Annotated in this window: 55 protein-coding genes (2 of these 55 cut by a window edge); 7 read left to right on the top strand and 48 right to left on the bottom strand. The window is 46.2% G+C overall.

What is annotated here, in order from left to right; translation table 11 throughout:
* From C0033_RS11870 to C0033_RS11855, 4 genes are all read right to left on the bottom strand, one after another.
* Positions 1-945, bottom strand: partial view of a DUF2264 domain-containing protein gene (locus C0033_RS11870; protein ID WP_180994693.1) — the 5' portion only. 789 nt of this gene lie to the left of the window's left edge; 945 of the gene's 1,734 nt are visible here — the first part of the coding sequence; the start codon lies at positions 943-945; its stop codon lies off the left edge, out of view.
* Positions 946-1,098: 153 nt separating this feature from the next.
* On the bottom strand, positions 1,099-2,481 hold the full coding sequence (locus C0033_RS11865; RefSeq protein ID WP_103228090.1) for an ABC transporter substrate-binding protein: 1,383 nt from the start codon (positions 2,479-2,481) through the stop codon (positions 1,099-1,101).
* Positions 2,482-2,637: 156 nt separating this feature from the next.
* The gene (locus C0033_RS11860; protein ID WP_180994692.1) at positions 2,638-3,477 is read right to left on the bottom strand and encodes a carbohydrate ABC transporter permease; all 840 of its coding nucleotides are present in this window, start codon (positions 3,475-3,477) and stop codon (positions 2,638-2,640) included.
* Positions 3,477-4,406 carry a sugar ABC transporter permease gene (locus C0033_RS11855; RefSeq protein ID WP_103228088.1) on the bottom strand — a complete coding sequence of 310 codons (930 nt, stop codon included), beginning with the start codon at positions 4,404-4,406 and terminating at the stop codon, positions 3,477-3,479. Before C0033_RS11855 ends, C0033_RS11860 begins: the two co-directional genes overlap by 1 nt.
* A 256-nt stretch (positions 4,407-4,662) precedes the next feature.
* Between C0033_RS11855 and C0033_RS11850 the strand changes: the two genes are divergently transcribed.
* Together C0033_RS11850 and C0033_RS11845 are read left to right on the top strand one after the other, a co-directional pair.
* The gene (locus C0033_RS11850; protein WP_103228087.1) at positions 4,663-5,397 is read left to right on the top strand and encodes a response regulator; all 735 of its coding nucleotides are present in this window, start codon (positions 4,663-4,665) and stop codon (positions 5,395-5,397) included.
* Positions 5,387-7,222 carry a sensor histidine kinase gene (locus tag C0033_RS11845; protein ID WP_103228086.1) on the top strand — a complete coding sequence of 612 codons (1,836 nt, stop codon included), beginning with the start codon at positions 5,387-5,389 and terminating at the stop codon, positions 7,220-7,222. Before C0033_RS11850 ends, C0033_RS11845 begins: the two co-directional genes overlap by 11 nt.
* A gap of 150 nt (positions 7,223-7,372) precedes the next feature.
* Here C0033_RS11845 and C0033_RS11840 read toward each other — a convergent pair whose 3' ends face one another.
* From C0033_RS11840 to C0033_RS11785, 12 genes are all read right to left on the bottom strand, one after another.
* Positions 7,373-8,317: a LysR family transcriptional regulator gene (locus tag C0033_RS11840; RefSeq protein ID WP_103228133.1), complete on the bottom strand. Its 945-nt coding sequence runs from the start codon at positions 8,315-8,317 to the stop codon at positions 7,373-7,375.
* Between the two features lie 19 nt (positions 8,318-8,336).
* Positions 8,337-8,996 carry a redox-sensing transcriptional repressor Rex gene (locus C0033_RS11835; protein ID WP_103228085.1) on the bottom strand — a complete coding sequence of 220 codons (660 nt, stop codon included), beginning with the start codon at positions 8,994-8,996 and terminating at the stop codon, positions 8,337-8,339.
* A 21-nt stretch (positions 8,997-9,017) separates the two neighbouring features.
* Positions 9,018-9,707, bottom strand: a complete 690-nt coding sequence (locus C0033_RS11830; protein WP_180994691.1) for an L-2-amino-thiazoline-4-carboxylic acid hydrolase — start codon at positions 9,705-9,707, stop codon at positions 9,018-9,020.
* A gap of 31 nt (positions 9,708-9,738) precedes the next feature.
* Entirely contained in the window at positions 9,739-13,164 is a 3,426-nt protein-coding gene (locus C0033_RS11825; RefSeq protein ID WP_103228083.1) for an EAL domain-containing protein, read from the bottom strand.
* A gap of 287 nt (positions 13,165-13,451) precedes the next feature.
* Positions 13,452-14,243 (bottom strand): HAD family hydrolase, encoded by a 792-nt coding sequence (locus C0033_RS11820; RefSeq protein WP_103228082.1) that lies wholly within the window; start codon positions 14,241-14,243, stop codon positions 13,452-13,454.
* A complete protein-coding gene (locus C0033_RS11815; RefSeq protein ID WP_103228081.1) occupies positions 14,230-14,820 on the bottom strand; it encodes a xanthine phosphoribosyltransferase in 591 nt (196 codons plus the stop codon). The genes C0033_RS11820 and C0033_RS11815 overlap by 14 nt, the downstream gene beginning before the upstream one ends.
* A 23-nt stretch (positions 14,821-14,843) precedes the next feature.
* Complete coding sequence (tig, locus tag C0033_RS11810; RefSeq protein WP_103228080.1) at positions 14,844-15,947, bottom strand: trigger factor; 1,104 nt, start codon at positions 15,945-15,947, stop codon at positions 14,844-14,846.
* Between the two features lie 324 nt (positions 15,948-16,271).
* Positions 16,272-17,690 carry an aminopeptidase gene (locus tag C0033_RS11805; RefSeq protein ID WP_103228079.1) on the bottom strand — a complete coding sequence of 473 codons (1,419 nt, stop codon included), beginning with the start codon at positions 17,688-17,690 and terminating at the stop codon, positions 16,272-16,274.
* A complete protein-coding gene (gene dtd / locus C0033_RS11800; protein ID WP_103228078.1) occupies positions 17,687-18,142 on the bottom strand; it encodes a D-aminoacyl-tRNA deacylase in 456 nt (151 codons plus the stop codon). Before dtd ends, C0033_RS11805 begins: the two co-directional genes overlap by 4 nt.
* Before the next feature lie 58 nt (positions 18,143-18,200).
* Positions 18,201-20,003, bottom strand: coding sequence for a glycerophosphodiester phosphodiesterase (locus C0033_RS11795; RefSeq protein ID WP_103228077.1), 1,803 nt, complete (start codon positions 20,001-20,003; stop codon positions 18,201-18,203).
* Between the two features lie 147 nt (positions 20,004-20,150).
* Positions 20,151-20,819, bottom strand: coding sequence for a GTP pyrophosphokinase family protein (locus C0033_RS11790; RefSeq protein WP_347501099.1), 669 nt, complete (start codon positions 20,817-20,819; stop codon positions 20,151-20,153).
* Positions 20,819-21,550 carry a S1 RNA-binding domain-containing protein gene (locus C0033_RS11785; protein WP_103228075.1) on the bottom strand — a complete coding sequence of 244 codons (732 nt, stop codon included), beginning with the start codon at positions 21,548-21,550 and terminating at the stop codon, positions 20,819-20,821. The genes C0033_RS11790 and C0033_RS11785 overlap by 1 nt, the downstream gene beginning before the upstream one ends.
* A gap of 240 nt (positions 21,551-21,790) precedes the next feature.
* Between C0033_RS11785 and C0033_RS11780 the strand changes: the two genes are divergently transcribed.
* Positions 21,791-22,729 (top strand): LysR family transcriptional regulator, encoded by a 939-nt coding sequence (locus C0033_RS11780; RefSeq protein WP_103228074.1) that lies wholly within the window; start codon positions 21,791-21,793, stop codon positions 22,727-22,729.
* A 145-nt stretch (positions 22,730-22,874) separates the two neighbouring features.
* On the opposite strand, the gene C0033_RS11775 is transcribed toward C0033_RS11780, so the two are convergent.
* Both C0033_RS11775 and C0033_RS27045 read right to left on the bottom strand, forming a co-directional pair.
* Positions 22,875-23,108: a hypothetical protein gene (locus C0033_RS11775; protein WP_103228073.1), complete on the bottom strand. Its 234-nt coding sequence runs from the start codon at positions 23,106-23,108 to the stop codon at positions 22,875-22,877.
* Entirely contained in the window at positions 23,101-23,238 is a 138-nt protein-coding gene (locus C0033_RS27045; protein WP_180994690.1) for a hypothetical protein, read from the bottom strand. Before C0033_RS27045 ends, C0033_RS11775 begins: the two co-directional genes overlap by 8 nt.
* Positions 23,239-23,547: 309 nt before the next feature.
* Between C0033_RS27045 and C0033_RS11770 the strand changes: the two genes are divergently transcribed.
* From C0033_RS11770 to rbr, 3 genes are all read left to right on the top strand, one after another.
* Positions 23,548-23,943 carry a transcriptional repressor gene (locus tag C0033_RS11770; protein ID WP_103228072.1) on the top strand — a complete coding sequence of 132 codons (396 nt, stop codon included), beginning with the start codon at positions 23,548-23,550 and terminating at the stop codon, positions 23,941-23,943.
* 111 nt (positions 23,944-24,054) lie between these two features.
* Positions 24,055-24,597, top strand: coding sequence for an NADH peroxidase (locus C0033_RS11765; protein ID WP_103228071.1), 543 nt, complete (start codon positions 24,055-24,057; stop codon positions 24,595-24,597).
* A 48-nt stretch (positions 24,598-24,645) separates the two neighbouring features.
* Positions 24,646-25,182: a rubrerythrin gene (gene rbr / locus C0033_RS11760; protein ID WP_103228070.1), complete on the top strand. Its 537-nt coding sequence runs from the start codon at positions 24,646-24,648 to the stop codon at positions 25,180-25,182.
* 136 nt (positions 25,183-25,318) lie between these two features.
* Here the strand turns inward: rbr and C0033_RS11755 are convergent, their stop codons facing one another.
* From C0033_RS11755 to C0033_RS11670, 19 genes are all read right to left on the bottom strand, one after another.
* Positions 25,319-26,212: a fumarylacetoacetate hydrolase family protein gene (locus C0033_RS11755; RefSeq protein ID WP_103228069.1), complete on the bottom strand. Its 894-nt coding sequence runs from the start codon at positions 26,210-26,212 to the stop codon at positions 25,319-25,321.
* Positions 26,213-26,326: 114 nt separating this feature from the next.
* Complete coding sequence (locus C0033_RS11750; RefSeq protein ID WP_103228068.1) at positions 26,327-27,004, bottom strand: HAD family hydrolase; 678 nt, start codon at positions 27,002-27,004, stop codon at positions 26,327-26,329.
* 14 nt (positions 27,005-27,018) lie between these two features.
* Entirely contained in the window at positions 27,019-27,918 is a 900-nt protein-coding gene (locus C0033_RS11745; protein ID WP_103228067.1) for a sugar phosphate isomerase/epimerase family protein, read from the bottom strand.
* Positions 27,919-27,973: 55 nt separating this feature from the next.
* Positions 27,974-29,704: a sugar-binding domain-containing protein gene (locus C0033_RS11740; RefSeq protein ID WP_103228066.1), complete on the bottom strand. Its 1,731-nt coding sequence runs from the start codon at positions 29,702-29,704 to the stop codon at positions 27,974-27,976.
* Positions 29,701-31,209 carry a glycerol kinase GlpK gene (gene glpK, locus C0033_RS11735; protein WP_103228065.1) on the bottom strand — a complete coding sequence of 503 codons (1,509 nt, stop codon included), beginning with the start codon at positions 31,207-31,209 and terminating at the stop codon, positions 29,701-29,703. The genes C0033_RS11740 and glpK (C0033_RS11735) overlap by 4 nt, the downstream gene beginning before the upstream one ends.
* A gap of 109 nt (positions 31,210-31,318) precedes the next feature.
* On the bottom strand, positions 31,319-31,681 hold the full coding sequence (locus C0033_RS11730) for a DUF1667 domain-containing protein (RefSeq protein ID WP_103228064.1): 363 nt from the start codon (positions 31,679-31,681) through the stop codon (positions 31,319-31,321).
* A gap of 27 nt (positions 31,682-31,708) precedes the next feature.
* Positions 31,709-32,974, bottom strand: a complete 1,266-nt coding sequence (locus C0033_RS11725) for an FAD-dependent oxidoreductase (RefSeq protein ID WP_103228063.1) — start codon at positions 32,972-32,974, stop codon at positions 31,709-31,711.
* A gap of 35 nt (positions 32,975-33,009) precedes the next feature.
* Positions 33,010-34,440: an NAD(P)/FAD-dependent oxidoreductase gene (locus C0033_RS11720; protein ID WP_103228062.1), complete on the bottom strand. Its 1,431-nt coding sequence runs from the start codon at positions 34,438-34,440 to the stop codon at positions 33,010-33,012.
* Between the two features lie 27 nt (positions 34,441-34,467).
* The gene (locus tag C0033_RS11715) at positions 34,468-35,166 is read right to left on the bottom strand and encodes an MgtC/SapB family protein (RefSeq protein ID WP_103228061.1); all 699 of its coding nucleotides are present in this window, start codon (positions 35,164-35,166) and stop codon (positions 34,468-34,470) included.
* A 456-nt stretch (positions 35,167-35,622) separates the two neighbouring features.
* Entirely contained in the window at positions 35,623-36,198 is a 576-nt protein-coding gene (locus tag C0033_RS11710) for a glycerol-3-phosphate responsive antiterminator (protein WP_242984484.1), read from the bottom strand.
* Positions 36,199-36,202: 4 nt separating this feature from the next.
* The gene (locus tag C0033_RS11705; protein WP_103228060.1) at positions 36,203-36,934 is read right to left on the bottom strand and encodes a hypothetical protein; all 732 of its coding nucleotides are present in this window, start codon (positions 36,932-36,934) and stop codon (positions 36,203-36,205) included.
* A gap of 29 nt (positions 36,935-36,963) precedes the next feature.
* Positions 36,964-37,701 carry a glycerophosphodiester phosphodiesterase gene (locus C0033_RS11700; protein WP_103228059.1) on the bottom strand — a complete coding sequence of 246 codons (738 nt, stop codon included), beginning with the start codon at positions 37,699-37,701 and terminating at the stop codon, positions 36,964-36,966.
* Complete coding sequence (locus tag C0033_RS11695) at positions 37,698-38,525, bottom strand: HAD-IIA family hydrolase (RefSeq protein ID WP_103228058.1); 828 nt, start codon at positions 38,523-38,525, stop codon at positions 37,698-37,700. Before C0033_RS11695 ends, C0033_RS11700 begins: the two co-directional genes overlap by 4 nt.
* Positions 38,526-38,556: 31 nt before the next feature.
* Positions 38,557-39,630, bottom strand: a complete 1,074-nt coding sequence (locus C0033_RS11690; protein ID WP_103228057.1) for an MBL fold metallo-hydrolase — start codon at positions 39,628-39,630, stop codon at positions 38,557-38,559.
* A 15-nt stretch (positions 39,631-39,645) separates the two neighbouring features.
* On the bottom strand, positions 39,646-40,527 hold the full coding sequence (locus C0033_RS11685; protein ID WP_103228056.1) for a carbohydrate ABC transporter permease: 882 nt from the start codon (positions 40,525-40,527) through the stop codon (positions 39,646-39,648).
* An 11-nt stretch (positions 40,528-40,538) separates the two neighbouring features.
* On the bottom strand, positions 40,539-41,447 hold the full coding sequence (locus C0033_RS11680) for a sugar ABC transporter permease (protein WP_103228055.1): 909 nt from the start codon (positions 41,445-41,447) through the stop codon (positions 40,539-40,541).
* A 12-nt stretch (positions 41,448-41,459) separates the two neighbouring features.
* Positions 41,460-42,680, bottom strand: a complete 1,221-nt coding sequence (locus C0033_RS11675) for an ABC transporter substrate-binding protein (protein WP_242984483.1) — start codon at positions 42,678-42,680, stop codon at positions 41,460-41,462.
* A gap of 16 nt (positions 42,681-42,696) precedes the next feature.
* Positions 42,697-42,858: a hypothetical protein gene (locus C0033_RS27445; protein WP_242984482.1), complete on the bottom strand. Its 162-nt coding sequence runs from the start codon at positions 42,856-42,858 to the stop codon at positions 42,697-42,699.
* A gap of 307 nt (positions 42,859-43,165) precedes the next feature.
* Positions 43,166-43,762, bottom strand: a complete 597-nt coding sequence (locus tag C0033_RS11670) for a DUF624 domain-containing protein (RefSeq protein ID WP_242984481.1) — start codon at positions 43,760-43,762, stop codon at positions 43,166-43,168.
* Between the two features lie 153 nt (positions 43,763-43,915).
* Between C0033_RS11670 and C0033_RS11665 the strand changes: the two genes are divergently transcribed.
* Positions 43,916-44,602 (top strand): hypothetical protein, encoded by a 687-nt coding sequence (locus tag C0033_RS11665; protein ID WP_103228053.1) that lies wholly within the window; start codon positions 43,916-43,918, stop codon positions 44,600-44,602.
* 256 nt (positions 44,603-44,858) lie between these two features.
* Here the strand turns inward: C0033_RS11665 and C0033_RS11660 are convergent, their stop codons facing one another.
* From C0033_RS11660 to C0033_RS11610, 11 genes are all read right to left on the bottom strand, one after another.
* A complete protein-coding gene (locus tag C0033_RS11660) occupies positions 44,859-46,229 on the bottom strand; it encodes a sn-glycerol-1-phosphate dehydrogenase (RefSeq protein ID WP_103228052.1) in 1,371 nt (456 codons plus the stop codon).
* A gap of 54 nt (positions 46,230-46,283) precedes the next feature.
* On the bottom strand, positions 46,284-48,245 hold the full coding sequence (locus C0033_RS11655) for an alkaline phosphatase family protein (protein ID WP_103228051.1): 1,962 nt from the start codon (positions 48,243-48,245) through the stop codon (positions 46,284-46,286).
* Positions 48,238-48,993: a glycerophosphodiester phosphodiesterase family protein gene (locus tag C0033_RS11650; RefSeq protein ID WP_180994689.1), complete on the bottom strand. Its 756-nt coding sequence runs from the start codon at positions 48,991-48,993 to the stop codon at positions 48,238-48,240. The genes C0033_RS11655 and C0033_RS11650 overlap by 8 nt, the downstream gene beginning before the upstream one ends.
* Before the next feature lie 23 nt (positions 48,994-49,016).
* Positions 49,017-49,883, bottom strand: a complete 867-nt coding sequence (locus C0033_RS11645) for an ABC transporter permease (protein ID WP_103228049.1) — start codon at positions 49,881-49,883, stop codon at positions 49,017-49,019.
* A 14-nt stretch (positions 49,884-49,897) separates the two neighbouring features.
* Entirely contained in the window at positions 49,898-50,830 is a 933-nt protein-coding gene (locus C0033_RS11640) for an ABC transporter permease (RefSeq protein ID WP_103228048.1), read from the bottom strand.
* Positions 50,827-51,813: an oligopeptide/dipeptide ABC transporter ATP-binding protein gene (locus C0033_RS11635; protein ID WP_103228047.1), complete on the bottom strand. Its 987-nt coding sequence runs from the start codon at positions 51,811-51,813 to the stop codon at positions 50,827-50,829. The genes C0033_RS11640 and C0033_RS11635 overlap by 4 nt, the downstream gene beginning before the upstream one ends.
* A complete protein-coding gene (locus C0033_RS11630) occupies positions 51,806-52,798 on the bottom strand; it encodes an ABC transporter ATP-binding protein (RefSeq protein ID WP_103228046.1) in 993 nt (330 codons plus the stop codon). The genes C0033_RS11635 and C0033_RS11630 overlap by 8 nt, the downstream gene beginning before the upstream one ends.
* Before the next feature lie 76 nt (positions 52,799-52,874).
* Positions 52,875-54,497: an ABC transporter substrate-binding protein gene (locus C0033_RS11625; RefSeq protein WP_103228045.1), complete on the bottom strand. Its 1,623-nt coding sequence runs from the start codon at positions 54,495-54,497 to the stop codon at positions 52,875-52,877.
* Between the two features lie 313 nt (positions 54,498-54,810).
* On the bottom strand, positions 54,811-55,386 hold the full coding sequence (locus C0033_RS11620) for a glycerol-3-phosphate responsive antiterminator (RefSeq protein WP_103228044.1): 576 nt from the start codon (positions 55,384-55,386) through the stop codon (positions 54,811-54,813).
* 400 nt (positions 55,387-55,786) lie between these two features.
* A complete protein-coding gene (gene glpK / locus C0033_RS11615; RefSeq protein ID WP_103228043.1) occupies positions 55,787-57,295 on the bottom strand; it encodes a glycerol kinase GlpK in 1,509 nt (502 codons plus the stop codon).
* A 202-nt stretch (positions 57,296-57,497) separates the two neighbouring features.
* Positions 57,498-57,671 carry the final stretch of a cell wall-binding protein gene (locus tag C0033_RS11610; RefSeq protein ID WP_103228042.1) on the bottom strand. The gene runs 1,287 nt beyond the window's last position, so the window shows 174 of its 1,461 coding nt (coding positions 1,288-1,461); the start codon falls outside the window, past its right edge; it ends in the stop codon at positions 57,498-57,500.

The raw sequence follows: 57,671 nt of genomic DNA, 5'->3' as shown, positions 1-57,671 counted from the left end.
ATTATAGCTCTCCGACATCAGCAGATTGGGATAAGTATACCCTACCGTGAGCACCCCGCCATTGTCAAAAACAGGCTGTTTCATCCAATAATCCATATGGCGTTCAATGATTCCCTTAATGACTCCCCAGGAAAAGCACTCCACCCCGGCCAGCGCACATGCGCTGAAAAAAGCCGCCTGGGCAAACCGATAGGTCAGGGAACGGCCAAACGGAAGCGCCTTCCCTTCATCATCGAACCAATATATGAATGTTTTCGCAAATACCCCGGCTCTCTTTTTAAAACGTTCTGCCGTTTCCGGGTCTTCCTTTTCCATAAATTTCGCATACAGCAGACAGTAAAAATGAATGCCAAAAGACGTATAATAATCCTTTTGTGGCCTGAGTCCGTCAGAATACCATCCGTTTCCCAGGTAAAAAGACTCATACCGGTCCATGGCGTCTTTTACCTGTTCCCTGCTCCATTTTTTACCCACGCTTTTCAAAGCCAGATTGGTGATCACTTTAAAATACTGCCAGTTGTTATCCGCCTGGGTATACAGATTGATCTGATACAGCCAGTCCGCCAGCTGTCCCTTCTCTTTTTCACCCAAAGGCTCCCACAGCTTTTCCGGCACCATCAGGATTCCGTAACTGATCGCCGCCATTTCCACCATTCTCTGATCTTTATCGTGCAGATCGCCCCAATATTCAGGGGACATCGGATCGGTTCCCGATGAAAGCCCTTTTTGATACACCTTCAAAAGGCTTTCATCCTCTCCGCCGCCTGCCCAGTAGGAAACCATTCCCCATAAAACGCGGGAAAACCCTTCCATTCCGGCGATCCGGTTTCCGTATCCGGCGGCGGCGGCCCCCAGCGAGAGGCCGGCACAGCCTTCGCTGTAGCGGCTTTTTAACGGTTCCACCATAGATAAAAGCAGTTCCTGATAATATGCTTTGTTCCTCATATCGTTCTCCATTCTGTTTTAAATTTAAAAGAGGATGATGTAATATGCAGCCGTTTCACAATGGCCTTACAGAACAGCCCGGACACTTTTGTTCCGTCTGCGATTCCATACGCATTTACAACATCCTCTTCAATTACGGTTCCTGTTTACATCTTACTTTGTTTTTAACTCGTCCAGAATCTCCTGATACTGTTCAACCAGTTCTTTTGCCGCTTCCTCCGGAGTGATATCTCCGTAAACAACTTCCTGGATCAGGTCTTTGCGGATCACTTCCAGTTCCGTATTGCCGCTGATCATGTTGTTGGTATAAGAATTCGGCTCGGAAAGCTCAACGCCTTTTTTCTGGATTTCACTCACAACTCCAGCTGCGATCAGGATATCGTCGGACTGCTTGGTCGGGCAGTATCCCACATCTGTTTTGCAAAGCGCAATGGCTTCCGGATCATTCATGAGGAAGTCCAGAAATTTGGCCGCCTCTTCTTTGTTTGCGGAATTGTCATTGATGGCAAATCCTCTGTCTCCGCTGTAGGCAACGCCGCTGCATTGTGCGTCTTTAATGACCGGCATGGGAATTACGTCTAACGGACTGTCGATGGAAGCGATATATTTCGGCGCGCTTCCGGTATAGTCCACGATCATGCCGATATTTCCGTTGATCCATTTGTTATTCTGGTCCGCCTGTCCGGCAAAAGTAGCCGCTTCTCCAAATGGTTCCAGCGTATTGGTTTCATACAATTCGATCACGTTCTGGAACGCTTCTTTTGCGTCCTCTTCCGTAAAGTTCATGGCATAAGTCTCTTCATCCACCAACGGTTTTCCGGTCTTCTGAGCCAGGTAAGGCTGAACGAATAAACGGTTCAGCATATCCGCATCGGCTGTCATCAGATAGGCGTCCTCATTCTGCTCATGGATGGATTTTCCCAGCTCTTTGATCTCATCCCATGTATAATTCTTAGTCAAATCAATTCCATAAGTCTTAGCAAAATCCGTATTCACATAGGTAACGGAACCGCCTACCGTACAAGGGAACACATTAGGCTCTCCGTTGTAAGTGCCTGCAATCTCCAGCAAACGGTCCTTCAATGTGGTCAGATCCACAGGAAGAGTGGAAAGATCGGCCAGGTAATGCTTTGCGCCCTGAATGTCCGGCAGCCATTCCTTGCTCAGCTGGATCACGTCAGGTGCGGTGTTACTGGAAAGAGTTGTCATAATTTTTTCATAGTATCCGTCGTATCCCTGATACTCGGCTTCTACCTTCACATTGGGGTTCTTTTTCTCATAGGCTTCGATTACTGCCAGCAAAGCCTGATGCCTGCTGTCGCTTCCCCACCAGGAAAAACGGAGCGTTACCGGCTCTCCTGAAGCCGCTTTTGTATCGGCCGCCGTATCAGAAGCTTCCGCGCCGGAACTGCTCTGCGCCGCAGCCGTCGTATCAGCCGCCTTATTATCCGTTTTCGAACCGCAGCCCATCAGGGTTACTGCCGCTACAGATGCTGCCATAAACAGGGAAATGCTCTTTTTCAATTGCTTTTTCATGAAATACTTCCTCCTACCTTCTTTTTGTTTTGCATAACATTTTATAATTGTATTTTACCATAGACATGGATTTTCAAGCCCCTTCTCAGATTACAGGTTCCTATCTTCAGATTCTATCTTCATTTTATCCGTCTATCATTTTTTTATCTTTTTGTTTTATCCTTTTATACCCCCGGCCGTAATTCCTTCCACAAAATATTTCTGCGCGAAGAAATAAAGCAGAATCGGCGGAATTAAGGAGATAAACGACATCGCCAATATCTGATTCCACGGGGTAGAAGCCCCCTGGCTGTCAATGGACATCTTTAACGCCAGAGACAATGTATAATTTTTCACGCTGCTTATGTAAACTAAATTATTGAAGTAGTCGTTCCATCTCCAAAGAGTCTGGAAAATGACAACGGAAAAGATGGACGGCTTCATAAGCGGAGCCAGTATTTTCACATAAACCATAAATGGGTTGCATCCGTCCATATAGGCCGACTCATCCAATTCTCTGGGAATTCCCCTTAAAAACTGTATCTGCATAAATATCAGGAACGGATAACAGGCCAGCACCGCCGGAACCCAGAACGGCAGATACGTATCAATCCAGCCGAATTTATTGAACACCACATACCTTGGAATCATGATAACCGCATCCGGCAGCATCAGGGTGGAAATCATCAGCATAAACAGTATCTTTTTCATCGGAAAACGGAATCTGGCAAACCCATAGGCCACAATTCCGGTGGATACGGCGGTAAATAACACGGTTGGAACCACCAGTTTAAAGGTATTTCCATAAAATGTCCAGTAGGAAAACTGGCCGCTTCCCTTCCATCCCTCTTTATAGGCCAGAAAAGAAAAATGTTCCGGCAGCAGCGTCATCTTTCCAAACAGCTCTTTGTTCTCCTTAAATGTGGCAAAAAACAGCCAGAGCAGCGGATAGATCATCACAATGCCCACAAAAATTAATATCACATATGCCGTAATATGGTTCTTCTTCATTTTCATCAGTCCATTCCTCCGTCATTATAGAATACCCACGCGCTCGATGAGCGGAATACCAGGAGAGTTATCAAAAGAATTGCCACGAACATCACCCATGAGGATGCGGACGCATATCCCATCTTCAGGTTTTTAAATGCATCTTCATAGATTTTCACGCCCATCAGGTAGGTTCCATGGTTAGGCCCGCCGTTGGTAATGATAAATGCGGATGTAAATTCCTGAAGCGCATGGATGATCTGCATGATCAGGTTAAAGAATACAACCGGGGTCAGCATGGGAAATGTAATATTCCAAAACTGAACCCATTTATTCGCCCCGTCCACCGAAGCGGCCTCATACAGTTCCGTAGGCACATTTTTAAGCCCTGCCAGGAATAAAACCATGGATGATCCAAACTGCCAAATCACCAGAAGGCTGATTGTTACCAGCGCAATATCAGGATCACCCAGCCAGTCAATTGCAGGAATATGCAGCACGCCCAGCATCTTATTCAGCATCCCGTCCTTCATAAACATGAATCTCCACAAAATCGAGATGGCAACGCTTCCGCCCATAATGGACGGCAGATAATAAACGGTACGGAACAGGTTGATCCCTTTTAAACGCATATTCAAAATCATAGCCACAATTAAAGCCATAATTAACTTCATCGGAACCGACATAAGCGCATATTTAAATGTCAGCAAAAATGACTTCACAAAATACTTATCCTTCGTAAACAGTTTGACGTAATTATCCAGTCCCACCCATTTTCCCTCCGACAATATGGAGAAATCCGTAAATGAGTAATACAGGGACATAAGCAGCGGATAAGCCTGCAGCACACAAAATCCAATTAACCAGGGCAGAATAAACAGTACCCCCCATTTCCAGTTTTTCGGATATCTTCTCACGACGGCCCCTCCCGCCGTTTTTGCTTTTAACAGTGACATAGATCCTTTCCTCCTTCGCTCATTTTCCATTCCTGTTGAATTGCAGCTCATTGACTGTATTCTATCACGCCGGGCTTTTTATGCGCCCTTGTGCCCGTTATGACCGTCTATCATTTCAATCTATCTTTATTTTATGGGGCTATCATTATTTTAGAGAAACAGGCTTTGGAGGCGATCCGTTTGACTGTGAAACTTCACCATGATATAATTTTTTCGTATTGATGAGTTGGTATGATCCGTTTGGGGAGGAAATGACATGTATGAACTACTGATTGTAGACGATGAGGCAAGTTCCCGCAATATTTTAGCGTCCTGTTTCCCATGGAATGAACAGGGCTTTCACGTTTGCGGGGAAAAAGACAGCGGGCAGGAAGCCCTGGATTTCTTAAAAGACAACACGGTCCACGTGATTCTGACCGATATCAGCATGCCCGGCATGGATGGAATCGGGCTGGCTAAAGCTGTTTCCGAACTGCAGGGCGCAAAGCCCATGGTGGTATTTCTCAGCGCCTACGATAATTTTAAATACGCGCAGAATGCGATCCGTTACGGTGTCCGCTATTATGTGCTCAAACCCACCAATTTTTCTGAACTGAAAGAGATATTCGGCACCATCAAACAGGAGCTGGACTTAAAATACAACGTAAATCCGGACGAAAACCAGAACCATTCTTCTGACGAAATCATTCAAAAGGTGTTAAACTACTGCAGTCAGAATTACAGGGAAGGTTCTCTGTCGGCCCTGGCGGAATCCTTATACCTGAATCCCTCCTATCTCAGCCAGCTGATCAAGCAAAAGACGTCCCAAACCTTTTCCGATCTGCTCAATGAGGCCAGGATGAAACAGGCCGCCCTTTTCTTAAAGGACCCGGATACCAAGATTTACAACATCAGCAATATGATCGGTTATGTGAATCCCAATAATTTTGCAAGAGCCTTTAAGGCCTACTGGGGCCTCACCCCCACGGAATATAGAAATCATGAAAAATAACGTACTTTTTGAAGATCTGAATAAAAAATACCATTCCACAAGCATCCGTTTTTTCGTCCGCAGCCTGGTGGTCAACAGCCTTTTGATGCTGATTCCCCTTTTAATCATCGGCCTGTACACCATCTTTCGGACCACCAATGAAAGCACCCGGGAAGCCGAGAAAAAGGCTTCCCTGATATTAAATCAGGCTGACGACATCATGGAGACCTTTTATACCCATGTGGACAACGCCTATCTCTTTTTCGCCTCCAATCCCAGAGTAACCCTCCAGCTGAAAAATGCGTTTGAAGAGCCGTCTCTCACCCTGGATTCCCTTAAATCCGTGGAGAATATCTCTTTAAACTTCCAGAACCTGATCTATACGGACGACTATTTGAGAAATATCTATGTCTATTATAAAAATGACTACAGCCGCATTTTCGTCCCGTTAAGTTCCAAACTGATCTCCTTTCCTCCCGACAGCGAGGATGAAGTTCTGGCCTCCTATAATCATGCCGGAACAGAGGACGTGTGGATGGATCTTTCCGACGAACCGCTATTGTATACAGAATACCGCACTCCCAGCCTTCTGATTTACAGAAAGCTGTACCGGAGAACAACGGATATTCAAAACGGCCTGGTCATATTCAGCTTCAGCGCCGACAAATTAAAAAATGAACTGAAAACCATGCTGGAATACGAGGATCAGCAGCTCTTCCTGATCGACTCCGCCGGACAGCTCGTGTGGCCCTCCTCCGATGATATTCCATCAGACAGCCTGCTGTCCCTCTCCGAACAGATGGCCTCCGCCGCCGGGGATTCCGCCGCCGAAACCATAAACCGGGATTACAAATCCTACACGGCAACTTATCTGCATTCCCCCAGGTCCTATGGTTTTTCCTATATCCTGCTGACCCCTAAGGACAAGATCTACAAAACCGCCATAAGCTTAACCAGCATGTACATCTTCATGACCCTGGCCTCAATCCTGGCCGCCTGCGTCACCGCATTCTTTAAAACCCAGCACGACTACAAATATCTGGGCAAAATAATCGATGTATTCAGCACCCCGGACGCTGCCGCGGCCATGACGGAACCTTCCAAAAAAGGAAGCTCCAGCCCGTTTGAATATATCCTTATGAATGTGATCCATCTGTTCATCGAACAGGATTACCTGAAAGTACAGGATTCAGAAAAAGCCGCCAAACTTCAATTGTCAAAAATGCAGGCCTTACAGCACCAGATCAACCCGCATTTTCTGCACAATACGTTAAATAACATCTATTGGGAATCCGTAAAGCTGACCGGATCGGAAAATAAATGCAGCCAGATGATCTCATACCTTTCCGCCATCATGCGCTATTCCCTCAGCGATCCACAGGAAAATGTAAAGATCCAGGACGAAATCAATTATCTGAAGAAATACCTGGAAATCATGAAGCTCCGGTATACGGACAAATTCCGGGTGGAATTCTGCGTCCAGCCGGACTGCTCCATCTATCCGGTGAAAAAGATGCTTTTGCAGCCGCTGGTGGAAAATGCGATTTATCATGGGATTAAAGAAAAGAACGGAAAAGGGCTGATACGGATTTTTGTGCATGCGAAGAAAGGCCGGATCTATTTCAGCATTTATGATACCGGGAATGGAATTTTGCCTGATAAGCTGGAATTAATAAGAAGGGATTTAAGAGAAACGAGTCAGACCGGCAATCAGCATATCGGATTGGTGAACACGAATTCCAGGCTGATTTTGTCTTATGGGGCGGAATCCGGACTGCATATTAACAGCTGTTATGGGATGTTTACTGTGATTTGGTTTTCAATTCCGGCTGATTCTTTAACATAAAAAAAGCCGCTGCCCAAAAGGCAGCAGCTTTTTTTACATTTACATTGCACAATAAATCATAGGAAAGTTCTATGTTCTTATTGTAACTTCTTTTATCTCATTTGGGTAATGTAAAGCAGAATATATCAGTATATAAATACTGATATATCATTATCTCTCCGCCGCCATATCACCAATGATTTCTTTTTTCACCATTTGAACTTCCTTTAAAAACATTTCATCATAAGCGCTAAGCTTATAGTGAGGACGGTATATCAGCACGTCCCGATATTTTCGGTCCAGATCAAAACAGGTTCTCTGAATCAGTCCATAGCTTTTCAGGCACCGTGCCGGCAGTGGAGATACCCACATATAGCCGTCCTCATTGGTCTGCAGAAGGTTGAACTGGCTTCCCCTCTCGTAGACATAGATCCGCTTTCTCTTCTCCCCGCTCCAATGCGCAGAAACATTTTTTATGGGCAAAGAGGAAGAAAGTTTAATATCCCCATGAAGAATCTCCAAATACTCTTTAAGCTGTTCACAGGTTATAACCTCTTCATCAGCCAGCGGATGATTCCCGGACATCAGAATCACCGGATCGTATTTCCAGATCAGACGGCTCTCCAGTTCGTGTTCTTTTAAAATCTGTGCGTAATATTTTTCAAATTCCTCGGAATACCGTATAATCCCCATCCGGCACTTTTCGTCCGCCACATCCGCCACAGTTTCCATCGAATTGGTTTCCTTGAGGCTTAAATTAATCTCTTTCGACCGGTCCATGCGCTTTACAAAACGGCAGAACGCTTCGCTGATATATGTGGCCCTTGGAATTGAAAGCCGGAATTCATTCTGCTCCCGCTCCTGACCTTTATAGACAGATTCCATCTCTTCCAGCTGCATCAATATATTCTTCGCATATTCCAGAAATATCTTTCCTTTTTCAGTGGGCACCACCCCTTTGGATGTCCGTTTAAAGATGGGCGCGCCCATCATTTCTTCCAACGATTTAATCGCTTTGCTCAAATTAGGCTGCTCCATGTACAGATTATTGGCCGCCTGGGTGATAGACCCCGTCTTCCCCACTTCCAGTGCATATTGTAAAAGTACTGTATTCAAGCCGGTATCTCCTTTCCCATCAACAGTCTCCGCCTCCATGCTCCAATAAGTATTTGGAAAGCATTCCTAAAGAAGCCGCCATATCTTCATTTTGAACCATCACATGTTCCGGAACAGATAGATGAACAGGGGCAAAATTCCATATGGCCCTCACTCCGCCCAAAACCATCCTGTCGCAGACTTCCTGGGCACAGGAAGCCGGCACGGCGATAATCCCGATGTGAACATTCAGCCTGGCGCACATATTCACCAGCTTATCGGACAATAAAACCATTTTCCCCGCCACTTTAGTTCCAACCACTTCCGGGTCATTATCAAATGCGGCCACGATCTCAATTCCGTACTGTTCGAAGTCCCGGCAGGACAGAAGCGCCTTCCCAAGAGCTCCGGCTCCCGCTAAAACCGCCTGGTTCACATTATTGTAGCCCAGAAAATCCTCAATATCCACCAGAAGCTCATCCACGGAAAAGCCGGCCTTCGGCTTCCCCGCCCTTTTGCTCACCAGCGCCAGCTCTTTTCTGACCTGAACTTCATTCAGATTCAAATCCGCCGCAATAGCCGGAGCCGATATATATGCCTGCTCCTCTTCTTTTTTCTGCTGTAAATAATGATAATATCCCGGAAGCCGTTCCAGCGTTTTCTTCGAAATTCCGGCAACCATCGTCTTTTTATCTTCCATTTCTATCCTACCCCAAGTCACTTACCGTGTTTCTTTCTCCAAAATTGCGGCATATTCTCTGCCAAAAATACGGGAAAATTCCTCTAATGCCCGTTCAACGATCTCATTTCCATGATTCCCATATGCTTCTTTCAGATATTCACCCATCACCGCCAGCATTCCGGATGTATGAAACAGGAAATCTTTTCGGAATCCGGTTCCCAATTTTTCTGCAAACTCCTGGCATCTCTGCTGCTCTTCCTGTGAAACCGCTTCACCCCAGTCAAATCCACAGGCCTCATCACCTCCACTTAAACAGGAGGATATCTTTAACTCCAATTCCGGATTAAATCCTCTGTACACACTCTCGTCGATCACTTTGCAGTAAAAAGCGCCGTAATCCGCTAAATCATATTTTTTCCACGCATCCAGCCATCCGCACCCGGATACGGATGTCCGGAAACGGCCGCCTTCAACCGAAGAAGAGGACTTGGAAGCTCCGGTAACCAGAGGGAGCTCGCCATATACCATATAGCTGCATGGATTCAGCCCGCATCCGTCTTTTAAAGCGGCCCGGGCCATCCTCTTTCCCCGGTCTTCCCCATATCTTCCGGTGGCCGCCAGCACATGAACTTCCCCCTGAGCAGGATCAAAAAGCATGATCTGTTTTGCCATCAGCGCATAAAGCACCGCATGGTGTTCCACCGTAAAATCCCTGCCTGTAATTTCCATCTTTCCCTCTCCTCTCATTTATCTTTTCGTGTTACATCTTTTCCACTGAAATATAGAAGATATGGCTTCCCCTGGCCTTAGCCAGCAGCCACGCTTTCACCTTATAGAATCCTCCGGCATTTCCTTTGCCAAATGGCTTCGTATGGACCTCCGCCTGCCCCTTTCCATCTTTTATGCATTCTTCCAGCATCTTTTTAAAATAGATCCTGTCCTCTTCAAATAAGCGGGCTAATACATCTTTTCTGTAAGGCTCATAATCTTCCCTCTTAATTCCCAGCAAACGGAGATAAGAATCATTGGCCTGAAGAATCTCCACCCGTTCCCCGTTATATTCAATCACGGCAGCTCCGCCGGCGAAATTATTGAAAATGAAGGACAAATCCGATTCCGGATTCCATAATTCCTCTACAAATTCGGCAGAATATTCTGTTTCTCTCCGCACAATCTCCCCGCCGGAATCCTGCTGCATTAACGTCTCAAACTCCTCTGCCGGCATGGGTCTGGCAAAATAATATCCCTGCATGTAATCGCAGCCAATGCTCAGAAGAAAATCCGCCTGCTGCTTAGTCTCCACGCCTTCGGCGATGATCGGAAGATCCAGCCAGCGCGCCATACGCACAACCGAGCTCAAAATCGTTCCTCCTCTGGATCTGCCGTCTCCTCCAAGGAATTTTAAATCCAGCTTCAGCACGTCCACCGGCACATCCTTTAAGATGTTAAGGGAAGAATAACCGCTTCCGAAATCATCCATCTCCACCGTAAACCGCCTGTTCTGAAGCTTCTTAACCACCGAAATCAGTTCGGTCGGATTTCTCATATACACGCTTTCCGTAATCTCCAGTTTCAGCAGTTCGGCAGGTATCCTGTATTTTTTCACCAGCTGTTCCAAAAACTGACACAAACTCTGATCCTCGATATCGATTCTGGATATATTGACGGACACAGAAATCTCCATCCCCTTATCCAGCCATTCCCTCATCTTCATGCAGACCTGTTCCCATACAAACCGGTCCAGACTCGCAATAAAACCATTTTTCTCAAATATGGGAATAAATACCGCAGGACTGATAAGCCCTCTTTCAGGATGCTGCCACCGTACCAGAGCTTCCGCCCCCGCCATCTTTCCGGTGGAATACCGGAATTGAGGCTGATAATAGACCACAAACTGCCCTGTTTCCAATGCCTGAGCCATCTCACTCGTAATCCGCTGCTCCAGAATCAGTTTATCCCTGAGCACCTCGTCATAATAAGCATACGACTCATTATACCGCTGCTTTATGGTTCTGAGCGCCATAAGCGCCCGGTCACACATCAGAGCCACGTCCAGAGAGGTATCGTCAACCATATAGATGCCAAGGCAAAAAGAGAAATTAAAATCCACAGGATAGGCATCAAACCACTGCTGAAGCTTCTGTGACAACTGTTCCGCATCGAATAAGCTCTTAGGCCATAAAGACACATAATGATCCGCCTGCAGCCTGCAGCTGATAACTCCGTCCCGGTCAAATTCTTTAAAAAACCGTCCCAAATCTCCCAACAGCTGATCCCCCATCAAGGTGCCGAAAATATCGTTAAACGCCTTAAAACGGTCGATATCGCACCTGACAACGGCATAACACCCTTTGGGGTCCTCATCCAGGCGCTCACGCACATGGACGTAGAACGCCCTTCTGCTGTAAAGCCCGCTCATATCGTCGTACTCTATCATTTTGCGAAGCTCGGCCTGGTATTTCTCATCCGCTATTTTCTGCGCTTCCAGCCTGTTTTTCGCATCATTCGCATTTTCCTTTTCTACCAGCGCCTGTTTCAGCTGTTCATTGGCCGCCTCCAGCCTCCTGTAATTCCGCTGTCTGATAATCATGATGACAACAAGCAGAGATATGATCATTATAATCAGAACCGACAGCGCATAAATAAATAGTTTAAACTTATAAAATATATCCTTCCGCGTCATTTTATAATTTTCCGCCATGGTATATTTCATAATAATATGGTTAATCTCTTCCTGTGTAAGTGATTCCATTGTTTTTTGAAGCACAGACACCAACAACGGATTATCACTGTTCAGGATTCCGATTGAAAATTCTTCTTTCAGGGAATACGCCGTAAATATATATAATTTCTCATAAACCGGACGCTGCAGGTTGGCATGGGCCGCAAAGATATTCTCAAATGTAATATCCGCCTTTTTATTGACAATTGCATTCAGGCAGGAAAAATCGTCGGCCTCGAAGATAATCTCAGCATTGGGGTATTTATCTCTCATATAATCTTCCGTATTGGCCATCAAATACGGCAGCACGAGTGTAAAAGAACCGGAAGGGTCAAAGGCTTCTCCCTGTCGGCCCACCAGCACAAGGGAACTGTCTACCTTTGCCGGAATGAACAGCATCTGATCCGATTCTATCACTGCCTCGGACCTCATGAGCGGCGCTGCAATCTGTGCCTCGCTGCTCTTTAAATACTCTACTGCCCTAAGCTCCCCCGGAAGTATGTTATAGGAAAATTTCAAACCGCTTTTCTCCGAAACCAGAGACATGACATCAATTGTGATTCCCGTAAAACTCTGCGATTGGTCATTATAATCAGAAAGAACATTTCGTCCGTCAGACAATCCCACCTGAATCGTTTCCGCATGGTCTATAAATGCCTGTTCCTCCCGAGTATAAGCGGGTACTCCGGTAAGAACTGAAAAATAATATTTTTCATATAAATCCGCATCAAAATAAGGATTTTGAGCCTTAATCTGCTCCATCGCATCATTCAGTTTCTGAAGAACCGCGGTATTGCCCTTTGTTGTGGCAAAATAATAAGGCGAAGGGGAAAACTGGGTGATAATCCGATATCCCGACATATTTCTGACGTTGCTCAGCATAACAGAGTCTACCTGATGATTATCCAGTGCCTCTAAAAGCTCTTTTTCCGTATTAAATGTAATCTTATTGACCTGAAAGCCCTTTTCTTCGCAATAGTTATCAAACCGTTTATTCCTGCTGTTTCCATTCAGAATTCCAACCGTCATCCCGTTAAAACCGGAAAAATCCTGGTACGCGTAACGGATATCGTCCTTTCGTGTAAACAAACAGGCCGTACTGATTCCCGAATGAAGATCCGCATAGTCAAAGATCTCCAGGCGCTCCGGCGTCATCTGGATGGACCCCATCAGATCGATCTCACCATTTTTCAGCATGGTAAGGCAGTCCCCAAAAGACGCTCTGACGTACTCGTAATTCCATCCCGTATATTTTCTCAATTCCTGCAGATATTCATATCCATAGCCGGAATAGTTGCCCTCTTCATCTATATTCTGATATCCATCCAGTAAAAAATATCCCACTTTTACGGAATCCGTATTGGCTTCTGCAAAAGCAGGATGGTTCTTTCCTATGCAAACGGCAATCACAGACACTATTAAAAAAAGTACAACTTTAAGTTTTGTACTGAAATCTCGTTTCATCCCATTCACCCACAAGTAAATTTCTGATTTTGATTCTCAAACTATTATATCATCTATTTTCTCAATTGTCTCCCTTTTCACATGAACCGTGAAGGCTTTTTCGAAAATGCCTTGAAGATCTATGTAAAAATCCAGGTAAATTATAGGCTATCTAAATACTGATATTCCTCCTTGTTTTTAAACAATCCAGAAAAAAACAGCACGGAATCGGGAAGCGGAGCAGACCGCTCTGTCCTGCTCCGCTTCCCGATTCCGTGCGTACCCTTTAGCCAACCGGTTAAAACCGGTTATATAATCCCTAATTCTTTCATTGCAAATTCAATTCCATCCTCTTCAACCGTCTTTGTCACAAAGCTGGCGTAAGGTTCCAATCCTTTATCATGTCTGCCCATCAGCACTGCATTCTCGGCAAACCGGAACATGGAAAGGTCATTCATACTGTCTCCAAATACATAAGCATCCTGAAGCGTGAGCCCATACCGCTTGAGTACCACATCCATGATCGTCCCCTTGGAATGCCCCTGTGGCACACACTCGAAGAAATCGCTTCCGCGGTCAATCACGTCGAAGTCTGCTTCCAAGGTTCGGAAAAATCCGTCTTCATCGCTTTCTCCATCCGTCAGAACGCAGAACTTGTCAAAATCATAGCAGTCTTCATCCCAGCCGTAATCACGGATTGCAAAATCCAGAGATTTGCTGATCCGTCTGACCTCAGCAAAGCGGGATTCCTTTTTCTGGACATAGCAGCCCCCGGCCGCCTCTAAAATACCGTCCAAATTGTATTTAACTATATCCTTCTTAATCTGAATTCCCCTCTCATGAGGAATCTGATGGGAATAGAGAACCTCTCCTCCCACCCTTGCATAGGTGCCGCAGCCGCAAAGATATCCGTCCACTTCCACCAATTCTTTGATCTTTCCCAATTGGCTGTACGTGCGGCCGGAATTGATAAAAACCAAATGTCCGTTTTTACGGGCCGCAGACAAAGCGCGTACTGCGCTCTCCGGCACAGTACGCGTTATCTCACTTAATAATGTTCCATCAACATCAAAAAACAATACTTTCTTACTCACAGTCATCTCCGCGGAACACAATCGTTCCTGTCTCCTCATCCATAGATTCAACAATTGCCAGGGATTCCAGACGGATGCCTCTGGACCGTATGGCGTCTCCGCCTACCTGGAAGCCTTTTTCAATAACTACTCCGGCTCCCACCAGTTCAGCTCCTGAATCCTGTACAAGGGAAGCCAGTCCCTCCAAAGCCTTTCCATTGGCAAGGAAATCATCGATCAAAAGCACCTTATCGCCTTCTCCAAGGAATTCCTTGGAAACGATGATATCGTACACTCTTCCATGCGTAAAGGATTCCACTTTACTGGTATACACATCTCCTGCAATGTTTTTCGTCTTCGTCTTTTTAGCAAATACTACCGGCACGTCAAAATACTGGGCAACTACGCAGGCAATTCCAATACCGGAAGCCTCAATAGTAAGAATTTTATTGACCTCTACATCCGTAAACCGTTTTTTAAATTCTTTTCCAATCTCTTCAAACAGATGAATGTCCATCTGATGATTCAAAAAGCTATCCACCTTTAGTACATTGCCGGCCTTAATCTTGCCGTCTTTTCTGATTCTGTCTTTTAACAGCTGCATACGAGATCCCCCTATGATCTGAACTATTTTTCCACTGCATTATCCGCTAGAAATGCTACTACTTTTTCTGCCATTAAGAAACTGTTTGTTGTTACTTCTCCAAAAGCACTTTCCATGGCGTCAACACTGCCATAACCTATATCTTTAGCAATTTCTTCCCGTTCCGTATCATTAAGAACAATGCCCTCCTGATCCGCAATCGCATCGATAATTAAGTTCTCCCTCGCCATTTGGGCAGCAGCCTGTCTCAACTGGTTCTGGAATGTAGACATGTCCATGCCGTAAAGAGACAACATTGTTTCAAGGTCCATGCCAAGAGCTTGAGCCCTGTTTGTACTAATAAGAAGCTGTCTATTGTATTCTTCTTCCAATGTTTTATCCGTTACCGATACTTCACTGTTATTTATCACTTCCGTAAACAAAGCATTTTTTTTCATTAAAAGAGCTGCAGCCTCTTTCTCTTTTCCAATCTGCTCTCTTAATTCTTCTCTAAATGCGTCCACATTCTTGGAAGTTTCCGAATGTGCAGCAACAAATTCATCATTTAACTCAGGAACAATTGATGTAAAGCTGTTAACAGTCACTTCAAATACCACTGCAGCACCTGCTAAATCAGCCTGAGGATAGTTCTCAGGGAAGGTGAGATTCAGATCTTTCTTATCTCCAGCCTTTACGCCAACCAAGCCTTCTTCAAAGCCCGGAATAAAGCTTCCTGAACCGAGTTGTAAATCCTGTCCTTCTGCGGTTCCGCCTTCAAATGCAACTCCATCTTTTTTTCCCACAAAATCGATATTGACCGTATCGCCGTTCTGAGCAACATGGTCTGCCGGCACCTCAGTGATCGGATTGCTTGCTAAAACATACTGCACCCTCTGTTCTACTTCCTCATCCTTTACTTCTTCCACCGGAACGGCTTCCACTTCAAGTCCTTTATATTCGCCTAAAACAACCTTATCTTCATCAGCCCCCAGCGTTACTCCTTCAATGGGCTCCATTAAATTACTTGAAAACGATGTCGCTTCTGTCTCCGCAGCACTTGTCGGCTCAACTGAATTCTTCTTTGAACATCCTGTTAACAGCACAGCCGCAGCCATACCGCAAATACATACCTTTGCAAATTTTCTCATGATTAATACATCCTTATTCTTTTCTATTTATTCGCATCTTTTTTCCCCTATGCGCCCTTTTGCTGGCTGTCAGTCAGGGACTCCCCTTTGGGGATACAGATAATCTAAGTTATACCACATAAGAGAGGGAAAAAAAAGTATTTCAGCCAAATTCACAAAAATTTCAGAATATGCTGTAACTGTTCAGGGGGCGGAAATATTGATACAAAAATCAGTGTCAAGCTTGCTTGTAAGCGGATTTTTGTACCAATATTTCCATCGGAGGAACCTCCGATGCTTCTTGTATGGCCGCAGGCCATGCAAGAAGATGTCCCCTCTGAATAGTTACACGATGTTATAAAATGCATGAAATGCCTTGTATGTATTATACACATCCAATTTGGAAGCCAGTTCAAATGGAGAATGCATGGAGAGAATCGGCACGCCAAGATCCACCACTTCGATATTCATCTGAGCCACATATTTGGCAATGGTTCCGCCGCCTCCTGCGTCCACCGCTCCCAGTTCGCCGATCTGCCAGTATACGCCGCCTCTGTCCATAATATCGATCACCCGCGCCATCAGCTCCGCACTGGCATCGTTAGAACCGGATTTTCCTCTGGCCCCCGTATACTTGGTTAAAACGCATCCTTTATTCATATAGCAGGAATTATTCGCTTCAAATACGCTTGGAAACGTGGGATCATACGCCGCATTTACATCAGAGGAGAGGCAGACCGCATTTTTGAAAACAGCCTTAGGATTAACCCCCTGAAGTTCTGCCAAATACTCAATATAATGAGCCACATAGTTGGAGTTCAGCCCTGTATTTCCCTCCGATCCGATCTCCTCTTTATCTGTCAGAACCGTTACCGTAGTGTATTTTGGCTCCTTCGTTTCGATCTCCGCCATGAGAGCCGTATAAGCGCATACCCTGTCATCCTGCCCGTAAGCGCCGATCATGCTGCGGTCCAGCCCCACGTCGCTGGCTTTCTGGGCAGGAACCATCTCGATTTCCGCACGAAGGAAATCCGCCTCCGTAATCCCATATTTCTCATTTAATATTTGGAGCGCAAGCAGTTTGACCGGCTCCTTAATCTCATCGTCTGCATACGGCACGGAACCGATCACGATATTCAGTTCCTCGCCTTTTAATCCATCCTTTAAATGGCGTTCATTCTGTTCCGCGCCCAGATGGGGAAGCAGATCGGTAACGCAAAATACAGGATCATTCTCGTTTTCACCGATGGAAATCTCCACTTTTTCACCATTTTTCTTGATAATAACTCCATGCATAGCCAGCGGAACCGTGCCCCACTGATATTTTCTGATGCCGCCGTAATAATGGGTTTTAAAGTAGGCGATATCATTTTTTTCATACATAGGATTGGGCTTTAAGTCCAGTCTGGGTGAATCAATATGGGCACCGTTGATTCTGAGACCTGCATCCACCTTCTCAGTTCCAAAAGTGGTGGCAATCAGCGCTTTATTTCTTTGAATCATATAAACTTTGTCGCCCGGTTCATATGTTCCATTCTCGTCAAACGGCCTGTATCCGGCATTCAGAAGCATCTGCTCCGCTTCTTTTACGCATTCCCGCTCAGTTTTTCCCGTATCCAGGAATTTTTTATACCCTTCGCAAAATGCTGCCGCCTGCTCCACCTGTTCAGGCGCCGCCTTTGCAATATGAGGGAATTTCCAGGTGAGTTCATCCTGTAATTCTTTTGCTGTCTTTTCCATCTTTTCTTCCTTTCTCTTTGTCATCGTTTCATCAGCTCTTCACTGTCCAGCACTATGGTAAATGGCCCGTCATTTAACAGTTCAACCTTCATATCGGCTCCGAAGCTTCCGTGAGCCGTCTTTTTCGCATACCGGCCGCACTGCGAAACCACATATTCATAGAGTTCTTCAGCCAAAGCAGGCGCTCCGGCCCGGATAAAGCTGGGCCTGTTCCCTTTTCTGCAGTCCGCATATAAGGTGAACTGGCTGACCACCAGAATCTCTCCGTCCACATCTGCCAAAGAAAGATTGGTCTTTCCCTGCTCATCTTCAAAGATGCGCAGCTTTCCCATCTTATCCACCATTTTATCCGCAACCGTCCGGTCATCGCTGTCTTCCACACCCAGTAAAATTAAAAATCCTCTGCCAATCGAACCAATCTCCTGGCCGGACACAGTGACTTTTGCATGAGCCACTCTCTGTATTACCATACGCATAATTCCAATTTTCTCCTCATTTCAGTCTCTCTATCGCAAGTTTCTATCTTCTGAATCCCTATCTCAGAATCAGACGCAGATATCCCAACAGCGTTTCCGTCGCCTCTTCCCCATAGATCAGCTCTCTGGCTCTGACCGGATAATCCGTTATGATATTATCCACGCCAAGGGCCTTTACCCGCTCCATCTCGCTTTTGCTGTTGACCGTCCAGGCATGAATCTCCTTGCCGGATTCATGGGCCAGCGTCACCAAACGCTCGGTCACAAAGCTGGAACGCAGACTGATAAAATCAATGCTGTCTTCTTCATAATAACGGCCGTAAGCCGCTGAAATAATATAACCGGTTTTAATATCCGGATTCAATTCCTTAATCCGCACCAAATATTTAAGGGCCGTAGATGTCACTACGCACTGTTCTTCCATCCCATACTCTTCAATCAGTTTTAATACCATTTCCGGCATCCGGCTGCCGCTTCCCGCATTCTTAATTTCTATGTTCAGATTGATCTTTCCCTTGGCATAGGCCATCACCTCTTCCAAGGTCGGAATCCTCTCACCGGCAAATTCCGGTGAAAACCAGCTTCCCACATCCAGCTCCATCAGCTGCTCAAAGGTCAGTTCCGACACATTGCGCTTAATTCCGGCCACCCGTTTTAAACTGCTGTCATGGCAGAGGACCAAATACCCGTCACTGGATTCCTGTACGTCGATCTCCGCATAATCAGCCAGCTCTTCCACCGCCGCTTCAATGGCCGCCATGGTATTTTCCGGAGCCGTTTTGGAACTCCCCCGGTGGGCGGTTATGCCTATATCCGTTATCACAGCTTTTGTGATCACGGAACCGTTCCAGGCCACGTCAAACATGCAGACAGCGCTGACAACACACATCAGAACGCCTGCTACCAGAGCATATTTTTTCTTCAAAACCTTTTGTCCCGTAAAATCAAAATCCCACCTGGGCTCACGTTTCAGCCGGCTGCTGTATTGGTAGTAAAGCACTGTCAGGGACGCAAAATTGACCATACAGATAATCGAGCTGAACAAAAACAGCAAAACCAGCTCAATCCTGTCACAGGCCGCGAGAAGAAATGCGAACTCCATCTTTTTATCCACTGCCAACACAACGATCAGAGCCGCCGCCAACACGCAGACAAGATACGTAATAATCATCAATAAAATAGCCGCCGCATTGCCCCCGCCCATCAGTATTACAGATGGAATCACATGGTCTTTCAAAAGTTCCCTGCTTCTTGCGCAGCTGTCCCGGAAAGATTTCTGCTCCACCATACATCCATACCAGACAAACATAACCGGAGCAAACCCGATTACGCAAAGCACCAGCCCAACCACCAGAAGCATTCTGGATACGGGTTCTTCCAAAATTGTGCGCATCATAAAATTAAGGGGTTTCACGTGGGTAAACACCCGGTAGATCAAATAGAGGTTGACCAGCAGGTAATTCACCAGCGCCATTAAAAGAATCGCAAAATTCTTTCGCCTCATTTCATCAATCAGCTTGTGCACTCCGCCGGACAGAATCTCCGTCCAGGGAAGCTTCAGGTAATAAGCCGCCCCTGAAAATGCGGTGATCAATCCGCCGATCTCAACGGTTAATATCAAAACGCCAACCAGGCTCACGCCTAAAAGAATCAGTATCGTCCCCGGATTCAACAGGATTTTCCCCAGATTTCCCAATGTAAGAAAGCTGTAGCCGTTCAGCTTTAAAATAGCTTTAATCCCCAGGTCCATGAAACGCAGGTAAATGGGAGCAGTTACCAAACGGTAGATCACTTCAAACAGAAGCAGATTCTTGATATTAAATTTTATAATCTGACCTGTCTCTCTGAGAAGTCTCCACATATTATCCCTCGTCTCTCCGCATAAATTTACAGGAAGGGTGAAGGGATTTTTGAAAAAGCCTTAGGGTTTGGTTTTAAAACCAAATCACTAAGGCTTTTTCAAAAATCCCTTCACCTATTATGTTAAAAGTTCTCTTCGCTTCAGCCTTTACCCCTTTGTCTCTTCTTCAATAGCTTCTTCCTGTTGGTTCTGGCTGAGCGCAAGAATTGCTTCATTCAGGGAATACATCTTGGCATCCAGCATATCCACCATATCGGCGCAGGCTTTCAGCTCCTGCTGAAGATATGCAGGCGCATTCCCCTCAAATTTATAATAGATTTTATGTTCCAGGCTGGCCCAGAAATCCATGGCTACTGTCCGTATCTGTATCTCCACTTTCGTCTCTACCGGCCCGTCAGTCAGATAAATCGGAATTGTCACCACCATGTGATAACTCTTATATCCATTTGGTTTTGGATTTTTGATATAATCTTTTACAAATAAAACTGTAACATCGCTCTGCCTCGATATCATATCGGCAATCATATAAATATCCGATGTAAAGGAACAGATAATTCTGATTCCCGCGATATCATTGAGCTTATCAGTCATATTGTCAATGGTAACATCCCATCCGTAGCGTTTCAGCTTCTGAACAATGCTTTCCGGCGTTTTCAGCCGCGACTTAATATGTTCAATAGGATTGTAATCATAAATATGAACGAACTCATTATTCAGAATCTCAATCTTGGTATTGATCTCCTTTAACGCAGAGTTATACAAAAACATAACCGATTTCCATTGGTCAATCTGGTTGTATGTTTTAGGGATATTCATCATAATTTGATGCCCTTCAGTAAGTCGCCTAAGCCGGTAAAGGCGCTTCCATTTTCTTTATAGTCGAAAACCTCTGCCGGTTCATCTTCCGGCTCCAATGCTTTCATGCTCAGACTGATCTTTCCGTCTGCAACGCTTAAAATCTTAACAGTCACATTCTGGCCTTCTTTTAAAACAGCGCCCGGATGTTTAATTCTCTGATTGCTGATCTGGGAAATGTGAAGCAGACCTGATAATCCGCCTTCCAGATTAACAAATGCGCCGTATGGTTTCAGGCTGTCCACAACGCCTTCCACAACCTGACCTGCCTGTATCTTTGATAACTTCTCCTGTTTCTCCGCCTCTGCCTTTTCTTTCAGCAGTTCCTTTGCAGAGAGAACCAGTTTCTTGTTTTCAGGATCAACGGTGATAACGAGGGCCTCTACATATTTTCCAACCCATTCATCCAATTTCTCAATATATTCCAGTGAAAGCTGGGATGCAGGGATAAATGCCTTCATCTCGTCCACATATGCGATTGCTCCGCCTTTTACAATCTCTTTAATCTTAACCTTAACAACAGTACGGTCCTCTTTCATCTGGCCTAAATTCTGCCAAGCCTCTGCCTGAGGATCTTCTTCTGCCACATAAACCTGTTTGCTCCGTCTCTCGTCATATTCCTTATAAGACGCTTCCAGTTCTGCAGCGTAATCATCCATGCTTTCCATATCTTTTCTCATCTCGTCACTCATGTTTTTCTCCTCACTTTTCACAAAACTTTCTAATATATTAATTTATCATATCCTGCCTAATATTTCTATAGTTTTCTCTGAAAAAATATGCTATATTCTCATTAACGGTTACAATCAGCAGTCAGGCAGACGTTTTATCTCCTCCTTTGGCTTCCAAAGCGGAAATTCCGGTATGGTTATCCATGACAGTTGGAGCGCGGTCAGACTGTAACAGACCGTATACATGGAGGATAATCGATCATGATTAATTTTTTGAACCTGGAGTATTTCCTGACCGCTGCGGAAGAGCTGAATTTTACAAAAGCCGCAAAGCGTCTGTATATATCCCAGCAGTCCCTGAGCAACCATATCTCCAACCTGGAAAAAGAATTTGATGTTATTTTATTTAACCGAACCACCCCGCTGACCCTCACCTATGCCGGACAGGCTTTAAAAGCGAGAGCGCGGCAGTTTTTGGATCTCAGGGATGAAACGTACAAGGAGATAGCCGATATCAAGGATTTCTCCACCGGCCGCATTTCCATCGGCGTTTCTCATACCAGAGGGCGGAAGATCCTGCCGGAAATCCTACCGCTGTATAAAGAGCGCTTTCCCAATATCGAGCTTCATCTGGTAGAAGGAAACTCCTCAGAACTGGACAGCGATCTTCTGCACGGCAAAGTAGATCTGATCATCGGCATGCTGCCCTTTAAGGTGGATAACATAGAAACCGTCCCCCTCTGCGACGAGGAAGTCCTCCTTGCAGTCTCCGATTCCGTGCTGGAAAAAGCCTTCCCCGGAAAAGTGGAAGAAACGAAAATGCTGTTGGAACACAGCAATGACCTTTCCATATTAGACGGCTGCCCGTTTTTACTGCTTAATAAAGGAAACCGGGTGCGGACAATCGCCGATGAGATCTTTGAAGATTCGCAGATCACCCCGCGCATCATTCTGGAAACAGAGAATATAGAAACCGTTATGGCTTTAGCCGGAAAAGGCATGGGAATCACCTTTTATCCTAAGATGTTTATCGCCAGCCGGGGCGCTTTGGATACCGTTTTAAGAGAGCGGGGACCATTAAATTTCTACTCGCTCAACTACCCGAAAGCTCACGGTGTCTTGGCAATCGGTTATCATAAAGGCCATTACCTTTCACAGGCCACCAAAGAATTTATACGGATTGCCAAAGAAACGATCTGATATCTGCCAAAATGGGATTCGATATCCGCCCTTGTATCTTGGAGGTGAATACCGAATCCCATAACTGTTTCTTCTGCCACACTCTCAGATGCCTTTTAGAGTTATTGTCTCCTCATCCGCGTCCTTCTCCCGCGCCTATCGTTCGTCAATCGTTCAGAATTTTTTGAACCTCTTCACGGGTCAGACCTCCGGCCTGGGCGATCTCATCTATATCTTTGCCTTCTGCGTTCATTCGAAAGACCATTTTTGCAATGGTAATTCCCTGTTCCCGGCCACAGGCCAGGCCTTGTTCTCGTCCTTGACTAATTCCCCGCTGTAGTCCCAACTGCATTCCTTCCTCTAATTCCTCCGCAAACAACTCTCTTATCGCATCACACATTTCCTTCGCCTCCTCTGCTGCATCCCGGTTTGCCCTGAGTATAATATCCAAGTTTATCCCGTTCTTCCAGAAGCTCAATCTGAGCCGCTGCATAGAAAGCGGGATGCCACTGCAAAAACTCTGTGCTCATTCGTCTCTCCTTATTATATTATTTTTTCCTGACAGAATCAAGGCTGGCTCCTATCACCTCCCGCTTTTTATAATTAAAAATGGAAAACTGCGGCCGAAACGGCCTGAAGAATAAAAAGAATACAGATAAATTCCAACCATTATTATAACAGCAAACCCTATATTTCTCAATCCCTATATCATCCCCATATTTTCACGATAAATCAGGTAATTATCCCTTGACATAGATATTATTTTTTGTTATTATATTAGTAATCATTATTGTTATTATTTGCAAGATGATTCACAAGAATGAAGAAAGGAGAATTGTATGAAGACGCTAAAGTACAGTCGTCAACGTGAATCCATCAAAACATGTTTGATGGAGCGCAAGGACCACCCTACTGCGGATGCCGTTTATATGTCAATTCGCGAGGAATATCCTAATATCAGTTTAGGCACTGTCTATCGGAACTTGAATCTCCTGGTTGAATTAGGTGAAGTGATCAAATTAACCTGCGGTGACGGCGCGGATCACTTTGATGCAGATACTTCCCCTCATTATCATTTCGTATGCAGCGATTGCGGTCAGGTAATCGACCTGCCTATGCAGACCAGAGAAGATTTAAACCGGATAGCTGAAGAACACTTTGACGGACAGGTAAACAGCCACACCATCTTTTTCTACGGCACCTGCAAAGATTGTTCCGCAAAAAAGTTACATTAAAAGCTTGACATCGTTGGAAAAATATGTTATTGTAATATCAGTAATAATTACTATTATTTATCAAATGTATAGAATAATATAAATCAAAAAAAGAAAAGGAGAACACGAATTATGAAGAAATGGGTTTGTACAGTATGCGGTTATGTTCATGAAGGAGAAACAGCTCCAGAGTTTTGTCCAGTATGTAAGGTTCCTGCTTCCAAGTTTGAAGAGCAGAAAGGTGAATTAACATGGGCTGCTGAGCACGTAGTAGGCGTTGCACAGGGCGTTAGCGAAGATATTATTATGGATTTAAGAGCAAACTTCGAAGGTGAATGTTCAGAAGTTGGTATGTATTTAGCTATGGCTAGAGTCGCTCACAGAGAAGGATATCCTGAGATCGGTTTATATTATGAGAAAGCCGCTTACGAAGAGGCAGAACATGCTGCTAAATTCGCTGAATTACTGGGCGAGTGCGTTACTACCAGCACAAAGAAAAACCTGGAATTAAGAGTTGCTGCTGAAAATGGCGCTACAGCCGGTAAATTTGACCTTGCAAAACGTGCAAAAGCTGCTAACTTAGACGCAATCCATGATACAGTACATGAGATGGCCAGAGACGAAGCTCGTCACGGAAAAGCATTTGAAGGATTATTAAAGAGATATTTCAACTAATCCTGATTCCATATCACTGGCAGTTTACGAAAGAAAAGGAGAATTCATATGTCTAAATATGCGGGAACAAAAACAGAAAAGAATTTATTGGATGCATTTGCCGGCGAGTCCATGGCAAGAAATAAATATACTTACTACGCATCCGTAGCCAAAAAAGCCGGATACGAGCAGATGGCCGCTTTATATCTGGAAACTGCAGACCAGGAAAAAGAGCATGCGAAGATGTGGTTCAAAGAATATCACGGCCTTGGCACTGTAGAAGAAAACCTTACAGACGCTGCTGCCGGTGAGAATGAAGAATGGACCGACATGTATGTGCGCATGGCCAATGAAGCCGACGAAGAAGGTTTCCACGAGTTAGCGAATAAATTCCGTATGGTTGCTAAAGTAGAAGCTGCTCATGAGAAACGTTATCTGAAGCTGCTTGACAGCCTGAAAAAAGACGGAACCTTTAAAGGCGACGCTCCTTTAGGCTGGAAATGCCGTAACTGCGGTTATATTCATGAAGCTGCCGACGCTCCTGAAGTTTGCCCGGTATGCGCTCATCCAAAGGCTTATTTTGAGAGAAAAGCTGAAAATTATTAATAACATACTTAAAACGGGGCTGTCAAATGACAGCCCTTTTATAGTGCAGACAAAACCTGTTTTTACATCAAACTTTTTACATGAAGCGTGAAGGCATTTCTGAAAATGCCTTCACGCTTCATGTAAATTCCCTTCATCAGATCACCGGATTGGAGATACTTCCGATCTCTTCTATGGTACACTCCACCACATCCCCAACCTTCAAAAACTTAGGCGGCTCAAATCCCATACCGACTCCAGCCGGAGTTCCCGTGGATATAATGGTGCCCGTCTTCAGCGTCATCCCCTGGGACAACTCGCTCACGATATGATCGATTCCAAAAATAAGCAGGCTTGTATTGCTGTCCTGGCGCAGCTCGCCGTTCACCCTGGACTGCACCTGTACCTGTGGAGGATATGGAATGGAATCCGCAGTCAGAATGCAAGGCCCAAGCGGTGTAAAGCCATCTAAGCTCTTTCCAAAATACCACTGTTTATGATTGGTCTGTATTGTTCTCGCGCTCACGTCATTCATAATCGTATAGCCGAAAATATAATCCTTTACCTCTTCCGGCTTCACATTCTTCGCATCCTTGCCTATGATAACCGCCAGTTCTGCCTCATAGTCCAAACTGTCCACCAGCCCCGGATAACTGGGAATTCCCTCCCCGTTGCTGACCGTTCTGTTCACCCTCTTTGAGAAATAAACGGCATAGGGACGTTCCCCTCCAAACGCCTCTTTTTTGAATCTGGCAGACTCTTCCGCATGTGCCATGTAATTGATCCCTAGACAGATGATATCCTGACGCGGAACCAAAATAGGAGCCAGAAGCTTTACTTCCTCAACGGTTGCAGCACCGCGGATTTCGTAAGGATCACTTTTTGAAAAATGCTCTAAAAGCTGCAGTTCAGAATCACTGATTCCCTCTATTAATTCCTGCATCTCATCATAATCCATACCGCAAGCCTTCAGCGGATACACCCACGCCCCATCTTTGCTCATCATACCGAGCTTAACCTTATTATCTACTTCGTATGTTAGTAACTTCATTTATGCTCCTCCTGCCTGCCATAATATATTATCTAGTACTATACTACCTCAGGCAGAAGGAAATTTCAAATTGTTTGTCCCCGCTTTTTCACATTTTTATCCGCCTGCCCTCCGTTATCTGGCATTTCTGTACTTATTACTCGAAAAATAACGCGTCACCTCATCCGGGGAAATGCAGAATGCGGTCACGAAATCCTTGTCAAACTGGTCCTTTGACGTTCCTCCTAACAGCATGGCGCAGAAATCCACACCTGCATTTTTGGCGGTTTCCTGATCCACCAGGCTGTCCCCTATGTAAAGGATATCATGGCGTCCCACTCCCAGCAGTTTCATGGCCTTTATCATTCCGCTTGGGTCCGGTTTATGCGCCGGCACATCCTCGCACCCCAGTATCAGGTCAAAATACCGGCTCAGATTATATTTATCCAGAGATGCCATCAGTATATCATGAAGTTTAAGGGATAATAACCCAACTTTAATCCCATTCCTCTTCAATGTTTTCAGGCATTGCTCCACTCCCGGGAAAAATGTGGTCCGTTTCGGCATCTCTTCTCTGCTGATCGTCCGGTAATGTTCCCGCATCAAAAGCAGCTTCTGCGGATCTTTTTCACCGGTAACATAGCTCAGCATGATTTCATGAGTATTGCCCACGCATGGCAGCACTTCCTCATAGCTCTTTCTGGGATACCCGAAATGCTCCGCCGCATCATTCAGCAATGAGACGATCACCTGAGAGCTGTCAGCTATGGTCATATCAAAATCAAAAATAACCGCTTTATATAGTTTTTGCATACTTGTCCCCCTTACTATGCTTCGTCGTACAAGGAGATCAGATAATTCCCCAACTGCAGAGAATAGGTCAAAAGGGCGTCGATCACCGCTTCCGGCACTCTCATGGTCGCCTTATGTGTCTCATAAGCAAATACCCCCTGGTAATTGATCTTTTTCAATGTTTCCATGATCGGTTCCCATACCACGGTTCCGTGATAAGGAAGCAGATGGTCATCAATTACTCCATAATTATCCTGCACATGAACAGCAATCAGACGGCTTCCGATCATGTTAAGCGCCTGCGGCTGATTCAGTCCCATCTCATTTGCATGGCCGAAATCCCAGCAGATTCCCACATTATCATAATTTTCCCTCAGTGCGTCACATAATTCGATCACCTCGTCAGTTCGGGCCATATACCGGTCCCGGCGGAATCCTTTGGCCGGATCCATCTTATCAAACAGATTTTCCACAGCGATCTTCATTCCATATTTAGCCGCCAGCTCCACATGTGGTTTCAAATACTCCACATTGTCCTTCAGTATTTTTTTGTAATCATTATCGCCCAGATGAGTTCCGGCATGGATTACCGTTGCCTTTACCCCCAGTTCTCCGGCAGCGATAATCGACCGGCGGACCATCTCTTCCGTGTATTCATGATCGGCCACGCTTGACGGGTCTAACACATTATAAAACGGCGTATGGGCCTGGCTGGCAGTCATATGCAGTTCACCCAGCAGTTCTCTCATCTCTTTTACCCAATCCATCCATTTGTCATTGGAAAGTTCCAGATCATACTGGTTCATCAGACAAAAATTAAAATCCACATCCTCATAACCGATTTTATGCAGCCTTTTCACACAGTCTATGATGGGAATAACTGCCCTGCCTTCCGGACGGTCTCTGTAAATTGCTGTAGTTGTCGATAATTTCATAATTTAGTCCTTTCTCTTTTCAGTGATTCAGCCAATTGTATCTTTTACCATCAAATCAAAAAATCCGCCGGCCAATTCTATCGTTGATTCTCCTGATTTCATCAGGGTCCGCCTTATATTCATGCTGGTCCGTCAAAAGGCCATTAGTTTCCTGCTGAACATCGGTCAGCTGGGTATAGCAGAAACCACACAGCAGGTCAGAGCCGTCCACTGCATCCATAATTCTTTCATATTCCCGGATAAAACTCTCTTTTTCCACACAGGTATATCCCCATCCTGCCGTATCCGTTACGGAAATTCCTCCGCACTCCGTCAATACCACCGGCTGCCCGCAATAAGAATAGCCTTTCGCAAAGAGCGGGCGGGCCATAATCTGCGGCAGACGCCCGATATCTTTAAGCGCCTGTGAAAATACCTCCTGCCTCTCCTTATTATCCCTTTCCCCATGGCGGTAACTGTGAAATGCGCAGATATCGCTGTCAGTCATCTCCCAGCCGTCATTAGAGATAACCAGGCGGGTGGAATCCATGCTTTTTGCCATATAATACAGGGATTGTGCAAAACTCTGCTGCTGCCTGTCATCATAGATTTCCGGAACTCCCCAGCTTTCATTGAGCATGCCCCACACGATCACAGACGGGTGATTATAATCCCTCAGTATAATATCCTGCCATTCCCTCATAAATGCCGCCGCGCCGTCCGCTGTATAGGCCCAAAAGCTGGCCATAGCCCCCCAAACCAAAAACCCCAGCCGGTCCGCCCAGTATAAAAATTGGGGATCTTCCGCTTTTTCATGTTTACGGCAGCCGTTAAATCCCATCCGCTTGGCCTTTTCAATATCCTCTTTATATGCATTGTCATCAGGAGCAGTGATCAGGCTTTCCTTCCAATACCCCTGATCCAGCAAAAGTTTTTGATAATAAGGCTGGTTATTCAGCCAGATTCGTCCGTCAACCACATGAATTTTGCGCATCCCAAAATAACTTTTCACCCGGTCCGTCACAATCCCGTCATATTCCACCGACAGATCCGCATCATACAGATTCGGATGTTCCGGAGACCAGTAATTGCCGGTAAAATGAAACGCTCCCGCCATTGCCTTCTTCTTAAACACATCCACCGTTATGCTGCCGCTTGTTTCATCACAGAGAATGCTGCCGGAAAAAACCATTTTCCCCTGAAAGGTCAGATCAATCCGTACTTTGCATGGCAGGCTGCTTCCTTCCCTCAGCAGATAATCAATTTTAACTGTACCGCTGTCAATATCCGGCGTAAAATGCACCCGTTCAAAGGAAGTCCGCTCCACCGGTTCCAGCCAGACGCTCTGCCAGATTCCCGTACTCGGGGTATACCAGATAAACTGCGGCTCTTTCTCCCAAAACTGTTTTCCTCTTGGAATGCGTTCATCAAAAGGCGGATCTTGTGCCTCCACCCGGATCGTTTCCTCCCCGCCTTTTAATAATCCGGTGATATCCAATGTAAACGGCGTCTGTCCGCCCACATGTCCGCCTGCATAGCTGCCGTTTATCCACACCCGGCACCTGTAATCCACAGCCCCAAAGTGCAGAAGAATCCGTTTCTTATCCCAGCTTTCCGGTACGCAAAACGTTCTTTCGTACACTACGCGCTCTTCCCATATCGTTTCACCAATACCGCTCATGTCACTTTGGCACACATAAGGAACTTCTATAGTCCTTCTGTGATCCCCATAGCAAAAATCCCATGTACCATTCAGGCTCCGCCACTCTTCCCTGACAAAATCCGGTCTTGGATATTCCGCCCTCATAGCGCCGCCTCAGAATCTTCCGCCCAGATCAATGCACATTTCACCGCTTTTTTCCACCCTTTAATAAGCTGTTTTCTGTATTCCTCGTCGATTCTGGCACCATATCTGCGGTTGATCTGCCAGTTTCTCCGTATCTCCTCTTTATCCTTCCAGTATCCCACCTGAATTCCCGCCAGATATGCCGCTCCTAAAGCGGTCGTCTCTATACACTGTGGCCTGGACACCATGGTATTGATCAGATCCGCCTGGAACTGCATCAGGAAATCATTGGCGCTGGCTCCTCCGTCCACCTTTAACTCCGTCAGCTTTATATGGGCATCCTTCTGCATGGCCTCCAAAAGATCCGATACCTGGTAGGCCAAAGATTCTACCGTAGCCCTTATGAAATGCTCCTTGCTGGTTCCGCGGGTCACTCCCACGATCATCCCTCTGGCATACTGGTTCCAGTACGGCGCTCCCAGACCTGCAAATGCCGGCACCACATAAACTCCTCCCGTATCCGGCACCGCCTGGCAGTATTCCTCCGACTGGGGCGTCGATTTCAGCATTCTCAGCTCATCCCTCAGCCATTGGATCGCCGCTCCAGCCACGAACACGCTCCCTTCCAGGGCATACTCCACTTCCTCCCCGCAGGAAGCCGCTATGGTGGTCAAAAGACCGTGTTCCGAGTTCACCGCGTCGGTTCCCGTATTCATCAGCATGAAGCAGCCCGTTCCGTATGTATTCTTCACATCTCCCGGCTGGAAACAGCATTGGCCGAACAGGGCCGCCTGCTGGTCCCCCGCAGCTCCGGCTATGGGTACCTCCCCTCCTAAAACCTCTGCGGACGTCATTCCGAACAGATGGCTGGATGGCTTTACCTCCGGCAGCATGCAGGACGGTATTTTAAAATAGTCTAACAGCTCCTGGTCCCAGCAAAGCTTCCGGATATCAAACAGCATGGTCCTGGACGCATTGGTATAGTCCGTCACATGAACGGCGCCTTTTGTCAGGTTCCAGATCAGCCAGGTATCCACGGTTCCGAACAGCAATTCCCCGTTTTCGGCCCGTTCCCTTGCTCCCGGCACATGATTAAGAATCCAGGCGATCTTGCTTCCGGAAAAATAGGCGTCCGGGATCAGGCCTGTTCTTTGGCGCACCATCTCTTCCAGTCCGTCGCTTCTTAGCTTGTCAATCATTCCCGCAGTTCTTCTGCACTGCCAGACAATCGCATTGTAGACCGGACGCCCCGTCTTTTTCTCCCATACGATTGTGGTTTCTCTCTGGTTTGTAATTCCGATGGCCGCGATGTCCTCCGCATGGACTCCGTTTAAGCTCATCGCCTCGGTCAGCACGCCGAACTGGGAAGACCAGATCTCCATCGGATCGTGCTCCACCCATCCGGGCTGCGGATAAATCTGTGTAAATTCCTTCTGGGCTGTGCTGCAGATCTCCCCTTTTTTATCGAATAAAATACATCTTGAGCTGGTTGTTCCCTGATCCAGCGCGATTATATAATCCCCCATATGACGCTTCTCTCCTTCTGAATTATGAAAAAAGAGCGAAGAGGATTGCGCATTCACAAAACCTTCCCCACTCTTTATTCTCTAAGGTATTTTTCTGTCTGACCCTGCTTTATACTCGTTCCACATTCTTGGTTGCCACAATATCCACGCCCGTTGCCGCGCAGTCCGCTATGATCACATCTCCAATCTTAACCGGAGCATCCACATGAGTTCTGCGTATCTCTTCCATACACTCAAAGATCTTGTTTTTCGGAATATCCGATTTTGTTTTTACGGATACCTTCGCGATGGCTCCTCCGGATACGTGCACGCTGGACGTCACGATCCTGGTCGGGCTCAGCACCTCTTTCTTGGCGTAAGCATCTCCCCTTGCACAGGTATTGCCTTTAACGGTTATTTCATCTCCATCAATCGTTACGGTCATCGGACAGCCTAAGGGGCAGCCGATACATATCAATTCTCTCTTCTCCATATTTACCTCCGCTCTGCGTCTAATGCCTTACTGTTCTTCCGTGCGGATCACAATCTCCTTCAGATCCGGATAGGCGGAAAAGCTTTCTTTTTTCAGGACTACCTGCTCCATCTCTCCTGGCGCCAGCACCTTCTTTTTCCTTTTGGAAACCTGGACGCCGTCATAATATACGCAGATGGAACGGTCTTTATAAACGTCCGCCACGCGGAAACGGACGGTAACCGCATCCTGCATATGGCTGATATCGATCATCTGAGGCACCGTATAGCGCACTCCGTTTTCCGCCTTCAGCGGCACTTCATGGCGCTCAGACGTATTCTCTCCCTCTTTTACGTAACGGGCCGCATTTTCACCGGCAAGAGCCGCTTCCTGGGACACATAATCCACCAGATCATGCACGTGAAGAACATTTCCACATGCGAAAATGCCTTCGGCCTCTGTTTCCAGATGGTCATTGACTACCGGCCCGCTGGTAACAGGGCTTAAAGCGGCTCCTGTCTGGCGTGTCAATTCATTTTCAGGCAGAAGTCCTACGGACAGCAGCAGAGTATCGCAGCTGTAATGTTCTTCCGTACCCGGTATGGGCCGTCTGTTCTCATCCACCTCGGCCAGGGTAATTCCGGTTATCCGGTGTTTTCCCTCTATATTCACCACCGTGTGACTCAGCTTTAACGGAATACCATAATCGTCAAGACACTGCACGATATTACGCTTCAGTCCGCCGGAATAAGGCATCAGTTCCGCCACCACTTTGACTTTCGCGCCCTCTAAGGTCATTCTTCTGGCCATAATCAGCCCGATATCTCCGGAACCCAGAATCACCACTTCTTTGCCCACGCTCAGCCCTTCAATGTTCATAAGGCGCTGGGCGGTTCCCGCCGAGTAAATCCCTGCCGGGCGGTATCCCGGAATGTTTAACGCGCCTCTCGGACGCTCTCTGCATCCCATAGCCAGGATGATCGCTTTGGCTTTTATGGACACCATGCCGTCGCTGCGGCTGATATATGTAATCTCTTTATCCCTGGTAATGTCGATAACCATGGCATTTAATTTATAAGGAATCTCCCGTTCCCGGACCATATCCACATATCTCTGGGCGTATTCCGGTCCCGTCAGCTCTTCTTTAAATGTATGCAGTCCGAATCCATTGTGAATGCACTGGTTCAGGATTCCCCCCAGACTGCTGTCCCTCTCAAGGATCAGAATATCTTTTATTCCCTGGTCATAAGCAGCGGTTGCCGCGGCCAGGCCTGCCGGTCCGCCTCCGATTATAACAATATCATGTTCCGTCATCATTTCCTCCTTTTCCGCCTGTTTCCCGGCAGATTCTATTTTTCTCCGGTCAGCATTTCAGAACCGGGGGCATTTTTACAGATTTCTTCGATGGGCACATTCCGCTCGCGGGCAAGTATCTCCATGGTTCTCGGCGTACAAAAGCCTGCCTGGCAGCGTCCCATGCCGGCCCGCACCCTCCGCTTAATGCCATCTAAGGATACCGCTCCCAACGTCCTGGTAACCGCGTCCACGATCTCGCCTTCACTGATTCCTTCACAGCGGCACACAATGGTTCCATAAGCCGGATTTTCACGGATCAGCGCTTCCCGTTCTTTCTTATCCATCAGTTCCGGGCGCACAATCCCTTTTCTTCTTTCCTTAAATTCTGCTTTCTTCTCTGCTCCGGCTTTTTTCACCACCATCTCAGCCATATATTTGCCGATGGCAGGCGCGCAGGACAGTCCCGGCGACTCAATTCCGGCCGCATCAAAGAAGTTTTCGGCGGATTCCTTCAGGATGAAATCGTCGCCCTCCTCATGGGCTCTCAGGCCGGAGAAGGAGGTTATGGTTAAGCGGAACGGAATATTTTTCACGCTCTTAGCCGCTTTGCTCATGGCTTCCGCCAGTTCCGCCGCAGTAGTAGCCGTTCCTTCCTTATCCTCTATATCGGTTGCCGTAGGCCCTACCAAAAGGTTGCCATGAACGGTAGGGCTGACTAAAATGCCTTTGCCGTATTTGCCCGGAAGCTGGAAGATGGTATGGCTCACATAATTGCCCGCCTCTTTATCAAGCAGGCAGTAATCCCCTTTTCTAGGGATGATATGGATCTTATCTTCACAAACCATGTTATGAAATACATCCGCATAAACGCCGGCCGCATTCACCACATAGTTGGTTTTAATCTCTCCCTTATCCGTAACCAGGCGGTATCCGCCCTCTATAGGTTCAATCGCTTTCACAGCCGTCAGAAATTTAAATTCCACTCCATTTTCACAGGCGTTCTCAGCCAGCGCAATGGTCAGCCCAAACGGACATACGATGCCTCCGGTCGGGGCATAAATCGCAGCCACGACTTCTTCGGATAAATTCGGCTCCATCCGGCGGGCTTCCTCTCCTGAGATCAACTGGATATCCGGAACCCTATTGGCGACGCCTCTCTCATAAAGGGCTTTCAGGGACGGAATATCCTCTTCAGCAAAACAGAGCACCATGGAACCGTTCCGCTTAAAATCGAAATCCAGTTCCTCAGCCAGTTCTCCCATCACCTGGTTTCCTTCTACATTCAGCTTTGCCTTTAAGGAGCCGGTCACCGCGTCATATCCTGCGTGAACAATGGCGCTGTTGGCTTTTGACGTGCCGGAACAGACGTCCTCTTCCTTTTCCACCAGGCATACGCTCAGTTCATAGCGGGAAAGCTCTCTTGCCACGGCACAGCCGGTCACCCCTCCGCCTATAACGGTTACGTCATAATCAAACCCATTCATAGTCTCTCTCCTTTTTTTCATTATTATCTACATTTCCTCCACATACTTGACGCATTCCAACTGCCGGATTGTATTCAGCAGTTCAGACCGCATCTTTTTATCTTTCACTTCTATTGTGGCGATGGCAGTGGGGCCTTCCCCTTTAACCTTATTCTTGGAAAGTTCAAAATGAGCCAGTTTAAGCTGCCGGTCCCTTATTTCCGTAATAAAAGACGCCATATTCCGGTTGGAATCAAATTCCAGATACAGATCATAGATTCTGGCATACCGATGCACCAGACCATCCACCTTTGACATGACTTCCAAAGTGAACATCACCAAAATAAGGCAGATCACAGCGCCTTCGATAAAGCCGATTCCGGCCGCCAGGCCGATACATGCGCAGGCCCATAACCCGGCCGCGGTGGTCAGCCCCCGGACCTGATTCTTACCGGTTACAATAATCGTACCGACTCCCAGAAAGCCGACTCCGCTCACAACCTGAGCCCCCATTCTGGACAAATCCAGTCCTTCATCATAATTTACAAACATATACTCACTTGTCATCATAACCATGGCCGAGCCGAGGCACACCAGGGTATGAGTTTTGATTCCGGCCCCCCGCCGTTTCATCCCTCTGTCAATTCCAATCAGGGTTCCGATAATCAGAGAAAATATCATTCGGACCGTACACCCGCGGATGCTCCATTCATGGGCCGTATCCACTATGTAATCCCATGCTTCCAAAAATATCGCTTCCCCCTTCTCTCTAAAAAAAACGAAAAAAAGAGTAACGTTCACAAACAGAAATCAGCATTCTGTCTGTCAACCCTACTCTCTCATCTCAAAGGTTTCCATATAAAATTTATAAAATAATGATACCATAAACGCCTGAATGTTGTCAATGATTCTGTTCACCATCAAGGCTTTATATGTAACAGTTCAGCCTTTCGATACCTGCGCGGGTTCCGGCAGTTTCCATGGCCGTTCCTATGACTTTGCAGGGTATTAGCGATTCTTAATGCGCAGAATTTTTCGTTCAAGGAAAATGTCCACCTGTTTGAGCGTAGCGAGTTTGGACATTTTCCTTGGTCTTTAGAAAAATCCTGCACATTTAGAATCGCTTATGCCCGAAACCGGAATAGGAACGGCCATGGAAACTGCCGGAACCCGCACAGGTATCGGAAGGCTGAACTGTTACCTTTATATAAACCACAAATCTTCCCTGCTGGTCGACACCGCATCCACGCCCACGTCAAACGCAGCCATCACGTCCTTCTTATCAAAAATCAGGCCTCCCGCCACGATCGGTATGTCCGTATACTCTTTCATATGCTTCAGTATTGAAGGCATAATGCCGGGCATAATTTCGATGAAATCAGGCTGGAATACCTCAATCTGTTTTTTCAGCGTTCCAAGCGCTATAGAATCGATCAGAAAGGTGCGCTGACCACTGTACATTCCCAAATCCTGCGCCCGTTTTACCAGCATTGGTTTTGTGCTGATAATGCCGTCTGCCCTGGTATTCTGTTTAATAAAGTCCACCACAACTTCCTTGGAACTTAATCCCGAGATAAAATCCACATGTACAATGGCCGTTTTCCCCTGATTCTTTACCTGGTTCACAATTCCTGCAATATTGCACAGATTTCCAAACAGAATGAACACAACTTCACAGTCCGATTCAAAGCATTTTCTCAGCCCTTTTTCATCAATTACCGCAGCAATTACCGGCGATGTTTCCAGCAAATCTATAATTCTCATTCTGGTGTTCTCCATGGTCTCACACCTCCTTCCAAAACTTCAAAATATTCGTTTTAACAAAATCATATGATTCTCCCGTCCTGCCGTAATACATTAAATGCCGGACAGCAAATACAGCTATTTTCTTATCAGAAATAATAACTTCTAAAACAGGTGAGTTCTCCTCAAGGAGTTCGATTGGATACTTCGCCAATTCACCCAAAGATGGAGTTTTTCCATTTGAATTATATAACACGCTGCAAACTATATTTTTTTCCGTTAATAGCTCAATAAAACTCTTAAACGTTAATGAACCGTACAGAATCGCCATTCTGCACTGATGAGATGATAAAAAAGAGTTCCAAAAAAGATCCCGGCTTCTCATCAAAATGTCTTTGGAAACATAGGACAGCTCCTTTACGCTGGAAGTCGGATATGTGAAAATATCGGTTTCTATTACATCAATATGTAAATTGGTATTTAACCAGTTTACAAAAGACACGATACCCGTTCTGGTTCTGGACAGTTCTTTTTTACCACTGTTTCTTCGCGTTTTTTTATAAAATTCCATAAAACTATTATAGTCTGCGCAGAGCGCTGTATAATCGTCAATGCAAATATCTTTCGGGTATATTGGGGATGCCGGATTGATACCTATCAGCATTGCTTCAGCCGTTTTATAATCTCCCTTGCAGATTAATGGTCTGAGGTACGGCTTCTCTTTATCTACAACCAAATCCCGCTCGTTCAGATCAAGCCCCTTGTTCTTCATTCAACTCCTTATATTCAGAAACAGCTAAATTATTTCCCTTGCTCTATAACGTCTAACCACTTTCTGCAAAGGCCCGGATAATTTGTAATCGCCCCATCACATTTCCAGTCATACAATTGATTAAATTCATCTGTCGTATTGACAGTCCAGACATTTAACCCTATGCCATGGTTTTTGCAATTTTCCACAGCTTCTTTCGTAAGCGTATTGTAATATGGGTGATAGAAATCAAAATTATATTTTTCGCAGTAATAACCTGCATTGCCCAGTCCCTTTACTCCCAGCAGCGCGCCGCATGGAATCTCCGGAGCCAGTTTTTTCAATTTAAGAATAGACAGGTGGTTAAACGAAGAAAATAAAACCTTCTCTTCAAGATGATGGTGTTTCAGCACTTCCAGCGTCTTTTCTTCTATATCTTCGTAATAATACACTCCTGTTTTAATCTCGATATTGGTTATAATACCCTTTTTCGCTGCAAACTCGCAGTATTCATCAAATGAGGGAATCCCCTGGAAGCCAAATGCGCCGTCTTTAACCTTCCCTGCATCGAACTTTTTCAGTTCCTCCAGAGTGTAGTCCCTGACAAAGCCCTTTGTCCCCGTAGTCCGTTCCAGTTCTTCATCATGGATCACGACCACCTGGCCGTCTTTTGTCAATTGGACATCCAGTTCAATCCCGTCGCATCCCTCTTCCACCGCTTTTTCAAACGCGAGCATTGTGTTTTCCGGATAAGTTCCGCTGCTTCCCCTATGCGCAAATACTTTCATATTGCTGCCTTCTTTCCTGTTATATTATTTTTCAAATACATTCCCATCTCTTTTAGTGACTCAAAAACTGCGTCCGGTTTTACGTCTGAACCAACCAAATCTTCCAGTTTCGTCTCTCCGGTGAGAACCAGATATCCCTTTGCCCCGTTTTTAACTCCGGTGGCCACATCCGTATACAGCCGGTCCCCGACAAAAGCGATCCGCTCCTTCGGCACCCCTGTCTGCTTTAACACCATTTCCACCGTTTCAGGAAACGGCTTTCCCAGATACCTTGGTTCCACCTTCGTGGACAGAGTGATGGCGGCACACAAGCTTCCGCAGTCCGGTATAAATCCGTCTTCAATCGGACAATTGATATCCAGGTGTGTGGCCAGAAACATGGCGCCGTTTCTGATATAGGTACAAGCCCGTTCCAGCTTCTCATAAGTCAGGGTTATATCGAATCCAACCACCACAATATCCGGCATTCTCTGGGTTAAATGGATTCCGGCCTCTTTAAAGGATTCCTCCAGCGCCTCCGTCCCCACCAGATACACCGTTTTTTCCGGATAATAGGTTTTCAGAAATTGTATGGTAACATCTCCGGAAGTCATAATCTGCTGTCTTTTGATAAAACAGTTCATCTTCTTCAGTTTATCCAGGTACAGGCTCGGCGATTTTGAAGAGTTGTTTGTAAAAAATATAAACTGTTTTCCCGCTTCCCGCACCGCTTCCAGAAAATCCAAAGCGCCGTCCAGAAGTCTGTCTCCCAGATAAAAGGTTCCATCCATATCCAGAACAAAAAGATCCGTTTCCTCCAGAAGCTTTCTTTTTTTCAATTCCATAAGGCTGCCCAACGCCCCCTCTCAGCATTTACTATTCTTCTTTGTGAAGCCAGCTGTCATACTGACAGTTAACCTCATAATTTTTCTTGTCATCCATCACTACTTTAATAATACCATCATAATACGTTAAATAATACTCTGAACCGGCTTTTTTATAATTACTTCTCACCGGCATATTGACCGCCTGATCCAGCATTGCCACCGTTATCTGCGGTTTTACCGTTTCAATCCATTTTTTCGTGTTGGACGTATCCCGTCCATGGTGATTTGCTTTTATCACATCCGCCTGCAGTTCATCGCCGTACTGGTCAAGCAGAGTCCGTTCTGCAGCCGAATAAAGATCTCCGCAGAATAAAACCGTGGATTCCCCATATATGAACTTCATTGCCAGGGACTGATTATTCATAAAAGCTGTGCTGTTCTTAGGAAAATCCTTAGGATATTCAATCTCTTCCCCCGGATTATAAATCTTAATCGTAATTTGGTCCCCAAACGGGATCTCATCTCCGGCTTTCAGATATTCTGTGGGAATCCCATGTTTTTCTATGGCGTCCACATAATTCTGATAAGTCTGCGTCGTGTATTCCACCTCAGACCGGTAAGTTTTTCCGATTTCAAATTCTTCCGCAATTTTCGGAAATGCTCCGATATGGTCAATATGCGGATGAGAAGCCACAAAATAATCGATCTTAGTGATTCCCAAATCCTTCAGATATCCAATCACCTGGTCCGCACAATCGGGATGGCCTGCGTCTAACAGCATGGTCATGCCGTCGGGAGAAATAAATAAAGTGGAGTCTCCCGCCTTGTCCTCCGCATCTTCACCAACGCGGATATCCCAGCAATAAAAAGAAAGCTTGGATTCTTCACCAGAAAGATCCATAATCTCTTCATACCGGTCGACTTCGGGAACTTCCTCCACACTCTTTGTCTCAATCTGAGTCTCCGTCTCTGAACTTGTTGTCTGCTCTTGGGCCGTTGTCTGAACCGGCGCATCCGCTGTCTCCGGAGAGGAAGAGGGGGAAGCCCCTCTCCCGCATCCGGCCAGCAGCAGAACCGAAAGCAAACAGATCAGAATCAATTTAATTCTTTTCGCCTGCTTCATATGCCCGCCTTTCTTCTATTTCATAGCAGCTTTAGAATAACCGGTCAGCATATATTTCTGGAAAATGAAGAACAGAATAATAACCGGCACAACCGCCATAACGGCTCCTGCCATGATCTCATGGTTATTCATGGTAGCCTGACCAGCAAAGGTATTTTTCAGCTGTGCCAAACCTACGGTAAGCACGCGCCTCTGTTCCCCTTTTGCGATGATCTTAGGCCAGAAATAGGAGTTCCATCCATTTGTAAATGTTACCAGCGTTACCGTGAACAGGGTGGATTTGCACATTGGGGCCAATATCTTAGTGATAACCCCGATTCTGCCCAAACCGTCCACTTTGGCCGCATCCACATAGCTGTCATCAATTGACATGAATGTCTGGCGAAGCATGAAAATATAGTAAGGTGATACTGCCTCAGGAAGAATCAGTCCCATAAAGGTATCTGACATTCCCCAGTTGGCACACATAATGTAAATCGGTATAAATGTAATCTGATGCGGTATCATAAGCGCTCCCAGCACAAAGATGAAAGACGCATTCTGCCCTTTAAACTTACCCTTAGAAAAACCATAGGCAGCAAACACTCCTGTCACGATCTGGGAGATCAGGATACCTGCCGTCATAACTGCCGTATTAAAATAATACTTGCTGAAGTTTGCACGGTTAAAAACGTTGGTATAGTTTTCAAAATGGAATTCCTTCGGCCATAAAGTCGGCACGGTCAGCAGAATCTCATCCTGGGATTTTACAGATGAAATCAGCATCCAGTAAATAGGAAAAATAATAACCAGCACTACGGCAATCGCCAACGCATATTGAAGCACCGCTAAAATCATTCGTTTCTGTTTGGCAGCATTATTTTTGTCATGAATTTTTGCAATTGTTTGTTCTTCCATAACTGCCTCCTTTACGAATCATAAGTGACTTTGCCGTTGGATACCTTCATCGTGGATACGGTAACTATAAGCAGTATCACAAAGAAGAACAGAGCCATAACCGACGCCCGGTCCATTCTGAAATCTTCCATCGCATATCGGTAGATATTATAAACAAATACCTCAGTCGAACGGTAAGGACCGCCGGATGTAAGGATATCTACAGACTGGAATACTTTCATGGAAGAAAGGAACGTTGTTACAAATAAAAACAATGTGGTAGGCGAAAGCATAGGAAGGGTAATTTTCCAGAATCTTTGAATGGCGCTGGCCCCGTCCAGGGACGCCGCCTCATAGTAATCTCTTGAAATTCCCATCATCGCCGCCAGATAAATCATCATGCCGTATCCAACGGATCTCCATCCCGTAAGAATAAGTACGGAAAGCAGAGCGGTATGCCGGTTTCCAAGCCAGTCAACTTTTGAAAGGCCGATGCTTTGTAATACAAAGTTCAGAATACCTCCGTCTTTATTGTAGATCCACAAAAATACAACCGCGGCTGATGACATGGCGATATATTTTGGCATAAATACAATCGCCCTCATAATGGAGAAGGACTTGCTCATGCGGTTAAATACCAATGCAAAAATCATTCCCCCGATCAGCGTAATACTCAGTTCACCTATGGAGTACAGCGCTGTGACCTTTAAAGAATTCAACAGATATTTTAATCCGGTCCCAAAAAACAGCCAATTCCAGTTTTTAAAACCGACGTACTTATACTCCGCATTCAGAAGGTTCCAGTCGGTAAAGCTGATCCTGATCAGTTCCACAATCGGATAATAGGTAAACACAACCAGAAACAACAGAGCAGGAAGCACGCAGGCAAAATCCTTAAATGAAGAGACTGTCCGCGGGGTAATTCCCTTTTTCTTATTCACAGCTATCCCCCCTTATGCGTCACCTAACACATCATTGATCTCATCTACCATCTGCTCGATAATAGTGTCCATATCAACATCTGATTCCAAGAGCGCTTCAGACATACTGTTTTTCCAAACGGTCACCAGCTGGTTCCATGCTTTGTGCTGGATTCTAGGCTGAATCAGGTCCAGATTATCAAAGATACACTGGAAAGCAGGTTTTTCTTTCAGGAATTCAATACCTTCTTCTGTATCCAGAACAGATTTTCTGGTCGGCATATATCCGGTTCCTGTTGCCCATGTCATGTTAACGTCTTTGCTGCATAAGTACTGAAGGAAATCCCATGCGGCATTCTTGGTTGCCTGGTCATTCTTAGACGGAATTAAAAGAACGCAGCCGCCGATTTCCTGATTCTTTGTCTCTGCTCCCGGAAGCCATGCCATGCCTACTTCGAAGCTGCATTTATCCACGTAGCTGTTGTAAAGGGAGCTGGTATGAAGTACGGAAAATGCCTTTCCGTCAATATAATTCTGTCTCATAATAGAGGATGCGTCCGTTCCGGCTGCCCAATATGCATATCCTTTATCACACCACTCTTTAAATTTATTGGCGATAGCAACCGCTTCTTCAGAATCTAAGTCTGTAGTCACGCCGTCGTCGTTGATAATTTTAACACCATTGTTCAGATAAAATGTTTCGAAATACCACTGATCCCATCCCGGAATAACCGTTCCGTAAACCTCTGTCGTACCATCCGCATTAACTACGGAAGCAGCTTCCAAAAATGCATCCATATCGTCGAATTTCTCAGGAATGGTAATACCTTTTTCCTCTGCCATATCCTTATTGTAATACATTACCTGAGTGGAAATTAAGAATGGAAGAGCCACCTGTTTTCCCTCATACTGGGCTGCTAAAAGCATACCATCACCAAAGTCCTCAACATCATATCCGGTAGCCGCTATGTAAGGAGTCAGATCCTCTGTTAATCCGCCTGCCCCGTACTCTGCTACATATGGAGTATTAGCAACTGTAATTGCAGGAAGATCGGTTCCTGCCGCATGAGCTGCAACCAGCGCTTCATTGATCTGAGTATAGCTTCCGATATATTCCGCTTCTACGGTTACCATATCCTGAGAAGCATTGTAGTCCGCCACCACTTTATCCACAACGTGTGCATATTGGGATTCCATGGTATGCCACCACTTAATCGTAATCGGTTCTTTAATCTCATAGAGGGATTTGTCCACCTCTGCTGCGGTTGTCTCAGAATACCCCCCCCCCCGTACTTTCCGGTGTTTTGGCCTCTGCCGCTGTCTGATTGGCCTGAGTCTGCTGTACGGCTCCTGTTGATCCTCCGCCGCTGCACCCTGCTAATGATGCTGCTGTCATAGCTGCCGCTAGAACGATTGATAATGTTTTTTTCATAGAAATCCTCCTTCTTAAATGTTTTTAGCCCCACCCAAAGGCTTTGTTTGATTTTTGGCTGCTTCCACAAAAAAAAGCGGAATTAAAAAAGGGCATAGACCAAGCATTAACCGACTAGTCTATTCCCCTTCTCTTCCGCTCTCTGTTGGGATTATTTATCATGAACTCAGTATACTATAATTTTTGTGCATAATCAATACTTTTTTAAAATATTTTTCAACTTTAATATCACATTTGTCCAATTTTCATTCTATTTTCTATTGGCGCCTAATATTTTCGTTATTTTTTTATCAGTATATTTTTCCTGTTATATTATCTGACTCTTTTCCTCTTTTTTCAAATCTTCCATATATTTTTTAAATACAATGCGGTAAAAATATGAGGCAAAAAAGCAGGAAAGACCAGCTATTATGGGAAATGCCATGGGCATATACAGCATTGCCGCCGCTCCTGCCGCATAGATTGCCACAATTATGATGCTGACGTGAAGGTTCCCCACCGCCATGATAAAAGCATGTGCAATCAGCTGTTTCACCCGGACATGAAAGAAGGAAAGCAGTGGGAATATGTACAACATTGTTAATAAAAAAACAATAATAATGCTGATTATTGCGAAAAATAATCCGTTCTGTACAACGGCAGGCAGCATCAGCCTTCTGGAAAGATAGAGGTCAAAAGCTAAAAACACACCGGCTGCCAAAGCCAAAAGCCATACGGCCGTCGCCTGGACAAAGTTTTTGCAAAACGCCCGGATGAACGTTCTCCACACATACCCCTCTTCATCTGCCGCCAGTTTTAACGTGAACTGGAACAGGGCTGTGGTGGATGCTCCTATGGTAATGATCGGAATGCTGAATAAAAACCATAAGATGCTGATCAGAAATACATCCATTATCTTTGTCATGAAACTCCAAAAAGGGTTCTCCGGATTAAATAGTCGGTCCATATGGGCGGCTCCTTTCTTCCTTCATTTTTTCTATCATTTTTTAATTTCCTGTGGTAAAATAGGTTCAGCAGCTTTCCGTGTTCTATCATCCAGGCTGCAAAGGAGACTCCTATGAACCCCATACACAGAATGATTCGCAATTTCAGCGCCGATAAAAAAACTTTAAAAAGTTTGAACTGGAAACAGAAAATTCGTTTTTGTTTCGATTATTACAGAGGATATTTCTTCCTTTTTCTGGTCTTCTGCCTGTTCCTGTTTTACGTGGGTGACGTGGTCATTCAAAGCAGCCAGGAAACCGTATTACAGGGTTTCTTTACCAATGACAATTATAATTATTTCCCTGCTAAGGCCATTCAGGAAGACTTTTCTTCCTATATAAATTTAAAACGCGGACAAAAAGTATCTCTGGAGGATTCCCTCTATGTGGAACTTGGTTCCTCTAACGAATACATCACTTCCAGCCAGAGCAAAATCGTCGCCTATATCTCAGCGAAGGAACTGGATTTCCTGGTCACAAACCAGGAACTTTCCAGCTATTATATGGGCAATCTCCCGCTCTGTGATCTGGAATCCCTGATGGACAGCGGACTGTACGAGAAACTGAAAGATCATCTGATCTATCAGAAAGACGGCACCGGAACCGAAAAAGCCTGCGGCCTCGATCTGTCGGATTCCCGCTATATGGCCCAGGCTCAGGATGATGCCGGCCCGTTTATTCTGGTCGTTCCCTCTACCGCTCCCCATCCGGAAGCGGTGAATGCCTTTATCCGCTATTCCTACGGCCTGCCTCTTGAGTAAGAACGGCTTTTCTGTTAAATAAGAAAGAATCCCGCAAGCGGGATTCTCCGCCTGCGGCGGGTCGCGTAAACGACATTATACCTCACCGCCGCAGTGCGCTCCTGCCCGGAGGGCTTTTTTATATCATAGGGGCACTTTCCTATGATATAAAAAAAGAGCAGGAGGACATGCAGTTTCACATAATCCTCCTCACTCTTCATTCTCTCAAACTTTATTCTGCTTTTATGCTACCATTTCGGGAATTGTCTGTCAAGTTCTATTCCGGATAAAAATAGCGGGTTACTTCATCCAGATATTCCTGTTCTTTTCCCATATCCCAGATCAGCTGCAACAGCGAATAGCGGTAGCGCATATCTTTTGCGTATAAGACCGCATTCTGAAAGTCTTCCTTACTGATTCCCAGCTCTCCGGGAGTGCTCATCGCATTGCACGCTCTCAATTCCCCCTCTATAATTTCAGGTTTCGGCGCATAGACATCCACCGCTTCCATGATTTCGTCCAGATGTTCCATCGCTGTTTTCAGATGTTCCAAGCAGTTCCCCGGCAGGTTTTTCCCCAGCTCATCTTCCATTTTCAGCATATCGGCGGTTCCCGCCACGGGAAGGGCTTTTATCGTCTCATCCCACTTGCTTCTGGATCTTTTGTTAACCCTGGCCGCGCTGTCTTCATAGTCAAATGTTTCATTTCTGAATTTGCGGTACAAAACGCTGGAAACCACGGAACCTACGCCTACCGATTCACCGTGCATGGACATCGGCTGTCCGTGAAACAGCTGCATCAATTCCACCGCATGTGAAAAATTATGTTCAGAACCTGAGGCCGGACGGGAAGTTTTTACATAGTTCATCATCAGTCCGCACAGCACCAGAGCTTCCATCACATTCTGCAGGGCTTCGTCGTCTCCGTTTACCAGCCCTTCCACATTCTCCGAACATCGTTTCATGGCTATCAGCACATTGTCCGCAACCATCTGGCAGTATTCTTCTCCTAATATGATGTTTGAAAGCTTCCAGTCCAGAATGCTGATACATTTTCCCACGATATCGCCAAAACCGGCCGCTCTCATCCTCATAGGAGCCGTTTTTATGATATCAATATCCGCGATGATGGCCGCAGGTCCAATTGCCGGAAACGCGTATTTCAGGCCTTCCCATATCATTGGGGCCACCGTGGAAGCATATCCGTCCATGGAAGGCGCCGTAGCGAAGATGAAAAACGGCAGGTCTTTTTTATAAGCCACATATTTTGTAGTATCATTGAGCGTACCGCTTCCTACCGCTATTAAAAGCTCTGTTTCAGCTTCCACTTCCGAAAGCAGTTCTTCAAATCCTTCTTTGCAGCAAACCAGCTCCGGTTCCCCGGCAAAGCAGTGCACCTTCACCTGATATCCCGCATCGGTCAGCATGGACACCACTTCATCTCCCGCCACCCGTTTCGTGTTATCATCCATGGATACCAGAATGTGCCCCGTCTCTCCCAGATGTTTTTTTACAATGGGCACCAGCCGGCTTTTCGCCCCTTTTTCGATCACGATATCCTCGATCCCCGTATAATGGCGCATCCCGCATTCGCAGGTAAAGTCCATCCTGGCGATCTCAGATAAGGTTTTCCCTTCCAATAAATTCATGCAGTTTCCTCCGTTTCCCGTCTTCCGTAAAGATCCGTTCCCTTAATTCTATACTTATTTTTTAACCTGTTCAAGCACATCGTATAAAACTGCACCTTCCGCATCTTTCGGCACCGGAATTCCAAGCATCTTGGAGAGCGTTGGAGCCACATCGATAATTCTGGCAACCAGTTTTCTGTCGTAAGCTTCACTGATGCCGGGCCCGGCTAACAGCATCATGGCGTGCATATCATGAAGGGAAGGAAGGGCCAGATGCACTCCTGTAAAGTTTCTGCACAGCCCGGCCGGTTCGAACAGTTCAGGATTGCGGATCATCCGTTCCGAACCGTCGCGGTATTTCACTGCGGTGCGGTAGATAAACGGATGGGACATATAGCCCGGTTTCCATGCATAAACCACATCTCCTACCCTGTCGTATCCCAAACCGTCCACAATTCCCAGGGTGGCCGCCTCTTCTTTCGTCACCGCCACTGCAACCGCAGGCTCTCCGGTTTCAGGATTGCGGATATCATACAAAGCCCGGATGATCTCGGTCTGCACCTTTTCATAATCTTCCGGCTCCACAATACCCTGCGGGTCTCTTCCCTTTAAGTTGATGAAGATATGGGCATGGCACGGTTCCAGCGGATGACATTTGGTCTTTTCCCAGTTAATTGTAAGATTGCTTGGATCATCGGTAGTCAGATCCAAATTATAATCCAGCAGCCCATGGCGTGACAGGTGTTCCTTCACATATGGATTCCAATCCAGATGGGTGAATCCGTGATCTGAGATCACCACCACATAGGTCTCATTCAAATCGACCTGTTCCAGAATCTTTCCGATATTTTCATCCACCTGCTTATGTACGTTCCGGACCATATCCCAGCACCACTCCGCTTTATCCGGATCGTAAACTCTGGCCTTTGGCTCGATTCCGCCGTACAGAACGTGTTCGATATGGTCTATGGTGCCAACCCAGGTAAAGCCCATATCCCATTCACAGTTTTTAAACACATAGGAGGATGCATTGCCCCACCAGTCCGCATGGAATTTCAGCTGTTCCAGATAAAGGTCCGCCGGCAGCCATCCGTCCATAAATGCCCAGGGATCATCTACCTCCATAAACGGCCCGGCCACAGCCTCCACTTCAGCAGTCAGACTGGCCGGAACGGAATAGGTCTCCGCCGTATTGATCGCCGACTGATACAATTTAAAATGTTCTCCGTCCTTTGTTAATTCCAAAATCTGAAAACGGAATCTGCCGTCTCTTTGATAATCATTAGCCTTAAAATTCTTCACAATCCAGGGGCCATACTCCCCTAATCCGATATCGGTGTGGGCCTTCGATCCGTCTTTGCTCTCTGAAATCAAGATTCTGTCATATCCCTCTTCGGTGGAGGCGTAGATCAGGGCATACATCTTATATCCTTCAATGTAAGTCGGCGGAACCAGCATTTCAAATTCCAACGGAGTTTTAAAGCTCTCCGGCAGGTTCTCCCAGCCTTTTGCTTCCTGAGGCTGAAGGCGGACCGCTCTGCCCGGAATCTGATTGCAGTTCAGCAGCTGGTCGGAATAAACCGCGCTGGAAGCCGCATCCCATAAAGGCATATAAAAATACCGGAACGGCGGATTCAAAGCGCCGGCCAGCTGGACTCCGTCCTTTTCATCCAAACCTCCCAGCGGAAATGTCACCGGCCAGTTAACCATAGCCACTTTCTTTCCCTCTTTCACCGCCACATCCCACAGAGTCTCGCTAAGAACCTCATTCCGGTCAAATGACGTATGCCAATAGTCCAGATCCTCGCCGGGATGCTTTACCATCAGGCTGGGAACACCTGAACTTCCCGCTCCGGTTCCGCTTACGATAGCGGTCCAGCCCGCCGCAGTCAGAGGAGGAAACACGGTTTCCAGACGGGAAAAGACGCCCTGATCCATAATCCGCTTCATGTTCGGCATATTTCCCTCTGCAACAAATTTTTTAATCAAATCCGGCATAGCTGCATCCAGCCCTAAAAACAATATCTTCTTATCCATCTTTACAAGTCTCCTTTATTTTTATATCCATCATCACATCCGCCCGGTTTGTCATAATGCCGTCCACTCCCAAAGAAATCAAATGGCGGATCACCTCCGGATCATCAATTGCACTTCCAATCCCCCAGGCGTTGATTTTCAGACCGCAGGCGTGTATCTCATCCACCGTTTCCCGGTCCAACGTCTCATAATACGGATGAAGGTAATCCATTCCGATCTCCTTACCGTATTTTCCCGGGTTTACCATATTGCACCGGTATGGCACCCCTACGTTCATCTCCGGCGCCATAGATTTAAACCGGACCATCTGCGGGTGGTTGAAACCGGAAATCACCACCATACTGCTTCTGTCCTCTCTGCGGATTTTTTCAATCAGCCTCTCCTCCAGCCCCGGATAGCAGGCTCCGAATCCTTTAAATTCGATGAGCGTTATAATCTCCCGCCCACGGATCAGGTCAAAATACTCATCCAGAGTGGGGATTTCCTGAAATCCGGTTTTTTCCGCAAATTTCCATGAAGCGTCAAATTTCTTCAGTTCTTTCAGCGTATAATCGCTGATCTTTCCCGTGCCGTTTGTCGTCCGTTCAAGCGTCGCATCGTGGCATACCACGATCTGTCCGTCTTTCGTCTGGTGGATATCCAGTTCCAGACAATCCGGATGATATTCCAGCGCCTTTTCAAATGAAATGATGGTATTTTCCGGGTACAAACCGGAAAGTCCGCGATGGGCGATACATTTTGTCTGCATAAAATCTCCTTCTTTTTCCCACATCAGGAACGGTTTTTCAGTTTCGGGTCCAGTTTATCCCGAACCCAGTCACCCAGCAGGGAAACCTGCATGATCAGGAAAATCATTATAATGCTGGGAATGATGGCAAGCCACCACTGGTTTGTCAGATAATCACGTCCTTCTGAAATCAGCACGCCTAACGAAGTCTGGGGCGGCTGGATTCCCAAACCCAAATATGACAGGGAACTTTCCAGCAGAATATAAGAGCTCAGACTCATCGTAGCCCTTACAATCAGCAGGGAAGCCATATTGGGCAGAATATGTTCCAATGCGATGCGCAGACCGGATGCTCCCATGGCCCGGCTGCATTCTATGTACTTCGCCTCCTTCAGCTGAAGAATCTGGCTTCTCATCAGTTTTGTGTAGGCAGACCAACCGGTAAGGGCGATTACCAGTATGATCATCCCTTCTCCGCCCCCAAAGAAGCAGGCGCAGAAAATACCGATAAATGTGTTGGGAATGGACTGTCTTGCGTCGGAAAGGAAGGTTACGAACAAGTCCACCTTTCCCCCGCACATACCGGCCAGAATACCGAGTACGGTTCCGATTACCAACGCAAATACCATGCCGGTAAACGCGATCTTAACCGTCATTCTGGTGGCGTAGAGGATGCGGACCGATAAATCCCTTCCCACGCTGTCCGTGCCGAACAGGTAAGGGGACGAAGGATCTACAAAGCTGGGAGCCATCAGCCTGGCCCTCAGGTTTGTGGCCCCTAAATCAACCGGAAACAGCACCGGAGCCAAAAGGGATATCCCCACGATTAAGACAAATGTTATGATCAGGAAGAGGATACTGGGCGGTATTCCGCTTCTGATCTTGATTTCTTTTTTCTTCTTTGTGCTCATGATTTTCTCCCTCCTTAGCTGTTGTCCCGGCTGTCTCGAATGCGCGGGTCCAGAAATCCATAGGAAAGATCGACCGCAAAGTTAACAATTGACACAAAAATTACAATCATCAGTATCCCGTACTGTACCACCGGAAAATCCCTTCTCTGGGCGGCTTTGATAATCAAAGTTCCCATTCCGGGCCATGCAAATACATTTTCAACGATGACAGCGCCGCCGATCAGAATGCTCAGCTGGGTTCCCATCACGGTCACCACGGGTATCAATGCATTTCTCAGCGCATGTTTAAACATTACGATTCTTTCATCCACGCCTTTAGCTCTGGCGCAGTCCAGATAGTCCTGCCCGATTACATCCAGCAGTGCAGTTCTCGTCAGCCTGGCAATTGTGGTGGTGGGCGCCACCGCCAATGTTACCATGGGCATAATATAGTTCTTCCACGTTCCCGTACTGCCGCTGGGCAGCATTCTAAGCTTTAGGGAAAATACATAAATCAGCAAAATGCCGAGTACAAAGTTGGGAATCGTATTCCCGATTACGGTAATTCCGATACAGGTTCTGTCGTAAAATGTTCCCCGTTTAATGGCTGCAAACAATCCCATAGGCACGCCGATCAAAACTGCCAGCCCTAAGGAGCCTGCGCCCAAAGAAGCGGTTGCGCCGATTCTCTCGGCAAACAGTTCCGCCACAGGTCTGGAAAAATAGTAGCTGGTTCCTGCATTCCCTCTAAATAATCCGGTAATGGAAACAAAATATTGTTTCCAGATAGGAAGATCCAGTCCCAGACTCTCTCTCAGCGCGTTAATCGCCGCCTCTGAAGTGTCCTGGTCTCCGAATATCCATTCGATTGGATCTCCGGTAAATCTGGTGAGCACAAAAATCAGCGTCCATACAAACCAAATCGTCACAAGCACCTTAATTCCCCTGGAAATCACATATTTTTTCATGCTTTGTCCACCTCCTTATCGAACAGATGGCAGGCCACGTAATGTTCCGGCTCCACCTCATGCAGATGGGGCCTGCTCTCCTTGCAGCATTCCATGACTCGCGGACATCTGGTCTGAAACGGACATCCCAGAGGCGCGTCGATAGGACTCGGAATATCTCCCGTCAGCAATTTTCTCCGTCTCTTGTACTTTGGATCAGGGACGGGAATCGCATCCATCAGAGCGATGGAATAGGGATGCATTGTATGATCGAATAACTCCTTTTTCGGCGCTACTTCCATCACCTGTCCAAGATACATGACCATAATCCTGTCGCTGACATGGCGGATTACGCTCATGTCATGGGAAATAAAGATATAGGCCAGGTTTTTCTTTTTCTGCAGCTGTTTAAATAGATTTAAAATCTGCGCCTGTATGGAAACGTCAAGAGCCGATACCGGCTCGTCACATACCAAAAGCTTTGGTTCCAGCACGAGGGCTCTTGCAATTCCGATTCTCTGCCTCTGCCCACCGGAAAATTCATGGGGATACTTTTCCAAAGCGTCTTCCCTTAGTCCTACCAGCTCCACCAAGGGTTTGACGATATCCAGTTTTTCTTTGGCGCTTAAATTCGTATGGATTCTCAGCGGTTCCTCGATCAGCCTGCGCACGTTCATTCTGGGGTCCAGCGAAGAATAAGGGTCCTGAAATACCATCTGGATCTTCTGGCGCACCTCTCCTTTTACCTTCCTGCCGATCTCCTGTCCTAAAAAATGAATCGTTCCGCCGGTAGGGCTGTCCAACCCGATAATCAATTTTCCCAATGTGGTTTTTCCGCAGCCGGATTCCCCTACAACTCCCAGAGCCTCTCCCTCATGCAGTTCAAAACTGATGTCGTCCACGGCCTTCACATGGCCCAGGATTTTAGGAAACAGAAAGCCTTTCCGCACCGGAAAATACCGCTTTACGCCTTCCACTTTCAGGATTACATCTTTATTATCCACGGTTCGGCCCCCTTTCTCCTATCTCTTCGATCCGAAAGCAGCGGACCTCCCGGCCGTCCACATTGGACAGCGGAGGTTCACTCTGCCTGCATCTGTCTTCACAATATTCGCATCTGCTGGCAAACCGGCACTGCTGAACCGGGTGTTTGAATACCGGAACATGTCCTTTAATGGAATACAGTTCCTCTTTATCCTCTTTTATGCTGGGAATCGCGGCCAATAATCCCTGAGTGTAGGGATGAAGGGGAGTTGCAAATATATCGTCGCATTTTCCTTTTTCCACCACGACTCCGCCGTACATAACCATCATCTCCTCACACATCTCCGCAACCACTCCCATATTATGAGTGATAAAGATGACGCCGACTCCTGTCTTTTCATTCAGTTCTCTGAGCAGTTCCAGTATCTGCGCCTGAATCGTAACATCCAGTGCAGTAGTGGGCTCGTCGGCTATGATCACCTCCGGGTTACAGGCCAGAGCGATGGCGATTAAAACCCTCTGCTGCATACCGCCTGACATCTGATGGGGGAAATCATGATAGCGAAGCTCCGGCGCCGGAATGTGTACCAGCTTTAAAAGCTCCATCACCCGTTCATGCACCTTTTCTTTGGATATCTTTTCATGAGCCAGGATGGCTTCTTCTATCTGGCTCCCTATCGTATAAACAGGATTAAGGGAGGAAAGAGGATTTTGAAAGATCATGGAGATTTTCTTTCCCCTGATCCTGCACAGTTCCTTTTGGCTTAAATCCACCAGATTTTTGCCGCCCATCAGAACTTCGCCATCCTCAATTCTGGTATACCTCTCATCGATTAATCCGATAATTCCGCGCACAACCGTACTCTTTCCGCAGCCGGATTCTCCCACAATCCCAAGTATTTCTCCTTTTTTCAAAGCAAAGCTGACACCGTCCACAGCGGGCACTACCTTCTTTTGGGAGTAGTAATAAACTTTTAAATTATTAACCCGTAAAATCTCGTCCATAAACACGCTCCTAACGCTGCTTCCAAAAGCAGTTATTTGCCGGGGGGGCTTTGCGCCAGCCCTGATCTCTTCTCTTCTATTTTGCCTGGAAGTCTTCCGCACGGAGGGAAACAATCTGGAATTTTGTCCAGTAAGGATCCCAGTTAAAACTGCGGTCTGTGCGGATGCCCCAGATCTCTTCCGGAAGATACAGATAAGATGCGGGCACTTCGTCGTCCAGAATCTCCATATACCGTCTGGCAGCCTGTTTTCTCTCTTCCTTATCCATGCTGTTCTTTAACACGTCGCCTGCCTCCGTATAGATCTCTTTTGGAGGATTCGGCCAAATGATCTTTTCCAGATCACTGTCCGGAAACTGAATCCAGATTGCTCCAAGCGGGTCATTGTAACGTACCGCACAGGACCAGGTGCGCAGGCCGGGGAAGTTCTTTTCCAGTTTTTCCGTATATACAACCTGTACATTTATTCCAATCTGCTTCCACATATCCACGCATACTTCCGCAGCCTGGACATCGTTCATGTAATAATTGGGTACCACTTGAAGATCAATTACGCTTCCGTCGTATCCTGACGCAGCAACCAGTTCTTTGGCCCGTTCCGGATCATACTGTACCGCTTCATAATCGTCTATGTAATAATCACCAAATCCCTCAACCTGCCAGCCGTTAGGAACATAAGCGCCTTCTCCCCAAAGCGTATCCACCAGAAGCTGTCTGTCGATGGACATATTCATAGCCTGCCGAAGCTCTTTTGATGCGGTAGGACCTTCTTTGGTGTTGTAAACATACAGATGGAACAGTTCAACCGGCGTCACATGAGTTGCGACATTGGGCTCATTTTGGAAATTAGCCAATAAGTCGTTGTTAATATCATTGATAATATCAACTTCGCCGTTTAAGAGGGCGGTCATTCTTGTGGCATCCTCGCCGTATTTGATAAATTCAATGGTCTTTGCCTTAGCTTTTTCCCCGTAGTAATCATCAAAACGCTCCAGAATAATCTTTTCACCCTGCATGATGTTAGCAACCTTATAAGGTCCGCAGCCTACCGGAGCTGCATTATAGCCTTCCAGTCCGCCCACTTCTTCGTAATATTTAGCAGGAAGAATATATGCGGTACGGGTAGCTGCAAGCCTTGTTGGCATGATGGAATCCGCCCATTTTAAATGGAGGCGTACCGTATAATCGTCCACAACCTCCGCTGATTCCACAGATTCTACAACATTGGTAACCGCTGTTCCCACTTCACCGGATATTGCCAGATCGAAGGTAAACTTCACATCTTCAGCAGTCATCTCATCGCCGTTATGGAATTTCACACCCTCACGGAGTTTAAGCTCAAATGTTTTGTCGTCGATATACTCCCAGCTTGTGGCCAGCTGCGGCTTAATCTCACCGTCTTTGTCCTGGAACATCAGCCTGTCGTGGATATTGTAGATCATCCTCAGAGCCTGAATTCCCATATCCTTACATGGATTAAAGTTGTTGCTCATAGAACCTACGCCGATTTTAACGATCTCCACATCCTGTGCGCTTTCCGTCACAGGCGCCAATGACTCACCGCTCTCCGATCCAGCCTTTGCTGTTGTCTCCTGAGACTGCGCCGGTGCCTGTGTGGTGGGAGCGCTGCCGCCGCCTGAACATGCCGCCATCGTCGTCATAGCTGCTGCCAATACCAATGCCAATGCTTTCTTTCTCATGTAAATCCTCCTTTTTTTGGCAAAATAAAAAAGGAGCTTAGACTACGGCATAATGCCGATAGCTGAACTCCTTCTCTTTTACTCATGGTTGAGTTGTCATGCAGTCAGTATACTATATTTATTTTGATATTTCAATACTTTTCTTTATATTTTTTCACTTTTATTTATTTTACCTATCATTATTAGTATTTTCACAGTTTATGCAACAGTATAAAGATATATTAACCATTATTCTTATATCGTTATTTATTTTTGTTATTTTTCTGACAATATATAGACAGACTCCACCTATGTTCCATTTTTATACACAATTTTATACAAACCACAGTTCTTCCCGGCTGGTGGAGACCGCATCCACACCGGCGTCAAATGCGGCCATCACGTCCTTTTTATCAAAAATCAATCCTCCCGCAACAATTGGTATATCCGTATATTCCTTCATATGTTTTAAGACTGAAGGGATGATCCCCGGCATAATCTCTATAAAATCAGGGCGAAACATCTCGATCTGTTTCTTTAAAGTCCCTAAAGCGATGGAATCAATCATAAATGTCCGCTGTCCGCTGTACATTCCCAATTCCTGAGCTCTCTTTACCAGCATCGGTTTAGTGCTGATAATCCCGTCGGCCCTGGTGTTCTGTTTTATAAAATCCACAGCTACTTCCTTTGCGCTTAAACCTGCTATGAAATCCACATGTACAATTGCAGTCATTCCCTGGTTCTTTACCTGATTTACAATTCCGGCAATGCTGCATAAATTACCGTATAGAATAAAAACAACGCTGCATTCCGAATCAAAACATCGTTTAAGCCCTTTTTCATCCTTGACCGCGGCAATTACCGGCGACGACTCCAATAAATCTATGATTCTTTTTCTGACGTTCTCCATGCTGTCATTCCTCCCACTCATACTTTAAACAGATAAACAAAATTATTCAAGATGATTCCTGATTATCCGTTTCCTCCAACTGCTGTCAGCGCCAAATTTCTTTTACCTCATTTTAAACACCGGCTGCCGTATCCTCATATAACTGTTTCTTCTCTAAGCGCAAAATAAAGGGGAAGATAAACTAAGCATTTTCTGCATAGTCTATTTCCCCTTCTCTTCAACTCTGTACTGGGATCCAATACTGTGGTTTTAGTATACTATAGTTTTCATGTATTTTCAATCTTTTTTACAATATTTTACACATTTTATTGTGTTTTTCATCTACTCTATGTATTTAATCATATTGTCAGCAATTTGTTATATTTTTATCAGTATTTTTTGATCTTTTTAATTTTGTTTTTTACGGCTCATCCTCCGCATCCTCAGTCCATGCGAGAGCGCACTTCACCGCCTTTTTCCAGCCCTTTATGAGTTTCTTTCGATAGTCTTCCTCTATCTTAGATTCAAAACGCCGGTTGATCTGCCAGTTTCTCCGTATCTCCTCTTTATCCTTCCAGTATCTCACCTGAATTCCCGCCAGATATGCCGCTCCTAAAGCGGTTGTCTCTATACACTGGGGCCTGGACACCATGGTATTGATCAGATCTGCCTGGAACTGCATCAGAAAATCATTGGCGCTGGCTCCTCCGTCCACCTTTAACTCGGTCAGCTTTATATGGGCGTCCTTCTGCATGGCCTCCAAAAGATCCGATACCTGATAGGCCAAGGACTCCACCGTAGCCCTTATGAAATGCTCCTTGCTGGTTCCGCGGGTCACTCCCACGATCATCCCTCTGGCATACTGGTTCCAATACGGTGCTCCCAAACCTGCAAATGCCGGCACCACATAAACTCCTCCCGTATCCGGCACCGCCTGGCAGTATTCCTCCGACTGGGGTGCCGATTTCAGCATTCTCAGCTCATCCCTCAGCCATTGGATTGCAGCTCCCGCCACGAACACGCTTCCTTCCAGGGCATACTCCACTTCCTCTCCGCAGGAAGCCGCTATGGTGGTCAAAAGGCCGTGTTCCGAGTTCACCGCATCGGTTCCCGTATTCATCAGCATGAAGCAGCCCGTTCCGTATGTATTCTTCACATCTCCCGGCCGGAAACAGCATTGGCCGAACAGGGCCGCCTGTTGGTCCCCCGCAGCTCCGGCTATGGGAACCTCTCCGCCTAAAACCTCTGCGGACGTCATTCCGAACAGATGGCTGGACGGCTTTACCTCCGGCAGCATACAGGACGGTATTTTAAAATAGTCTAACAGCTCCTGGTCCCAGCAAAGCTTCCGGATATCAAACAGCATGGTCCTGGACGCATTGGTATAGTCCGTCACATGGACGGCGCCTTTTGTCAGGTTCCAGATCAGCCAGGTATCCACGGTTCCGAACAGCAATTCCCCGTTTTCAGCCCGTTCCCTTGCTCCCGGCACATGATTAAGAATCCAGGCGATCTTGCTTCCGGAAAAATAGGCGTCCGGGATCAGTCCTGTTTTTTGGCGCACCATCTCTTCCAGTCCGTCGCTTCTTAACTTGTCAATCATTCCCGCAGTCCTTCTGCACTGCCAGACAATCGCGTTGTAGACCGGACGTCCCGTCTTTTTCTCCCATACGATTGTGGTTTCTCTCTGGTTTGTAATTCCGATGGCCGCGATGTCCTCCGCATGGACTCCGTTTAAGCTCATCGCCTCGGTCAGCACGCCGAACTGGGAAGACCAGATCTCCATCGGATCGTGTTCCACCCATCCGGGCTGGGGATAAATCTGTGTAAATTCCTTTTGGGCGGTGCTGCAGATCTCCCCTTTTTTGTCGAACAAAATGCATCTTGAGCTGGTGGTCCCCTGATCCAGCGCGATTACGTAATCCCCCATATTCCAATTTCTCCTTCCCTTGTATTTTAATTAATCCTGGTGAAATGCAGCGATGGCATCCCCGTCCAATGAAATGAAAAAAGAGCAGGAAAGATATGCAATTTCACAAAATCCTCCTCGCTCTTAATTCTTTTAGGTATTTTTTCTACTTTTATGCTATCATTTAGGGAATTGTCTGTCAAGTATTATATGTCCGTCCCACTTAGAAAGAATAATAGCTGTCATACACAATTTCTTCCATAACAGCACAATCACTTTCGCTTACTTCATGCAGTATCTCCTTATCATCATCCACCACATAAATGGTGCCGCCGCTGTACTGATACGTATATTCTCCGTCCACTTGGTAGTATTTGGCGGAGGTCTGAACCTTTCC

It is taken from the genome of Clostridium sp. chh4-2, assembly GCF_002899675.1.
Classification (GTDB): domain Bacteria; phylum Bacillota; class Clostridia; order Lachnospirales; family Lachnospiraceae; genus CHH4-2.
The sequence above is the reverse complement of the archived record's forward strand: the minus strand, read 5'-3'. Positions and strand labels throughout refer to the sequence as shown.

Excerpts from the sequence above, each read along its gene's own strand:
- C0033_RS11865 (WP_103228090.1), bottom strand. The coding sequence starts at position 2,481 with ATGAAAAAGCAATTGAAAAAGAGCATTTCCCTGTTTATGGCAGCATCT.
- C0033_RS11860 (WP_180994692.1), bottom strand. The coding sequence starts at position 3,477 with ATGAAAATGAAGAAGAACCATATTACGGCATATGTGATATTAATTTTT.
- C0033_RS11855 (WP_103228088.1), bottom strand. The coding sequence starts at position 4,406 with ATGTCACTGTTAAAAGCAAAAACGGCGGGAGGGGCCGTCGTGAGAAGA.
- C0033_RS11850 (WP_103228087.1), top strand. The coding sequence starts at position 4,663 with ATGTATGAACTACTGATTGTAGACGATGAGGCAAGTTCCCGCAATATT.
- C0033_RS11845 (WP_103228086.1), top strand. The coding sequence starts at position 5,387 with ATGAAAAATAACGTACTTTTTGAAGATCTGAATAAAAAATACCATTCC.
- C0033_RS11835 (WP_103228085.1), bottom strand. The coding sequence starts at position 8,996 with ATGGAAGATAAAAAGACGATGGTTGCCGGAATTTCGAAGAAAACGCTG.
- C0033_RS11830 (WP_180994691.1), bottom strand. The coding sequence starts at position 9,707 with ATGGAAATTACAGGCAGGGATTTTACGGTGGAACACCATGCGGTGCTT.
- C0033_RS11825 (WP_103228083.1), bottom strand. The coding sequence starts at position 13,164 with ATGAAACGAGATTTCAGTACAAAACTTAAAGTTGTACTTTTTTTAATA.
- C0033_RS11820 (WP_103228082.1), bottom strand. The coding sequence starts at position 14,243 with ATGACTGTGAGTAAGAAAGTATTGTTTTTTGATGTTGATGGAACATTA.
- C0033_RS11815 (WP_103228081.1), bottom strand. The coding sequence starts at position 14,820 with ATGCAGCTGTTAAAAGACAGAATCAGAAAAGACGGCAAGATTAAGGCC.
- tig (WP_103228080.1), bottom strand. The coding sequence starts at position 15,947 with ATGAGAAAATTTGCAAAGGTATGTATTTGCGGTATGGCTGCGGCTGTG.
- C0033_RS11805 (WP_103228079.1), bottom strand. The coding sequence starts at position 17,690 with ATGACAAAGAGAAAGGAAGAAAAGATGGAAAAGACAGCAAAAGAATTA.
- dtd (WP_103228078.1), bottom strand. The coding sequence starts at position 18,142 with ATGCGTATGGTAATACAGAGAGTGGCTCATGCAAAAGTCACTGTGTCC.
- C0033_RS11795 (WP_103228077.1), bottom strand. The coding sequence starts at position 20,003 with ATGTGGAGACTTCTCAGAGAGACAGGTCAGATTATAAAATTTAATATC.
- C0033_RS11790 (WP_347501099.1), bottom strand. The coding sequence starts at position 20,819 with ATGAATATCCCTAAAACATACAACCAGATTGACCAATGGAAATCGGTT.
- C0033_RS11785 (WP_103228075.1), bottom strand. The coding sequence starts at position 21,550 with ATGAGTGACGAGATGAGAAAAGATATGGAAAGCATGGATGATTACGCT.
- C0033_RS11780 (WP_103228074.1), top strand. The coding sequence starts at position 21,791 with ATGATTAATTTTTTGAACCTGGAGTATTTCCTGACCGCTGCGGAAGAG.
- C0033_RS11775 (WP_103228073.1), bottom strand. The coding sequence starts at position 23,108 with ATGTGTGATGCGATAAGAGAGTTGTTTGCGGAGGAATTAGAGGAAGGA.
- C0033_RS27045 (WP_180994690.1), bottom strand. The coding sequence starts at position 23,238 with ATGAGCACAGAGTTTTTGCAGTGGCATCCCGCTTTCTATGCAGCGGCT.
- C0033_RS11770 (WP_103228072.1), top strand. The coding sequence starts at position 23,548 with ATGAAGACGCTAAAGTACAGTCGTCAACGTGAATCCATCAAAACATGT.
- C0033_RS11765 (WP_103228071.1), top strand. The coding sequence starts at position 24,055 with ATGAAGAAATGGGTTTGTACAGTATGCGGTTATGTTCATGAAGGAGAA.
- rbr (WP_103228070.1), top strand. The coding sequence starts at position 24,646 with ATGTCTAAATATGCGGGAACAAAAACAGAAAAGAATTTATTGGATGCA.
- C0033_RS11755 (WP_103228069.1), bottom strand. The coding sequence starts at position 26,212 with ATGAAGTTACTAACATACGAAGTAGATAATAAGGTTAAGCTCGGTATG.
- C0033_RS11750 (WP_103228068.1), bottom strand. The coding sequence starts at position 27,004 with ATGCAAAAACTATATAAAGCGGTTATTTTTGATTTTGATATGACCATA.
- C0033_RS11745 (WP_103228067.1), bottom strand. The coding sequence starts at position 27,918 with ATGAAATTATCGACAACTACAGCAATTTACAGAGACCGTCCGGAAGGC.
- C0033_RS11740 (WP_103228066.1), bottom strand. The coding sequence starts at position 29,704 with ATGAGGGCGGAATATCCAAGACCGGATTTTGTCAGGGAAGAGTGGCGG.
- glpK (WP_103228065.1), bottom strand. The coding sequence starts at position 31,209 with ATGGGGGATTATATAATCGCGCTGGATCAGGGAACAACCAGCTCAAGA.
- C0033_RS11730 (WP_103228064.1), bottom strand. The coding sequence starts at position 31,681 with ATGGAGAAGAGAGAATTGATATGTATCGGCTGCCCCTTAGGCTGTCCG.
- C0033_RS11725 (WP_103228063.1), bottom strand. The coding sequence starts at position 32,974 with ATGACGGAACATGATATTGTTATAATCGGAGGCGGACCGGCAGGCCTG.
- C0033_RS11720 (WP_103228062.1), bottom strand. The coding sequence starts at position 34,440 with ATGAATGGGTTTGATTATGACGTAACCGTTATAGGCGGAGGGGTGACC.
- C0033_RS11710 (WP_242984484.1), bottom strand. The coding sequence starts at position 36,198 with ATGGAGAACACCAGAATGAGAATTATAGATTTGCTGGAAACATCGCCG.
- C0033_RS11705 (WP_103228060.1), bottom strand. The coding sequence starts at position 36,934 with ATGAAGAACAAGGGGCTTGATCTGAACGAGCGGGATTTGGTTGTAGAT.
- C0033_RS11700 (WP_103228059.1), bottom strand. The coding sequence starts at position 37,701 with ATGAAAGTATTTGCGCATAGGGGAAGCAGCGGAACTTATCCGGAAAAC.
- C0033_RS11695 (WP_103228058.1), bottom strand. The coding sequence starts at position 38,525 with ATGGAATTGAAAAAAAGAAAGCTTCTGGAGGAAACGGATCTTTTTGTT.
- C0033_RS11690 (WP_103228057.1), bottom strand. The coding sequence starts at position 39,630 with ATGAAGCAGGCGAAAAGAATTAAATTGATTCTGATCTGTTTGCTTTCG.
- C0033_RS11685 (WP_103228056.1), bottom strand. The coding sequence starts at position 40,527 with ATGGAAGAACAAACAATTGCAAAAATTCATGACAAAAATAATGCTGCC.
- C0033_RS27445 (WP_242984482.1), bottom strand. The coding sequence starts at position 42,858 with ATGAAAAAAACATTATCAATCGTTCTAGCGGCAGCTATGACAGCAGCA.
- C0033_RS11670 (WP_242984481.1), bottom strand. The coding sequence starts at position 43,762 with ATGACAAAGATAATGGATGTATTTCTGATCAGCATCTTATGGTTTTTA.
- C0033_RS11665 (WP_103228053.1), top strand. The coding sequence starts at position 43,916 with ATGAACCCCATACACAGAATGATTCGCAATTTCAGCGCCGATAAAAAA.
- C0033_RS11660 (WP_103228052.1), bottom strand. The coding sequence starts at position 46,229 with ATGAATTTATTGGAAGGGAAAACCTTATCTGAGATCGCCAGGATGGAC.
- C0033_RS11655 (WP_103228051.1), bottom strand. The coding sequence starts at position 48,245 with ATGGATAAGAAGATATTGTTTTTAGGGCTGGATGCAGCTATGCCGGAT.
- C0033_RS11650 (WP_180994689.1), bottom strand. The coding sequence starts at position 48,993 with ATGCAGACAAAATGTATCGCCCATCGCGGACTTTCCGGTTTGTACCCG.
- C0033_RS11645 (WP_103228049.1), bottom strand. The coding sequence starts at position 49,883 with ATGAGCACAAAGAAGAAAAAAGAAATCAAGATCAGAAGCGGAATACCG.
- C0033_RS11640 (WP_103228048.1), bottom strand. The coding sequence starts at position 50,830 with ATGAAAAAATATGTGATTTCCAGGGGAATTAAGGTGCTTGTGACGATT.
- C0033_RS11630 (WP_103228046.1), bottom strand. The coding sequence starts at position 52,798 with ATGGACGAGATTTTACGGGTTAATAATTTAAAAGTTTATTACTACTCC.
- C0033_RS11625 (WP_103228045.1), bottom strand. The coding sequence starts at position 54,497 with ATGAGAAAGAAAGCATTGGCATTGGTATTGGCAGCAGCTATGACGACG.
- C0033_RS11620 (WP_103228044.1), bottom strand. The coding sequence starts at position 55,386 with ATGGAGAACGTCAGAAAAAGAATCATAGATTTATTGGAGTCGTCGCCG.
- glpK (WP_103228043.1), bottom strand. The coding sequence starts at position 57,295 with ATGGGGGATTACGTAATCGCGCTGGATCAGGGGACCACCAGCTCAAGA.